This window comes from Bifidobacterium mongoliense DSM 21395 (assembly GCF_000741285.1).
Lineage (GTDB): Bacteria > Actinomycetota > Actinomycetes > Actinomycetales > Bifidobacteriaceae > Bifidobacterium > Bifidobacterium mongoliense.
Genome location: NZ_JGZE01000003.1, coordinates 1 through 40,526, shown reverse-complemented (window position 1 = coordinate 40,526; position 40,526 = coordinate 1). Strand labels below are relative to the sequence as shown.

Annotated in this window: 23 protein-coding genes, 1 rRNA gene and 4 pseudogenes; 9 read left to right on the top strand and 19 right to left on the bottom strand. The window is 61.4% G+C overall.

What is annotated here, in order from left to right; all coding sequences use genetic code 11:
* Positions 1-424: 424 nt before the first annotated feature.
* Positions 425-1,947: ribosomal RNA gene (locus BMON_RS02455) — 16S ribosomal RNA — on the bottom strand.
* 737 nt (positions 1,948-2,684) lie between these two features.
* Between BMON_RS02455 and BMON_RS02450 the strand changes: the two genes are divergently transcribed.
* The gene (locus tag BMON_RS02450; RefSeq protein WP_033513552.1) at positions 2,685-3,443 is read left to right on the top strand and encodes an SIR2 family NAD-dependent protein deacylase; all 759 of its coding nucleotides are present in this window, start codon (positions 2,685-2,687) and stop codon (positions 3,441-3,443) included.
* A 116-nt stretch (positions 3,444-3,559) separates the two neighbouring features.
* Here BMON_RS02450 and ilvA read toward each other — a convergent pair whose 3' ends face one another.
* The 6 genes from ilvA to BMON_RS02420 form a co-directional block, all read right to left on the bottom strand.
* Complete coding sequence (gene ilvA / locus BMON_RS02445) at positions 3,560-4,825, bottom strand: threonine ammonia-lyase (protein ID WP_033513558.1); 1,266 nt, start codon at positions 4,823-4,825, stop codon at positions 3,560-3,562.
* Positions 4,826-5,015: 190 nt separating this feature from the next.
* Entirely contained in the window at positions 5,016-7,391 is a 2,376-nt protein-coding gene (locus tag BMON_RS02440; RefSeq protein WP_033513554.1) for a bifunctional alpha,alpha-trehalose-phosphate synthase (UDP-forming)/trehalose-phosphatase, read from the bottom strand.
* A 137-nt stretch (positions 7,392-7,528) separates the two neighbouring features.
* Positions 7,529-9,415, bottom strand: a complete 1,887-nt coding sequence (locus BMON_RS02435) for an alpha-glucosidase (protein ID WP_034885233.1) — start codon at positions 9,413-9,415, stop codon at positions 7,529-7,531.
* A gap of 132 nt (positions 9,416-9,547) precedes the next feature.
* Entirely contained in the window at positions 9,548-10,426 is an 879-nt protein-coding gene (locus BMON_RS02430) for a carbohydrate ABC transporter permease (protein WP_033513561.1), read from the bottom strand.
* Between the two features lie 17 nt (positions 10,427-10,443).
* Complete coding sequence (locus BMON_RS02425) at positions 10,444-11,382, bottom strand: carbohydrate ABC transporter permease (RefSeq protein ID WP_033513563.1); 939 nt, start codon at positions 11,380-11,382, stop codon at positions 10,444-10,446.
* Between the two features lie 20 nt (positions 11,383-11,402).
* The gene (locus BMON_RS02420; protein WP_237745296.1) at positions 11,403-12,668 is read right to left on the bottom strand and encodes an ABC transporter substrate-binding protein; all 1,266 of its coding nucleotides are present in this window, start codon (positions 12,666-12,668) and stop codon (positions 11,403-11,405) included.
* A gap of 193 nt (positions 12,669-12,861) precedes the next feature.
* Here BMON_RS02420 and BMON_RS02415 point away from each other — a divergent pair, with 193 nt between their 5' ends.
* Positions 12,862-14,055 carry an ROK family protein gene (locus BMON_RS02415; protein WP_033513576.1) on the top strand — a complete coding sequence of 398 codons (1,194 nt, stop codon included), beginning with the start codon at positions 12,862-12,864 and terminating at the stop codon, positions 14,053-14,055.
* Positions 14,056-14,102: 47 nt separating this feature from the next.
* Here the strand turns inward: BMON_RS02415 and BMON_RS02410 are convergent, their stop codons facing one another.
* Complete coding sequence (locus BMON_RS02410; protein ID WP_033513566.1) at positions 14,103-16,343, bottom strand: alpha-galactosidase; 2,241 nt, start codon at positions 16,341-16,343, stop codon at positions 14,103-14,105.
* A gap of 217 nt (positions 16,344-16,560) precedes the next feature.
* Positions 16,561-17,067: a nucleoside deaminase gene (locus tag BMON_RS02405; RefSeq protein WP_033513567.1), complete on the bottom strand. Its 507-nt coding sequence runs from the start codon at positions 17,065-17,067 to the stop codon at positions 16,561-16,563.
* A 105-nt stretch (positions 17,068-17,172) separates the two neighbouring features.
* Here BMON_RS02405 and BMON_RS02400 point away from each other — a divergent pair, with 105 nt between their 5' ends.
* Positions 17,173-19,248: a cation:proton antiporter gene (locus BMON_RS02400; protein WP_033513578.1), complete on the top strand. Its 2,076-nt coding sequence runs from the start codon at positions 17,173-17,175 to the stop codon at positions 19,246-19,248.
* Positions 19,249-19,253: 5 nt separating this feature from the next.
* Here BMON_RS02400 and BMON_RS02395 read toward each other — a convergent pair whose 3' ends face one another.
* Together BMON_RS02395 and BMON_RS09170 are read right to left on the bottom strand one after the other, a co-directional pair.
* A complete protein-coding gene (locus BMON_RS02395) occupies positions 19,254-20,006 on the bottom strand; it encodes an alpha/beta hydrolase (RefSeq protein WP_033513579.1) in 753 nt (250 codons plus the stop codon).
* Positions 20,007-20,028: 22 nt separating this feature from the next.
* Complete coding sequence (locus BMON_RS09170) at positions 20,029-20,847, bottom strand: hypothetical protein (RefSeq protein ID WP_051917800.1); 819 nt, start codon at positions 20,845-20,847, stop codon at positions 20,029-20,031.
* A gap of 99 nt (positions 20,848-20,946) precedes the next feature.
* Here BMON_RS09170 and BMON_RS09840 point away from each other — a divergent pair, with 99 nt between their 5' ends.
* Both BMON_RS09840 and dcd read left to right on the top strand, forming a co-directional pair.
* Complete coding sequence (locus tag BMON_RS09840) at positions 20,947-21,096, top strand: hypothetical protein (RefSeq protein ID WP_156098612.1); 150 nt, start codon at positions 20,947-20,949, stop codon at positions 21,094-21,096.
* A gap of 230 nt (positions 21,097-21,326) precedes the next feature.
* Entirely contained in the window at positions 21,327-21,908 is a 582-nt protein-coding gene (dcd, locus tag BMON_RS02385; protein WP_033513569.1) for a dCTP deaminase, read from the top strand.
* A gap of 112 nt (positions 21,909-22,020) precedes the next feature.
* On the opposite strand, the gene BMON_RS02380 is transcribed toward dcd, so the two are convergent.
* Complete coding sequence (locus tag BMON_RS02380; RefSeq protein ID WP_051917802.1) at positions 22,021-24,975, bottom strand: cation-translocating P-type ATPase; 2,955 nt, start codon at positions 24,973-24,975, stop codon at positions 22,021-22,023.
* Positions 24,976-25,315: 340 nt separating this feature from the next.
* On the opposite strand from BMON_RS02380, the gene rlmB reads away from it, so the two are divergent.
* Positions 25,316-26,308, top strand: coding sequence for a 23S rRNA (guanosine(2251)-2'-O)-methyltransferase RlmB (gene rlmB / locus BMON_RS02375; protein ID WP_033513571.1), 993 nt, complete (start codon positions 25,316-25,318; stop codon positions 26,306-26,308).
* Positions 26,309-26,435: 127 nt separating this feature from the next.
* Here rlmB and BMON_RS02370 read toward each other — a convergent pair.
* The 3 genes and pseudogenes from BMON_RS02370 to BMON_RS02360 form a co-directional block, all read right to left on the bottom strand.
* Positions 26,436-27,821: pseudogene (locus BMON_RS02370) on the bottom strand (DUF4032 domain-containing protein); the annotation flags it as partial.
* A 243-nt stretch (positions 27,822-28,064) separates the two neighbouring features.
* Positions 28,065-29,192, bottom strand: a complete 1,128-nt coding sequence (locus BMON_RS02365; protein ID WP_033513574.1) for an ABC transporter ATP-binding protein — start codon at positions 29,190-29,192, stop codon at positions 28,065-28,067.
* A 449-nt stretch (positions 29,193-29,641) separates the two neighbouring features.
* Positions 29,642-30,870: pseudogene (locus tag BMON_RS02360) on the bottom strand (ISL3 family transposase).
* Positions 30,871-30,986: 116 nt separating this feature from the next.
* Here BMON_RS02360 and BMON_RS10755 point away from each other — a divergent pair.
* The 3 genes and pseudogenes from BMON_RS10755 to BMON_RS02350 all read left to right on the top strand — a co-directional run.
* A pseudogene (locus BMON_RS10755) lies at positions 30,987-31,190 on the top strand (LytR/AlgR family response regulator transcription factor); the annotation flags it as partial.
* Positions 31,170-31,595, top strand: a complete 426-nt coding sequence (locus BMON_RS10750; protein ID WP_474842367.1) for a LytR/AlgR family response regulator transcription factor — start codon at positions 31,170-31,172, stop codon at positions 31,593-31,595. The pseudogene BMON_RS10755 and the gene BMON_RS10750, both read left to right, overlap by 21 nt.
* The gene (locus tag BMON_RS02350) at positions 31,592-32,914 is read left to right on the top strand and encodes a GHKL domain-containing protein (RefSeq protein WP_033513711.1); all 1,323 of its coding nucleotides are present in this window, start codon (positions 31,592-31,594) and stop codon (positions 32,912-32,914) included. Before BMON_RS10750 ends, BMON_RS02350 begins: the two co-directional genes overlap by 4 nt.
* Positions 32,915-32,943: 29 nt before the next feature.
* Here the strand turns inward: BMON_RS02350 and BMON_RS02345 are convergent, their stop codons facing one another.
* From BMON_RS02345 to BMON_RS02330, 4 genes and pseudogenes are all read right to left on the bottom strand, one after another.
* Positions 32,944-33,552 carry a GtrA family protein gene (locus tag BMON_RS02345; protein WP_081882804.1) on the bottom strand — a complete coding sequence of 203 codons (609 nt, stop codon included), beginning with the start codon at positions 33,550-33,552 and terminating at the stop codon, positions 32,944-32,946.
* Complete coding sequence (locus tag BMON_RS02340) at positions 33,545-35,989, bottom strand: beta-glucosidase family protein (RefSeq protein WP_237745295.1); 2,445 nt, start codon at positions 35,987-35,989, stop codon at positions 33,545-33,547. The genes BMON_RS02345 and BMON_RS02340 overlap by 8 nt, the downstream gene beginning before the upstream one ends.
* Before the next feature lie 92 nt (positions 35,990-36,081).
* Positions 36,082-38,985, bottom strand: a pseudogene (locus BMON_RS02335) (glycoside hydrolase family 3 N-terminal domain-containing protein).
* 212 nt (positions 38,986-39,197) lie between these two features.
* Entirely contained in the window at positions 39,198-40,235 is a 1,038-nt protein-coding gene (locus BMON_RS02330) for a glycosyltransferase family 2 protein (protein ID WP_033513713.1), read from the bottom strand.
* Positions 40,236-40,526 lie beyond the last annotated feature (291 nt).

The following is a 40,526-nucleotide window of genomic DNA, read 5'->3' as shown; positions in this document are numbered from 1 at the left end:
ATACGCCCTTGCAAGCAACGCATACCCATGGGGTATCCATGCCGCAAGATCCATAATCCTAGCTTATTCCCAGACAACAAATCATCACACTATAATGATCACAAAACGATCGATCGACTCCAAATACAAGAGTCGGTCTGAAATTGTCATATATAAAGCAAGAAGACTTCACGTCTTCCTGCTCGCGTCCACTATCCAGTTCTCAAACCACCACGCACCACGCGTCCCACGATCCCGGAAGGAACCGTCCGACGCGAGGGCAGCGAATCGCACCGTCATCAAGACGGGGTGGCGACTCGGGGGCCCAAAAGCGTATCCGTACCACAGTCAAGAAGATTTTTTCCACACCAGCAGCCCCACACCCACGGAACATCCATGGGGGAGGCGACACCGGCCACCAAACAGTGGCCTGAATTCTCCGTAGAAAGGAGGTGATCCAGCCGCACCTTCCGGTACGGCTACCTTGTTACGACTTAGTCCCAATCACGAGTCTCACCTTAGACGGCTCCCCCCAAAAAGGTTAGGCCACCGGCTTCGGGTGCTACCCACTTTCATGACTTGACGGGCGGTGTGTACAAGGCCCGGGAACGCATTCACCGCGACGTTGCTGATTCGCGATTACTAGCGACTCCGCCTTCATGGAGTCGAGTTGCAGACTCCAATCCGAACTGAGACCGGTTTTAAGGGATCCGCTCCGCGTCACCGCGTCGCATCCCGTTGTACCGGCCATTGTAGCATGCGTGAAGCCCTGGACGTAAGGGGCATGATGATCTGACGTCATCCCCACCTTCCTCCGAGTTAACCCCGGCGGTCCCTTGCGAGTTCCCACCATAACGTGCTGGCAACACAAGGCGAGGGTTGCGCTCGTTGCGGGACTTAACCCAACATCTCACGACACGAGCTGACGACGACCATGCACCACCTGTGAACCTGCCCCGAAGGGAAGCCGCGTCTCCGCGGCCGTCAGGAACATGTCAAGCCCAGGTAAGGTTCTTCGCGTTGCATCGAATTAATCCGCATGCTCCGCCGCTTGTGCGGGCCCCCGTCAATTTCTTTGAGTTTTAGCCTTGCGGCCGTACTCCCCAGGCGGGATGCTTAACGCGTTAGCTCCGACACGGAACCCGTGGAATGGGCCCCACATCCAGCATCCACCGTTTACGGCGTGGACTACCAGGGTATCTAATCCTGTTCGCTCCCCACGCTTTCGCTCCTCAGCGTCAGTGACGACCCAGAGACCTGCCTTCGCCATTGGTGTTCTTCCCGATATCTACACATTCCACCGTTACACCGGGAATTCCAGTCTCCCCTGTCGCACTCTAGCCTGCCCGTACCCGGCGCAGATCCACCGTTAAGCGATGGACTTTCACACCAGACGCGACAAACCGCCTACGAGCTCTTTACGCCCAATAATTCCGGATAACGCTTGCACCCTACGTATTACCGCGGCTGCTGGCACGTAGTTAGCCGGTGCTTATTCGAAAGGTACACTCACTCTCGCTTGCTCCCAATCAAAAGCGGTTTACAACCCGAAGGCCTTCATCCCGCACGCGGCGTCGCTGCATCAGGCTTTCGCCCATTGTGCAATATTCCCCACTGCTGCCTCCCGTAGGAGTCTGGGCCGTATCTCAGTCCCAATGTGGCCGGTCACCCTCTCAGGCCGGCTACCCGTCGAAGCCTTGGTGGGCCTTCACCCCACCAACAAGCTGATAGGACGCGACCCCATCTCATACCGCTAACGCTTTCCCAACCATCCATGCGGAAGGTTGGAGCATTCGGCATTACCACCCGTTTCCAGGAGCTATTCCGATGTATGAGGCAGGTTAGTCACGTATTACTCACCCGTTCGCCACTCTCACCGAGACGCAAGCGCCTCGGATCCCGTTCGACTTGCATGTGTTAAGCACGCCGCCAGCGTTCATCCTGAGCCAGAATCGAACCCTCCACAAAAAAACGGAAGGCCTATCAAAAGGCTCTTATCCATATATATTCATTGACGGGACCGTTTCATAAGGAGAAACGATCCACACAAAAACCCCGACACCATTCAAGCCCCCCAGGGCACCCCACGAAAACGCGGGGCAGGCATCGGACTGGCAATCATAATTGACTATAAAAAGTAGTACAAATACGCTCTTGAGTTCTCAAACCACCACCACACCAACAAGCTGCATCCCTCACGAGGAGGAAGCCGCCGTGTTGAGCAGCAAGAGATAAACTTACACTCGATTGGCCTGTTGTGCAAATGGTGCACCGTTTGAATTCTCTCAATCGTTGCGACAACTGGGTTTCTCCGGCGTGTCGAATTCTCTCCGCCTCACCACAATCCAACCCAAGAACCCGTTTAATGCCATAAAACCGGTCCGATTACCGTCGAATCCGGGCATGTCGGCCACATCCATACCTTCACACCACCATCCGGACCCCCGCATATCCGATTACGGATTCGCGGGAACGCGGCCGGGAGATAAGCGGGGGTCAGGAACCGCCCGCGGCCGCCCTCAGGGTAATGAGGGGCATCACATAATGAACCACCGATAACCCATGAATCGATACCCCATAGGCTGGGCACCGGTCAGGTACGGGTGCAGTGCGGGTCACCATCGATTCGTCACTACTGCAACGCCCGGCATTTATACCGAACCGTTTACGCGCCAGCCGGCCACGACCGTGCTAAGCCTAGAACCATGACACATACTATTGCCGTATTAACCGGAGCCGGCATCTCCACATCGGCGGGCATACCCGATTTCCGCGGCCCGAACGGCGTCTGGACCAAGCATCCCGATCAGATGAGCGTCTACGATATCGACGCCTATATGTCCGACGTCAAACAGCGCGAGTATTCCTGGCGCTGGCAGCAGGAGTCTCCGGTGTGGAACGCACAGCCCGGGGAGGCCCACAAGGCCCTGGCGCGACTGGAGCAGGCCGGCATGCTCAACCTGCTCGCCACACAGAACTTCGATGCCCTGCACGAAAAGGCGGGGAACACGGCGAAGACCATCATCAACCTGCACGGCACCATCGGCACCTCGCATTGCATGCGGTGCCACGCCCGGTACGATACGGCCGACATCATGGCGCATCTCGACGAACGGCCGGACCCGCACTGCCGCCGCACCCTGCCGTACCGAGGGAACATGCCCTGCGGCGGCATCCTCAAGACGGATGTGGTCTACTTCGGCGAGATGTTGCCGGAAGGTTCGATCGAGACCTCCATGAAGCGCATCGCGAAGGCCGACGAGTTCTGGGTCATCGGCTCCACGCTCGAGGTGTTCCCCGCCGCATCGTTGGTGCCGGTGGCGGCGCAGGACGGCCTGCCCATCACCATCATGAACATGGGCCCCACGGCGTACGACCGGCTCGCCACGCATCTGATCCATGATGACATCGCGACGGCGCTGCCGGCACTGGTCGATGAGACCATCGCCCGCTACCGGGACTGAACGGGCCGGCCGCCGACCGCACCACGGTTCGGTCGAGTGACAATACGGTTCAACGACAATACGGGTGGGAGACACCATGGGAGGCACGACGCGGACGACCACCCGATGGCGGGGCATCAGTACATGCGATGCGGATCGAAGCCTGCCGCGCGCAGCGCCTCCAGCACCGCGTCGATATGCTCGGGACCATTGGTCTCCACGGTGACCCCCAGCGACACCGCACCGGTGTAGTGGCTCGATGCCTTGAACTGGTCGTGGTCGAGCTGGATCACATTGGCGCGCACTTTGGCCAGCACGGTCGCGACCTTGACCAGCTGACCGGGGGTATCGGGCAATTCGACTTCGAAATTCAGGATGCGCCCGCGCGATATCATGCCCTTCTGAATGACCGCGCCCATGGTGACGGTATCGATGTTGCCGCCCGACATGATCGGCACGATCACATGAGGCCCCTCATGACGGGCGAAGACGCTGCTTTGCGCGTCAAGGTGCTCCAACGCCGCAAGCGCCACCGCCCCGGCAGCCTCGACGACCAGTTTGTGCCGTTCGAGCATCAACAGGATCATCTCGTTGATGTCGCGTTCGCTGACGGTCACCAGATCGTCAAGATGTTCCCGCAGCAACGCGAACGGGAGGCCTCCCGGGCGTTTCACGGCCACGCCCTCGGCCGATGTCGCCACCGAACGGGCAGCCACGACGTGACCCGCGGCGAACGATTCCCGGAACGCCGGTGACCCCTCGGGGATGGCCCCGATGACATTGACGTCCGGGCGGAAGGTCGCGATGGCGAGCGCCACCCCGGCGCCGAGTCCGCCGCCGCCGAGCGGCACGACGATATCGGTGACGTCCGGCACCTCATCCAGGATCTCGAGTCCGATGGTCCCCTGCCCGCACAGCACCTCGTAATCGTCGAATGGGGGGATGAACACCCTATGGTCACGTTCGCTGAGCATCGCGGCATGGTCCGCGGCGTCGTCGAAGACCTCGCCATGCAGGACGACCTCGGCCCCGTAGGCCTTCGTCGCATCCACCTTCAACGGCGGCGTGCTGCGCGGCATGACGATGACCGCCGACGCCCCCCGTTCGCGTGCGGCGTACGCGACACCTTGGGCGTGGTTGCCGGCCGAAGCCGTCACGATGCCGTGCGACAACTGCTCCTGGGAGAGCGAGGCGATCTTGTTGTACGCCCCGCGGATCTTGAATGAGCCGGTGACCTGCAGATTCTCAGGTTTGAGCACCACCCGATGGCCGACCATGGCGCTCAGGGCCGGAGAATCGATCACCGCCGTCCGTCGGGCCGTACCCTGCAGACGCTCAGCCGCCTGCTTGAGTTCATGGGCGTGATCACGTTCGAGACACCGCTGCACCGCTTGCTGTTCCATATCGGGGATTATCGCGGATATGCACCGCATTCCCCTCGAACCGTCCATCGTATGAAACGATGCCATGGTTCACGGAATACCAATCCTCACCGCTTTCAGCGTGGACTGCGTTCCGGAAACCGCATCCGCGCAGCGCATCCGATGTACCCGCGCACCTCACGCGCACCTCGCCAACACCTGGCGAACGGGCTCAGTGGGCCTCGGATTCGGCGATGAGATAGCCGAACAGGCGATGCAATGCGGCCGCGTTGATGATGCGCGAACGGGCCTTCGTCGGTCCCGGCCCGACCTTGATCGTCCAGGCGCTCTCGGGCATCGCGGCGAACATGGTCTCGTCGGTGGTGTCATCGCCCACCGCCAGCATGAAGTCGTAGGAACCGCCCGATACCCACGGGCCAACGGCCTTGCCCTTGCTCGTCGTGAGCGGGCAGACCTCGACGACCTTGGAATTCTCCATCACCATCAGGCCCAGGGGACCGCATACCGTACGCAGCTCACCGACCAGGACAGGGCGCTCGCGCATCGCGCTGCGTTGGTCACTGGTGCGGTAATGCCAGGCCAAGGCGTCGGATTTGTGCTCGATGAACGACCGCGGCACCGTCTCGACAGCCTTCTTCATGACCTCCTCGATCATGGGCTGCCACGCCTTGGCATCCGGTAGATCCGGCGAGCGCCGCCACGTGCGTCCGTTGGCCGGAACATCACTGATCCATGCCCCGTGTTCCGCGATGAGACTCACGGGCAGGGAACCGAACCACCGATCCATGGTGTCGTGGCTGCGGCCCGAGACGATGACCAGATCGACACCGTCCTGTGTGGCCATGCGTCCGAGCAGGGCACGCAACGTCGTGGTGGGACGGGCATGGTCGGGATCGCGCACCAACGGCGTCAATGTGCCGTCGTAATCGCAGAGCAACAGCCGGCGGTGCGCCTGCCCCCACTGCTTCATCATGCTTTCGCGTTGATCCATGCGCAGGCGGCGATCGGCGAGCGACGGATCGGCGACCTGATGCAACGCATCGAGGAATCCGGCGCACCAGGTGCCCGCGGTCCGAGCCTTCAATCGGGCCTGCATGGCGCGGTTACGGCGCCGGGCCTCGGTCGCGTCGATCTCCAGGGCGTCGTGCAAGGCCTCGCAGGTCTTGTCGATATCGTACGGGTTGACGATGAAGGCCTCCGTTAGTTCACGGGCCGCGCCGCACATATCCGACAGCACCAGGGCGCCGTCACGGTCGTCGTGGCAGGCCAGGTACTCCTTGGCGACGAGGTTCATCCCGTCGCGCAGCGGGGTCACCAATGCCACGTCCCCGGCCGCGTAGATGCCGCACACCGGCTTGATGGGCAGCGAGCGCGTGATGTAGTGGATCGGGGTCCAGGCCAGCAACGAGTAGCGGCCGTTGATTTCACCGACGAGCTGGTCCACTTGTGCCTTGAGGCGTTGGTAGGTCTCGACACTTTCTCGCGAAGGCGTGGCCAGCAGGTAGTACGTGACGTGGCCGGTCCATTCCGGGTAGCGCTCGAGCAACCGTCCGAAGGCCCTCAGCCGCTCGGGGATGCCCTTCGTGTAGTCGAGGCGATCGACGGAGACCACGATCTTATTGGGCTTGGCCCGGTCCACTGCCGCGGCCGATCGAGCCAGATTGAGTTCCGGCATCTCCTCGTCCGCATGGTGGCTCCACCAGCTCCCGCTTCTCGAGCTCGCCTCCTGGGCGGCCGACCCCTCGGCACTCAGCGAGGTATTGTAGCGCAACCCCGGCCGCTTGCCACTGACCTCCTCGATACCGCGGCGCATGGCCTTGGCCAGGCTGGAATGCGAGGTGCGCCGGTAGAGGTTGTAGTCGATGCCGATGGGGAACGCGTCGACCGTCGCCGCGCGCCCGTCCTCCAACGCGATCCGGCCGTCGTCACCCGAATCGAGCCCCAACAGGGTCTTGACGCAGGCTTTGAAGTTATTGACAAAGTCGACGGTGTGGAATCCCAGGAGATCCGCACCCAACACCCCGTTGAGGATCTCACGGCTCCACGGCAGGGACCGGAAGATCTCCGGACTCGGGAAGGGCACGTGCAGGAACCATCCGATGGAGACCCCCGGGCAACGTTCCCGGAGCAGTCCGGGCAGCAGCATGAGGTGGTAGTCCTGAATCCATACGGTGTCACCCGGCTGCGCCACCGGCGCGACGGCCTCGGCGAACAGCCGGTTGACCTCCTGATACTTCTCCCAGGTCTTCGCATCGAACACGGCTTCGTGGGAGAAATCATGGAACAACGGCCACAAGGTGTCATTCGAGAAACCGGAATAGAATCCCGCGATCTGCTCGGCACTCAGGAACAGCGCGGTGCAACGTTTCGACTCGTATGCCGCACGGATCGACTCGACCTGCTCGTCGGAGTAGCGTTCGGGGTCGTCGCCGCTCCACCCCACCCACACGCAGTTGCGATGGGCCGCGTGATACGGACCGATCGCCGTCGCCAAGCCGCCAACGTTCTGCCTAATGGCAAAACTGCCGTCCTCCGCTTCATGCACGGAGAACGGCAGTCTGTTGGATACTATGATCAGTTTCGCCATACATACCCGTTTTCCACGGCCGGATGGAAACAGGGACTTCCCGCCCATGCGGCTCGTACCACTTCCACATATATCATATGGAGCCGAGAACGGGACCGGAAACGACCCCACGCGACCCCGCCAGGGGTCCGCGCGCATCAGGAGAGACGGTACACGAACGCCTCCCACGGCAACAGCCCGCCATCATGCATCGACGACAGGGTGCGTGCCTCCGAAACCGTACTGATGACCAGCTTCGAGGCCTCGAACCCGGCGCAGCTTGACTCGCCATCGCCGTCGGCACCTGGCTGCGTCGCCGTCTCAGCGAGCAGGGACCGGCTGTCGTGCGGCATGTTCGCCACACGCGAAGTCAGGTTCGCCACGACGAGCAGTTTCGACTCGGCGCCATCGGCCCGGGCCACGGTGCGCGTGAACGCATAGACGGCCGGATCCTCGACGTCGATGGCGTCCCAGACCCCCGCGGCCACCACCGCGTCGGTGTGGCGCAGGGCGATGAGTCTCTTGTAGAACGCATACACGGAATCGGGGTCATCGAATTCGGCCGCCACGTTGATGTCGACATGGTTGGGGTTGACCGCGATCCACGGCTCCGTCGGGGCATCGGGCGCGGTGAAGCCCGCGTAGCGCGACCCGTCCCATTGCATCGGGGTGCGCGCGTTGTCCCGGCCCATACGCGCGATGGCGTGGAGCATGGACTGCGGCGTCTGCACCTTCGCTTCATCGACGAGCTGGTGGTACATGTTGATTGACTCGAGGTCACGGTACTGCCCCAGTTCCGTGAACCCGGCGTTGGTCATGCCCAGCTCCTCGCCCTGATAGATGTATGGCGTGCCGCGGTGCAGATGCAGCATGAGCGCCAGCGCCTTCGCCGAACGGGACCGCAGCGCTTCGGTCGAGGTGTCGCCCCATCGCGAGACCACACGGGGCTGGTCGTGGTTGTCCATATAGAGACTGGCCCACCCGGCCTGCCGCAGTGCGGCCTGCTGCCGCATCATGACGGTGCGGAGCTTCGCCGGTTCGAACGGCGTCGGATTCCATTTGGACCCGTCCTGATCGATCCCGACATGGTCGAAGAGGAACAGCATGTCGAGCTCCTGGTGGGCCGGATCGCTGATATATCCGTTACGCACATCACTGAGGCCCGGCGCCTCGCCCACCGTGAGATAGCCGCTGCGACCGGCGAAGACCTCGCGGCGCATCTCGCGCAGGTACTCGTCAAGCCGCGGGCCATCAGTGCAGAAGGGACTCGGGGAGCTGTAGCCGTCCTCCAGCACGGGCCCATCGGCGATACCTGAACCGGCCTCACCAGGCAGCCTGCCCTCGGCGTCGAGCATCTTGGAGATCAACACGATCACATCCATGCGGAACCCATCGATACCACGGTCCATCCACCAATTCATCATGGCGTAGACGGCGCGCCGCAACTCGGGGTTCTCCCAATTGAGATCGGGCTGTTTGGCCGAGAACTGGTGCAGGAAATACTCGCCGCGTTGGGCATCGTACTGCCAGGCGGATCCGCCGAAGTACGAACCCCAACGGTTCGGCTCCGCCCCGGGCGTGCCCGGTTCGTGCCCGGCCCGCGCCGGCCGCCACCAATACCAGTCGGCGTGCGGATCGCCGGCATGGCGCGAAGCCTGGAACCAGGCGTGCTCGTCGGAGGTGTGATTGACCACGAGATCCATGACCAGTTTCATGCCGCGTTGGTGCACCGCGGCGATGAGCCGGTCCATGTCCTCGAGAGTGCCGAACATGGGATCGATATCCTGATAATCGGAGATGTCGTAGCCGTTGTCGTCCTGCGGCGAACGATAAACGGGGCTCAGCCACACCACGTCGACGCCGAGGTCGGCCAGATAGTCCAGTCTCGACTCGATGCCGCGCAGGTCGCCGAAACCATCACCATTGGAATCCTGGAAACTGCGCGGGTAGATCTGATACACCACGGCATTGGCCCACCACGGATTCGGGGTGGCGCCATTGGTGCGAATATCATCGGCGATGAACGCCCGTTGCGAAGCAACCATAACCGTACCTTTCCTTCTCTGCGACGATCGAAGCCGCGCCAACCGTGACCGCCACTCGGTCACGGATCTTTGACTGATACAACACGGCCGCCCGCGGAATGCACTCCTCCGCGGACGACCGTGTTACGCCGTTTATTTGACCGCACCCCTCATGACTCCGCCCACAACCCACTTCTGGGCGAAGATGTAGACGATGAGAATCGGAGCCATGGCCATGAGGTAGCTCGAGAAAGCCATCGGGTAATTGGTGGCGAACTGTGAGCTGAACACATACTGGGCCAGAGGAATCGTCTGGTTCGTCTGATCGGTAAGCACGATCAGGGGCATGAGGAAGTCGTTCCATGCCCAGAGCGCGGTGAGGATCGCAAGCGTGGCATTGATGGGACCCATCAGCGGGAAGATAATCTTCCAGAAGATGCGCCAGGTGCTTGCACCATCAATGCGGGCCGCCTCCTCAAGCGAGATCGGAATCGAACGGATGAATCCGGTCACGATGAACAGGTTGGTGCCCAGACCCAACACCGTGTAGAGAATCACCAGACCGAGCTGGTTATCGAGATGCCAAGAGCCCATCTGCTTGGCCAACGGCAGCATGATGACCGGGAACGGCACGAACATGGCGGCGATGAAGAAGTAGTACAGCAACCGGAAGAAGATCTTATCCATGTTGCGCGCCACCGCGTACGCCACGAAGGTGTTGGTGAGCAAGGTCAGGGCCACTGCGACGAGCGTGATGATCGCCGAGTTCATGGCGGCCTTGGGGTAATTCACTTTATTGGCGGCGTCGATGAAGTTCTGCCACTGCCACGTTGAGGGCAGTGAGAACGTGCCGGCCTCGCCCGGCGTCTTGAGCGCCGTGACGATGGCGAAGTAGAGCGGCACGAGGATGGTGAGCGACAGCACGCCGATCAGGCCGGTAAGCCACCAATTGATGTTGTGGTCCCTGTGATATTTGACCGGCTTGTCGTTGGCGGAGCCCTCCGTCGACAGCGTGGACATTGCAGTAGTCATGATGTGTGAACCTTCCCTCAGACCTTTTCCCGGTCGCCGAAGAATTTCAGCTGAATGAATGCGATGATGGCGAGCACGATGAAGAAGAGCACGGCGTTCGACGTCTGATAGGCGTATTCACCACCGGTCAGACCGCCCTTCCAGATGAGGTAGGTGACGGTTTCCGTCGCCGAGTTCGGTCCGCCATCCGTCAAAGCCACGACCTGATCGAACGTGCCCAGCGCGTTCTTCATCGTCAACACCAAGTTGATGGTGAAGAAGGGCCCGATCAACGGGAAGGTGATTTTCCAGAAGTTCTGCCAAGCGTTGACACCATCGATGGCGGCGGCCTCGTAGATCTGGTCATCGATGGTCTGCAGACCGGCGAGATAGATGAGGATGGAATACGCCACGCCCTGCCATACGGCTAGGAAGACGATCGGCACCCATGAGTACTGCTCGTTCGTAATCAGCGGGTCGGCCAGCCAGGCGATATGCAGCGACTTGCCCAAAGCGGGCAGCGGGGTCATGAAGATGTACTTGAACACATAGCCGATGACCAGCACACCCAAGGTGTAAGGCACAAAGAAGATCGCGCGAAACCCGTTCTTGAAGGCGATCTTGCCGTTGAGCGCCACCGCGAGGAACATCGCGAGGACGTTGATCAGTACGGTGATGACAATGGCGATGAAGAACGTGAACATATAGGCGCTGCCGACACGGCCGTCGCTGAACAGCGCGACGTAGTTCTTGAAACCGACCCATTTGAAGTTGCCGTAGCCCTGCGAATTCGTGAACGAATACGCAATGCCCTGAATGAACGGCACGTACAGGAAGACGGCGAACAGAACGGCCGCCGGGACGGCCATCCAGTAATACGCGGAATCCACCTTACGATCGGAGAACGCGGACATGCTCCGCTTCTTGGCTGGTTCCGCCGATTCTGATGCGCCTGGGCGCATAGTTGCACTAGACATACTCTTGCTTCCTTCCCTGCTTACTCAAACGTCCTAGCTTGGACTTTATCCCATTCGGACTGCATCGCATCGGTGAACTGCTGGACGTTGCCGGACATCACCAACGTCTGCAGGTAACCACCGATGTTGATCGAGGCCGGAATGTAATGGTCGCAGAAATCGGCGAGCCTGTTGCTGGCGAAGAACGGACGGATCCCCGTGAGAGCCTTGTTGCCGAAGTACGTCTTCTTGGACGGCGTGATGGCTGACTGGGCATCGGCGTAGGTCTTCAGCTGCTTCTCCTGCATGAGGAACCTCACGAACTTCATGGCCTCCCTGGGATGCTTGGTGTTGGCCCCCACGGTGAGCATGACGTCGTTGCCGGCGGTCAGGGTCTGCGCCTTGGGGTCATCGCTCGCCGGCATCTGGGCGAAACCAAGGTCCATGTGCGGGTTGATGAGGGTGATCTGCGGGATCGCATAGGTGCCCAACGGAATGATGGCGGCGGACCCCTTGGCGAAGTTCTGCGTGCCCTGCTGGTAGGTGACGCCCAGATCGGACTTGGAATACGTGTACAGCTTGGCCACCTTCGACCCCGCGTCGCCCCACAGCTCCTTGAAGTTCGTCGTGCCCCTCCTGAGGTCGGCGTATCTGCTTTCCGGCACCAGCGTGCCTGCCAAGGACGCGAGCGGCGCCTGGGTGGTCCAAGAGTCGGCCAACGAAGCCTGCAACGGGTTGATGCCCTTATCGGCGAAGAGCTGAAGCATGGCTTCGAACTCGGTCCAGGTCTTCGGCGGATTGTTCGGATCAACCCCGGCCTTGCGCCACAGTTCCTTGTTGTAGATGTACCCGGAGGCATTGCCGGCGAATGGCAGGCCATACAGACGTTTCTTCGCGGGATCGGTGGTCTGCACCAGATTCCTGGCGATCTTGACCATGCCCGGATTGAGCTCCTTGACCATCGGATCGTCCGTGAAGTCGTGGAAGACCCCCGATGCGGCGAACTGGCCGAAGTTGATGTCACCATTGAACGTAATGACATCGGGCACCCGGTTCTTCACGAATCGGGTGCGCAGATCGGTCTGCGCATTGGCGGAATTGTTGATATTCACATGAATACCGGGATTCTGCCTCTCGAATTCCGCCACCATCGACTTGAATTGATCAGCGGCCTCGGCCTTGAACTGGAAGAAATCCAGCGTGACCGACTGGGCGCCCGTGGAAGAACACCCGGCCATGCCGAGTCCCATCACGGCGGCGCATACCACTGTGACGGCCTTCTTCCACACCCGGCGCGCAGGCAGCATTGGCCGGCGTGTTTCCTCTGTTTGCATTACGCGACTCCTTAGCCCGAGGATCACAGCAACTGCGCTGCAACCGCACATGCACCAACCATAGGACCCCCGATCTTTTCTTCCCATCTCGCGCATTATGTCTCACTCGGCAAGAAATAAGCCACGAATTGTACAATAAGGGAAAATAATGCAGCGAAAGGACGGCATGCGTAGCGACAACGCACCGAAACGGTGGTTCATGGGATCGGATTTCACCCGACACGTGGCACAGGCCATCACCCAATACGGACCCATTTCACGCACTGCCCTCTCCCAAATCCTCGGACTATCGCAAGGTGCCCTGTCACGCATCACCAGCGACCTCATCTATGCCGGCGTGATCGAGGAGATCAACGACTCCACTCATGGGCCCGGCCGGTTGCCCCGCGATTTCACACCCAAGGAGCGTGCCGAACGTCGGGGCAGGCCCCGCACGTCGATGCGCCTGCGGGCCGAAGAACGTTCATTCGTCGGCGTATCCGTCCATGACACGGATGTAAGCGTGATCGTGGTCGATGCACTCTGCCATGAACTCACATCCTGCCATACCGAGTCGCTCGTCTCCACGGAGCCGCAGGCGGTAATCGCACAGATTGCAGGCATCGTGAACCGGGTGGCCGCCTCGGTGACACCTTCACCGGTCCTTGTCGGCGTAGGCATCGGCGCGCACACCCGGGAAGGCGTGGACGTGACCTATGCGCCGTTCCTCCATTGGGACGACACCGTACATGTCTCCGCGATGCTGGAGGAGGCCTGCGGCATACCCACCGTCATCGCGAACGACCTCAACACCCTTCTGGTGTATGAGAACTGGTTCGGCGCGGGCATCGGCCTGCCCCGTTTCGCACTCCTAACAATCGGCGTGGGCGTGGGCTACGCTCTGAGCGAGCATGGCCATCCGGTCGACGATCCCGATAACAGCTACGGACTGATCGGCCACGTCCTCGTCGACAACCACGGCCCCCGCTGCTTTGCCGGGCACGAAGGCTGCGCGCAGTGCCTCACCACGGCATCCCTCGCTCAGGAATATTCGACCATACTGGGGCAGGCGGTCGGATTCGACGACTTTGCGCACGATGCCCGGGCGGGCACACCGCAGGCGCAGACCCTCATCAACCGCACCTGCTTCCGACTGGGAACCCTGATCGCAACAGCGCAGAACTTCGCGCTGCCCCACACCATCCTCATCAGCGGGGAGATCTCGTTCCTGGCCCGACTCAACACCGAGTCCATCCGCAGCGGCATCCGCTCGTTCCGCCCGAGCCAGGCGGCACCCGTCAAGTTCACGATCCTCGACTTCTCATGGACCTATTGGGCGAAGGCGGCGGCCGGGCATGCCATCGCCCAATACATCGGATAGGTCGGAATGAATCCAGACCGGCTGCGGATGCAGACAAGGCTCTGGGCTCAGACCCTGGCGGCCTCGAACAACACGGCCTGCGCCACATTGATGGCCGGCGGACGGATGCCATAGGCGCTCAGCGTACCGCCGGACAGCTCCACACCCTTGTCGTTCCACCAGTACAGATCACTTTGGCCGCACCCGATACCCGGCGTCTCCAGATCCAGGCTAACGTCCATCGGACGCACGCGGTAGGTGGCTTCGGGATCCAGACCGGGCAGACGCACGGGTGCAGCCGGGTAAGTCTGGGAACTCGTCACCTGCGTGAAGCGGTAGACCGCCCTGGCCCGATCGGCGCTGACCATGCCGTCCAAGCGAACGGACGGATCGGTACCGTCGGCGTGCACCACGGTGCCGGTCGCGAAATCGGCGCGGTGACGCTTGAACTCCGCCACCCACGTGCCGAGCTTCTTGATGGCCTCATCAGGTTCGCGCAACAGATTCCATTCGATGCCCATATGGCCGAAGAACGCCGTCGCCATGCGCATCTCCTGGCTCGTCGCGCGACCGGTGGAATGCGCCGGACTGTCGCCCACGTGCTCACCCATCATCTCCGGAGGCACCACCAGCGAGGTGTACCGCTGGATGTCGGCCCGCTCGACCGGATCGACGCAATCGGATACCCAAATGCGGTCGGCGAGCTCCAGGATGCCCAGATCGACGCGGCCTCCGCCCGAGGCGCAGCTTTCGATCTCAAGACCCGGATGCGCCTGCTTGAGGGACCGGAACAGCCGGTATATGGCCAGAACCTGCCGGTGGATGGCCGGACGGCCCGTGCGGGGCGATACGGCTTCGGTCACCATCTTGTTGTGATCCCACTTGATGTAGTCGATGCCCAGCCTGGTGACCAGGGAATCGATGTCATGCCAGATCGTGTCGTAGGCGTCGGGATTGGTCAGATCGAGCACCTGCTGCCACCGTCCCTGCATCGGCAGACGGCCCGGGGTCGGACGCAGCACCCAGTCCGGGTGCTTCCGCGCCAGATCGGAATCGCCGTTGATCATTTCCGGCTCGAACCACAGACCGAATTCCATGCCCAGTCCGTGGACGTGTTCGGCGAGCGCATCGAGACTCTCCGGCCCATCGGGCCATACCTCCTGCGAGATCTGCCAATCACCGAGACCACGATGGTCGTCACGGCGGGAACCGAACCATCCGTCATCGACGACGAAGCGCTCGACACCCTCCTTCGCAGCTCGATCGGCCAATGCGGCCAGCGTGTCGTAGCGGTGCTGGAAGTACACGGCCTCCCAAGTGTTAAGAACCACCGGACGCGGGTTGTTCGCGAACTGCGGGTGACGGGACCGGATGAACCGGTGGAAGCGCGTGGCGACCTCGTTGAGGCCATCGCCATACGCACCGTAGAGCCACGGCGTGGTGTAGACATGCTCGTCGTCCTCGGCTGCGGCATCCGTCACACCATCGACGCTCGCAGCCAAGGAGATCTCGCCGCCGAACAACACCTCGCCGCCACCGATGACGGTCTGCGTATAGGGCAGGCGCTCGGCGGACAGCAGACTGTTACCGCTCCAACCGAGGTGGGTCGCGTACACCTCGCCATGCTCGAATCCGAACCCGGCGACACCGGCACACAACACCAGGGACGCGTCGAAATCAGGCCGGCCCGTCATGGAGAGACGCTCGAGCCTGCCCACGTTCAACGGCTGGCGCTGGGGAGAGCGCTCATGGAGATGATGACCCGTCGTGGTGAGCAGTTCACCGACCTGGGCGGGCACGAGGAAACCGAGCTCGATCTTGTCCACGGCCAGCGGCGAGGGACCGAGGTTGCGCACGGACGCTCGTTGGCGCAGCAGTCCGCTGGCGTCGAGCTCGATCACCCAGCGCAGGGCCACACCCTGCTCCTGATCGGAGGCCTCCACGACACAGGCGTACCGTTGCTCATCGATGCTGATGGCCGTGACGTGGAAGGCGCAGAACAGCTCGATGCCATCGCGGCGAACCACCAAACGGGACGCGCCCGTCCAGGATTCCGCCTGCGTGGGCAGGATGCTCGGCCACTGGGTGTCGTCCAGGGCCCCCGAGACACGCTGCGGTCGCAGGGCGTCATAGAGCCCGACGACCTCCTCGGGATGGGCCAGGGGCCGTCCCCAGTGGACCAGCCGGGGCAGCTCACCCTCCGGCCCCACCAGGGCGAAGGCGACCTTAGTCGCCGGATCCTCGGCATATACTGCGGTAAGCGCGAGCCCGTGGCTGGATGTGCCGTGCAGCATATCGATGTGTGTCATGACGACTCCTCTGTTCGTTATTGTGTGTTCGTTGACGTTACTGTTGCTACGTCATCCACCCGTCCACCGGCGGCCAAGTGACGACATCCCTCGTCGGGCACCGTCCGCTCGCCGGTGCGCTGTTGTGCACGATAGTACGGAAATCATTCCTTACCATGGGTACGGCGCGTTCCCTCGCCAGGTAAGAAAACAGGTTCAGTCGCGACTCCTCGTGCACTCACGTTGTTCGTCTGGTTGCGAAAAAATCCGACAGCAACGCTGTACATTCGACCTCGCACACTCCCCCCATCACTTGCGGATGATGGCCGACATGGGGATCCCTGGCGATATCCCACACCGAACCACAGGCACCCATCTTCGGATCCCAAGCACCGAACACGATGGCATCGATATGCGTTTGAAGCGCGGCGCCGGCGCACATCGGACACGGTTCCAGGGTCACCACCAGTGTGCAACCGCTGAGATTCCAAGGGGCGGCACGATTGCCCGATGACAGTGCCGAATCCGTATCCATGGATCGGGTCCCGCGGGACTGCGCGGCGTCACGCAACGCCTCGACCTCGGCATGCGCCAACGGATCGGCGCACCGCTCACGCCGATTGGCGCCCCGTCCGATCACCGCACCACCGGCGTCGAGGAGCACGGCACCCACCGGGACATCGCCCAGTGCGGCGGCCCGTCGGGCCAGCCCCATCGCCTCCCGCATGGCATCCTCATAACGCATGTCTCCAGTCTAAACTGACCGCGAGCGCGGGCCGACATGTCCCCAACACACCCCGTCCCTATAATGGGGGCAACAACACCCGGGAGGGGCAAGGGGACGATGGCGATGGATGCATTCATGCTGATTCTGGCCGTGCTCGCCGCCGTGGTCCTCTCCTCATTCCTGAGCCGGTTCATACCCAAGGTGTCGACTCCGCTCGTCCAGATCGCGCTGGGCGCGGGGCTCACGCTCCTGCCCTTCTACCCCAGGGTCGCCCTCGACCCCAGCCTGTTCATGGTGCTCTTCATCGCGCCCCTGCTCTATCTCGAGGCGCACGACATCGACAAGTCGGCGCTGGCCAAGACACTGCGCATGTCGATATCGCTGGCCATCGGCCTCGCCCTCATGACCATGGTGGTCATCGGCTACGCCCTGCACAACGCTTGGCCGATCATCCCGTTGGCGGCGGCCTTCGCCCTCGGTTCGGCCCTGGGGCCCACCGACGCGATCGCGGTCTCCTCGATCGGGCACGACGCATCCGTCTCGCCACGCCAACGCAGCGTACTCAAGGGCGAATCACTGTTCAACGACGCATCCGGCGTCGTCGGATTCCAGTTCTCTATACTCGCCGCGGTCACCGGCAGTTTCTCCCTGAGACACGCCGCAGGCGAGTTCCTCATCTCCTTTATCGGCGGCACACTGTTCGGGCTGGCCGTCGGCATGCTCTCCAACTGGCTCTTCGAGATGCTGCGCTCCTTCGGCTGGGAGACCACGACCACCCGGATACTCATGGAGCTGTTCCTGCCGTTCCTCATCTACCTGACCGCTGATGAGATCGCCCATGTCTCGGGCGTGCTGGCGGTCGTGGCGGCAGGGTTGGTCATCCGCTTCGACCGCACCGGCGTGGGGCCGAACGTATCGCGCACCAACATCGTGTCGAGCAGTGTGTGGTCCGTACTGTCGTTCAGCCTCAACGGCACCGTCTTCATCCTGCTGGGCATGCAGTTGCCGAACGCCATCACGACGACGTGGTCGCATTCGGCCGTCAGCCACGCCTTGCTCGTCGAGATCATCGCCCTGACCTGCGTGATCGTCATCGGGCTGCGCTTCCTTTGGATGGTGGCGGTTCTGGCCATCGCGCGCGACCGACGCACGGGCAAGCGGCGCAGGATGACGCCGCATCGCTGGCGTTCGGCCGCGGTCATGACCTTCGGCGGCCCCAAGGGCACCATCACGCTGTCCCTGATGTTCACCATCCCCTATGTCGTCAATTCCGGAGAGTTATTCCCGCTGCGCGACGAACTGATCTTCGTGGCCTCCGGCGTCATCATCGTGACGCTGCTCCTGGCGAACTTCATGCTGCCGTTGCTCGCTCCCAACGCCGAGGACATCCACCCCACCGAACTCACCGACATCACGATCACGCTCGTGCGCAGGACCGTCGAGGAGCTGTCGAACCGCGTCACCGACGAGAACCGGCGCGCCGTGCTGTACGTCATCGATTCCTATACCAAGCGCATCACCAGGCTCAAACAACAGGCGGGCCACGTGGACTCCCATGCCATGGGCGACCTGCAGAACGACGCCCTGCATTGGGAGAAGGATTACATCAAGGCGCAGTTGGATCACACCAAGGCGAGCACCGACATGGAACCTCGCGTGCAGGAGCTGCAGATCGAGGCCTGCGAGCGCATGCTCGACCAGATCATGAACTCGCTGCGCCACATCTCCAAGCCCACGTCATCGGGCAGAAACGTCTCGCAGATCAGGGGTCGCATGCGCGCGCTGCAACGGCGCCTGCAGATTGTGACGCGACGGGCCAGCAACAAATTCCTGCGCACCACGCCCCTGCTCAACGAACACGAAATCGCATCGTACGTCAGGACCTTGCAGGCCCAGGCTTTCGAACACGTCATCGACCGGTTGTACGAAGAGATGGGCAAGACCACCTACGGCACCGAGTATTGCTCTGCGCTGATTCTCGATTATCGTCGCGCCGAGGCGGCGTTGCGTTCACGACCGCGGCTGGTGAACGATGGCACGACGAGACGGCAGATCGACGAAATCAAGCACGAGAGCTATGCGATCGAACTCAACCTCATCCGCGACATGCTCGAGAGCGCCGAGATCACGCGACTCCAGGCCCGTCACCTACGCCGCAACGTCTATGTGATGCAGGTGGACGCCGACAGCGAGCTCTGATCGGCTCACATCACGCCTGAGGCGATGTTGTGTAACAGCAGCCACTGTCGGATATCAGAGAATTCCTCGAGGTTGACCGCATGGTCGAGACCATGGTATTGGTTGGCGCGCAGCCAGGTGTGATCCTCCAACCAGGCCGCGAAGGCGTAGGCCTCGGGTTTGGGTATGACGGTATCGCGATCCCCGTACCCGTAGAACGCCGGTATCTCCAGATCAGCAAGTCGATCATCGGCTGGGGCGGATCCGGGGACGCCGGCAGGCGCGAGGAACCCCGATAGGGAGATGACGGCGCGGTACCGCTCCGGATGAATCCGGAGAAGGTGCACGGCGAGCGCCCCACCCTGCGAAAATCCGACGGGAACGACCTCACGCTCCGCACGGACATGGTCACGTACCCAATCGTCAATGGCCGTTGCGGCGGCGAAGATATCGCGATCCAGATCATCCCCGATCGGCACGCTGTCATGGAACCAACTGTAGGCCCCGGCCATGCTGCCCAGACCGCCATCCCCGGGCGCCTGCAACACGAAGGGAGCCCGCAGCGAGGCGTAGTCGTTATGCGGCGCGATATAGCGCATCATGTCCGCCAGATCCGACTCGTTGGATCCCCAGCCGTGCACGCACAGCAACAACGGGCGCGTGGGCAGGGCCCTGCCGTTCCCACGGGAGAAAACGGCGTGCGTCACCCGCACCGAATCGCCGAACCGGCCGGGAACCACCGTCGAGATACGTCCTGCCGCAACACCATGCTGTTCCATGTTCACAATATACGTCGTTTCGTCACCGAACCGTCTCCTGGCTTCCACCCCAGAGTCCTTTCAGGGCCGTCATCGCCTGGCGATCGCCGACGGCCATCCACCGGCCGGCGTACAGCATCCGCCAATCACCCTTGGCGCGGGCGTCATCGGCATGCCCTTCGAGTTGTTGCGTGATGGCGGATTTGACCAGACCCCGATCCATGGAGGCCGATGCCTCACTGTCGAACGTGACGAAGGCCGTGCGAGTGTCCTTGCAGTACGATGCGGCCTCAACCCCGGGATAGCCGCTGACTTCGATGTCGTGCCATCCGCCGGAACATTGCCCCGCGGCGCGTTCGACGCCGGCCTTCATCCCCTGCACACTCGATGCCGGCGCCTCATCACGCACCGGGGGCTTGATCACGCCGCCAGGCACGGCACGGCCCACCAACACCCCCAGCACCAGGATGAGCACCGCAAAGATGACCAAGATCACGGCCGTGGCGCCCCGGTGCCGGCGTCTGCGGTGCAGACCGCGAGCCGCCCGTCTTGCCACCACCCCGAGCACGATGGCGACGAGCGCCATCACGCCCATCCCGACCATCAGCGCCTGGTCGCCCACCGGTGCGGGGAGTGCCGCCGGCGCGACGGCATGGACGAGCACCACCAGCGCCGCACACAGCGACATCACGGCGCATATGGTGCCCCAGGCCGCAGCGCCACGGCCGTCGCCGTGAGGCGCGGTCCCATGCGCCGGACCACGCCCGGACCCCATCGAACCATGGACGTCGGGCTTGGCATCGGTCTCACCAGCGGACGTGGGCATATCCCGTGTATCAAAGTCGTCGAAATCGTCACTCATATCCCGCTCCCTCTCTCGCGGGCGGCACCATCGCGTGAGCGCCGCCCGATAACGGTCCTACGGACCGGTGCGCCCGAACGCTGGGTATCGGCTGGCCGCATGACCCTGACCTCGATTCCCAGCCTAGCCCGTGGTGACGGCCGCACGGCAATAAAAAACCCGGCGGGGTTGACCGCCGGGGAGAAAGGAGAGAAGAAGAAAGGATTCAATTATCGGGAACGGCTGCTGTTCCTGACCAACTTTTGTTGATACCTCAGAGTAAAGCAGGGTCGGCTTAGGGAATCGCGTATGTTGTCTGATAACTGGCTGGGATTACCTGAAAGTTGTCTGGGAATTCCATCGCCATGTCACTGCCGCGACCCAGCGCGACAGGCACTAGACTGAACCCATAGGAACAATGTCACGCATCTGGCCGAGCGCGGCACATGCGGCCCGGCATCCGCAGGTCATTGACGCCACGGCCATCACCAAGGAGCAATATGCTGCTATCCGATCACGATATTCTCGACGCACGCGACCATGGGCATCTCGCTCTCGAGCCCTGGACCCCCGAGATGGTGCAACCGGCGTCCATCGACGTGCGTCTCGATCGATTCTTCCGGTTGTTCAACAACCACGCCTATACGTATGTCGATCCCGCCGAAAACCAGGGGGCGCTGACGGAGCAGTTCGAGGTGAAGCCGGGGGAACCGTGGATCCTGCATCCCGGCGAATTCGCCCTGGGCTCCACCTGGGAACGCATCACTTTGGACGCCTCGATCGCCGCACGCCTGGAGGGCAAGAGTTCGCTGGGACGCCTGGGTATCCTGACCCATTCGACCGCCGGCTTCATCGACCCCGGCTTCGACGGCCACATCACGCTCGAACTCTCCAACGTGAGCACCCTGCCGGTCAAGCTTTGGCCCGGCATGAAGATCGGGCAGATGTGCTTCTTCTCCCTCAGCTCGCCGGCCGAGCACCCCTACGGCTCCGCGGGCACCGGCTCGCACTATCAGGGCCAGCGCGGACCGACACCGAGCCGTTCATACATCAACTTCTACAAAGCGGACATCGATGACTGAGATCGGCCATTAAGGCCGGATCACCCTGACCGCACCACTATGACCACACTATGGCGAATCCCCCCAATGCCGTTGGGCATCGGGGGGATTCGTCGTCTCACGCCGTCGGCATTCAGTCCTGTCCGAGATCGACCGAACCGCGATGGCGGGCGCGCAACACGATCTTGCGCAATTCGGAGGCCACAAGCACCAGCAATGCCAGTCCCATGCACTCCAGCCAGTCGGTCAGGGTCAGCGGCACCGTGCCGAAGGCCGTATTGAGAATCGGCACATAGATGACCAACACCTGCAACGCGGCGGATACGGCGATCGCACCCCACAGCCAGCGGTTGGTGAACAGGTGACTGAAGAAGCTGTGCAAGTGCGAGCGCGAGGCCAACGCGTTGAACATCTGGGCGAAGACGAGAATCGTGAAGCCCATCGTCCGCGCCTCGACCATCTGCGCGTCATGGCCGATGGCCTCGACGCTGCGGTCGGTGAACAATCCGCCCGACAGATGCATGTCCATGCCGATCAGGGTGACGACGGCCATCACCAGACCAATGAAGACGATGTCGCCCCACATCGGCCGGTCGATGACGTTGTCCTTCATGCTGCGCGGATGACGTTCCATGACATCGTCGCTGGTGGGATCCACGCCCATGGCAAGGGCCGGTGCGGCATCGGTGAGCAGATTGATCCAGAGCAGCTGCGTGGCCAGGAGCGGCAGGGTGACACCCCGCGACTCAGGCTGCGTGATGCCGAGGAACCCGGCGAAGATGACCCCGAAGAAGACGGTGAAGACCTCGCCGACGTTGGAGCTCAGCAGGTAACGCAGGAACTTGCGGATATTGTCGAAGATGCCACGACCTTCACGGACCGCATCGACGATCGTGGAGAAGTTGTCGTCGGCGAGGATCATCTTCGCCGACTCCTTGGTGACCTCGGTGCCGGTAACACCCATCGCGACGCCGATATCGGCGGCCTTGACCGCCGGGGCGTCATTCACGCCATCGCCGGTCATCGCCACGATGTTGTGCTGCCGCTGCAAGGACTTGACGATGGTCAGCTTGTGCTCCGGCGCGACCCTGGCGTAGACCGACACCTTCGAGGTCGCCCGATCCAACGCATCCTGGTCGGTGAGAGCGTCCAACTGATCGCCCGTGAGCGCCTCGCCCCCCTCGCTCACGATGCCCAGATCGGAGGCGATGCGGGTGGCCGTGAGCGGGTGGTCTCCAGTGATCATGACCGTGCGGATGCCGGCCTTATGGGCCTCCTTGACGCTGTCGCGGACTTCGGTACGCGGCGGATCGATGATGCCGACCATGCCGGCCCAGATGAGCTGGGACTCGATGACATCGCTCTGTTCCGCGATGTCGACGACCTGCCCCGCCGCGTCGGTTTGGATGCCGGGAATCTGCGACAGGGACTGCGTCTCCAACGGGCGGTAGGCCTGGCCCAGCGTCCGGTAGGCTTGCGAGGACAGCCGCTCGACGGTGGCCTGAATGTCGGCACGGTCGCCGTCGGTGAGACGCCGTACGGCGTTGCCCACGGCCATATGGGTGCACAGCCCGAGCAGCACGTCGGGAGCGCCCTTGGCGAAGACGGTCAGTATCCCGTCGTCGGCGGTGTTCTTGGCGATGATCGACATGCGCTTACGTTCCGAAGTGAACGGCACCTCGGCGACGCGTTGATAGCTCGCATAGTGGCGGTTGGCCTTGGCCTTGCGGGCGGCAACGAGGATGGAGACCTCAGTGGGGTCACCAACCGCCTCCCAATCGCCGTCACGCTCACGCAGGTCCCCGTCATTGGCCAGAGCGCCGATGCCGAGCGTGGCGACGGCCTCATGCAGCAAGGTCGCATCGACCTCATCCGTCCCGCCGTCCGACAACACACGGCCCTCGGGACGGTATCCGGTCCCGGTGACCTGGACTTCTCCGCTCGCGGTGGCGACGCGTTCGACGGTCATTTCGTTACGGGTCAGCGTACCGGTCTTATCCGAGCAGATCACCGAAGCCGAGCCCAAGGTCTCGACGGAGGACAGTTTCTTCACGATCGCGTGATGCGCGGCCATCCGCTGCACGCCCAGGGCAAGCACGACGGTCAGAATCGTCGCTAGCCCCTCGGGCACGGCGGCGACGGCGAGGGAGACGGACAACAGGAGGGAATCGATGACGTCGTGGATGTCATGGAAGCCCTCCACCACGGCGAGCGCGACGAGGACGATGACGGCGATGATGCATACGGCGATGCCCAGGATCTTGGACACCCGGTTCATCTCACGCTGCAGCGGGGTGATCTCATCCTCCGTATGGGAGAGCATCTCGGCGATATGACCAACCTGGGTCCGCATGCCGGTCGCGGTGATGATCGCACGGCCGGTGCCCTGGGTCACGGCGGTGCCGTTGAACACCATATTGGTGCGGTCGCCCAAGGCCTTGGCACCGGTCAGCGTATCGGGACGCTTGCCGACCGGAACGGACTCGCCGGTCAGGCTCGCCTCGGCGATGCGCAAGGACGCGGCGGCCACGAGCCTGCCGTCGGCGGGGACCGAATCGCCTTCGCCCAGCACCACGATATCGCCCGGCACCACGTCGGTCGTGCGGATCCGAGACACCTTACCGTCCCGGAGCACCGAGGTCTGCGGCGCCGTCATCTTGGACAGCGCCTCGACGGCCTGCTCGGCCTTGGCCTCCTGGATATAACCCAACGCCGCATTCACCAACAGGATCAGCACGATGACGATGGCGTCGAACGGCAAGGCCTCACCATGGGACCCGGGAGCGGCGTTCAACCGCTCGATGATCCATGCAATGACCGAGATGATCGTGGCTGCGAACAACAGATACACCAGCGGGTCGCGGAACTGCTGCAGGAATTTCTTCCATCGCGGCACGGGCGGCGCGCTCTCCAGCTCGTTGCTGCCGAATTGCTCCCGGCGACGCTGTGCCTCCTGCTCGCTCAACCCCACCTTCGGGTCGACGTCGAGCGCCTTGGCGACGTCCACCGCATCGGACAGCGACGGATCGGCCGCATCGGTCGGAGCGTCATGCGCGGCGTCCTGCGGTATGGCGTCCGTCAGCTCCATGGGGATCTGCGGACGGGGCTCATCGGCCTGCTCGGTTACTGGTGGTGTCGTCGAATGATCATCAGATCGACCAACCATGGTGACTCCTTGGATTGGCCGCGAAGTAGTCAACCGAACCCGTGACATGCGTCCCCGATGCGGCTGCGCGGTAAGTGTGCGTCGGGGCTTCTGCCGCCGACACGTTCCTTTTCATAGTACGGCAACGCATGACGACGGAGGGACGGTGCACGGGCAACCCGCCGAACGCTGTGCCCTCAGCGCAATCGCACACCCCGCAGCGCCGGAGCGACACGGCTTCCCCGACCGCCAAATGCCATGGGGTGCTGGGAGAATGGCGGCTATGACTATGAAGAAGGGTCCGACCAAGGGGTCGGGCGGCAAACATCGTAATGCCCTCAGGGGCAAGGGACCGACGCCCAAGGCGCAGGACCGCACCTATCACAAGGCATACAAGGAGAATAAAACGGCGGAACGGCGCAGGATCTCCGATCCCCGCATCGCGGCACGACGCCGCGTGGCCCGATTCACCTCGGACTCCGACGACCTGGTCATCGGCCGTAATGCGGTGCTCGAAGCGCTACGCGTCGGTGTACCCAGCACACAGCTGTATATCGCCAGCCGCATCGAGCATGACGACCGGACGAGGGAGATCGTCAAACTCGCCGGCATGCACGGGCTCAATCTGCTCGAGGCCGACCGTCTGGAAATGGACCGCATCGCGCGATCATCCAACCACCAGGGCGTGATCCTCAAAGCCCAGCCCTACCAGTATTCCTCCCTGCAGAAACTCGTCGAGCACGCCGATAAGAAGAACGAGGCCATGCAGATCGCCGATTCCGAACAGGCGCGCGTGTCGGCCAGGCCGCTGTTCATCGCCTTGGATGGTGTCACCGACCCGCAGAACCTCGGCGCGGTGATCCGCTCGGCGGCTGCTTTCGGCGCCAATGGCGTCATTCTGCCGGAGCGTCGCTCCGCATCGGTCACGGCGGCGGCATGGAAGGTCTCGGCCGGTGCGGCCGCCCACATGCCGGTGGCTCGCGTCGTGAACCTCACCAAGGCTTTGGAAAGCCTGCAGGAACGCGGGTACTACGTCGTCGGTCTCGACGGCGGCGGCACCAGCTTCGTCGGGGAGACGGGTTTCGAATCCGATCCGCTGGTCGTGGTGCTGGGTTCCGAAGGCAAAGGGCTGAGCAGGCTCGTCAGGAACACCTGCGATTCGATCGCCGGGATTCCCATGAGCACACTTGTCGAATCCCTCAACGCCTCGGTCGCCGCGGGCATCAGCCTGTATGCGGTGGCGCGGGCCAGGCGCACGGCCAAACCACAGGACTGATCGGCCGCCTACCGCCGGAGCGTACCCCGTTCCGGCGGGCCCTCACCGGTGATTTCTCGGCTGCGGATACCGCATCCGCATTGCCTCCTCGGAAATCCCCGGTGCGATGCATTCCGGTCGATGGCATTCAGGAAGCCCAGACGGCGGCGTCCGGGTCATCGTCGGGGTTATAGCCGTCATCATCGGCACTGTCCCGTCTGTCACCGGTGCCTTGGGAGCCATCGTCGTCTCCGTTGGTGGCCATGGGGTGTTCGTCGTAGGTCGATTGTTCGTCGACCACGCCGGAATCCGCCTCCGCGTTCAACTCCTGCAACGCCTTCGAATCCAGCTTGTACTGGGGCAGCACGTGTTTGATATAGCTTTGCACGGCCTCCTGCATGGGGATGTCGTGCCCGGCCTTCTCCGCAAGGAACCAGCGGTGATCGAGCACCTCGTGGAAGAACTGGGCCGGTTCGATCTGGGACCGGAAACCGGCGGGAATCATCCGCACGGTGGGCTCGAAGACCCCGCGCATCCAGTCCGTCGCGACGATCTCCATAGATTCGTCGTCACGCCATGAGGAGGCCCGATAGGCGTCCAGATCGTTGAGCAGACGCCTCGCCTGGTTCTCCTGCACATCAAGGCCGGTGAGCCGCAGCAACTTGCGCGAGGCATACCCCGCGTCCACAACCCGGGGCCGCACGAGCACACGTTGGCCGTCATCCGAGGTCTTCACCTCGAGCTCGTCCACGTCGAAGCCGAGTTTGTTCAGCGTGTTGACACGCTCCTCGATCTTCCACATCTCATCGGGGCCAAACTTCTCGGTGCCGGTCAGCGTGGTCCACAGCGACCGATACCGCTCTACCAGACGGTCGCCGACCTCGATCTCGTCGACGCTGCCCGGCAGGAGCTGCCCTGAGCTCAGATCCATGAGCTCGCCGATGATGTTGGTGCGGGCCAGATCGATGTCGTACTCGCGCTGCCCATCGGTCAACGCGCCGTGCAGATCGCCGGTTTCAGCATCCACCAGAAAGGCGGAGAAAGCATCCGCATCGCGCAGGAACAACACGTTCGACAGGGATACATCGCCCCAGTAGAACCCGGCCAGATGAAGCCGGACCAGCAGTACGGCAAGTGCGTCGATCAGCCGCTCGGCGGTGTCCGGACGCAGATTGCGGGCGAACAACACGCGATAGGGCAGCGAGAACTTCAGGTGCCTGGTGACGAGGATGGCCTCGAGCGCATTGCCTTCGCGATCCGTCCGGCCGGTGACCACGCCGATGGGCGCCACGGTGGGCAGGTCGAGCTTCCGCAGTCTGCGCAGCAGGTCGTATTCCCGCTCAGCCACTGACTGGGTGATCTCCTTCATCGCGTAGACCTCATCGCCGACGCGGACGAACCGGACCACATGCCGGGAGATGCCGCGGGGCAAGTTGACCAGCAGGTCGGCCGGCCAAGTCGCCAACGTCCGTTCCCACGGCAGGGTGAACATCTTGGGATTCGAGCTCGACGCCGTGATCTTGAGGGCCTTGGGCCTGATCACCGCGGCGTTCGACCCGCTGTTGTGCGAGGACGGCCCGCCATCGCGCCCGTCAATCGTCTCTGGTGTCTGTGTCTTCGTCATACCTGACAATCTACCTTCCGGACGTGAATTCGGCTGCACACACGTGGTACACAACGAGAAAGCCCCGCGGCTACGCGGGGCTTTCCGTGACGAGACCTTAGAGAGGAAGAGGCGATCTCGTGCAATGGTTGACGGGGCTAGGCCCCGCCAAGATTAGTTGAGGCGCAGTTCGCTGGAAGGAGCGAAGAGGTGCATCTTGATCGGATCAATCTTGATCTTGACGACCTCGCCGACCTTCGGCAGGGAGCGCGGGTTGACGCGGATCGTGGTCAGCTTGTTCTGATCGGACATCGTGGCAGACGCCTCCAGCACCGAGTTATCAGTGATGATGTTGCCGTAGATGTAACCGTCGGAACCCAGATCCTCGACGTTGACGACCTTGAGGGAGAACGCATTGTCGTCCTCACTCGTGGCGAGACCCGCATCCTCGGGACGGAAGCCGATGACGATCTGGCCATTGTCCTCCGGACCGAGCTTGGAGACGACCTCGGCGGGGAGATCCACGGTATCGCTACCGATCTGCGCCTTGCCGTCCACCACGGGGTGGGTGTTGATGTTCATCGACGGGGAGCCGATGAAGCCGGCGACGAAGACGTTGGCCGGGCGATCGTACAGCTCGGTCGGCGCACCGACCTGCTGCAGCAGGCCGAGCTTGATGACGGCGATGCGATCGCCCATCGTCAGGGCCTCGGTCTGATCGTGGGTCACGTACAGGGTCGTGACACCGAGCTGACGCTGCAGTGCGGCGATCTGCGTACGGGTCTGCACACGGAGCTTCGCGTCAAGGTTCGACAGCGGCTCATCCATGAGGAAGACCTTCGGCTCACGCACAATAGCGCGGCCCATAGCAACACGCTGACGCTGACCACCGGAGAGCGCCTTCGGCTTGCGGTCGAGGAACTCGGTGAGGTCCAGAATCTCGGCGGCCTTTTCGACGCGCTTGCGAATCTGATCCTTCGGGGTGCCGGCGATCTTCAGGGCGAAGCCCATGTTGTCGGCAACGGTCATATGTGGATACAGCGCGTAGTTCTGGAAGACCATCGCGATATCGCGGTCCTTGGGCTGCATCGTCGTGACATCCTTGCCACCGATCAGGATCCGGCCCTTGTTGACCTCTTCCAGACCCGCCAGCATGCGCAGCGTCGTTGACTTACCGCAACCTGAAGGCCCAACGAGAACCAGGAACTCACCGTCCTTGATCTCAAGATTCAAATCATCTACCGAAGGCTTATCATTGCCCGGGTATACACGAGTCACATGCTCGAATACTACTTCTGCCATTGTAGCCATTCCTTTCATCGGCAGGTACGTGCCGAACGATCCGTTGTGAAGGGTCCGCTATCATCCATACTCCCAACTTCGGGCATGTGGACAACAACATTCTGTTTTCCGGCCATTGAAGGTTCTCTTCGTTGAGCCATGGCCAACTATACACGGTTCGACGACACCGTCAACACGCCCCGCCACGCCGGCCATGTCACATTCGACAACGTGAAAGGTCAGACGCCACCCAACCCAATCCCACGGCGCGGCCCAGTGTCACCACACCATCAGTTCCGACTATCCGAAATTGGATGCATTTGGCTCGATGACAAGATAGAATGCAGACCTCACAAAGAAGGCGAGAGGACATGGAACCCATCCTCATTGGTGTGGTCGAGGACGACCCCACGGCAAGCCGACTCGTGCTGACCTATCTGGCCTTTCGCTGTTTGGTGTGGGTGGGCTGGTTATATGGTGACGGTGGCCAGGTCGAGCTTGCCGCAGGTCAGGTGGATCATCGTGGAGAAGTGGTCCATGTTGCGCAAGCCGCGGGCTCGGGTTTTGATGTGTTGGATGATGCCGTTCAATCCCTCGAGGATCGCGTTGGTGCACCGGTGGTCGAAATACGTGAGGATGTCCCGCCAGTGACGACGGATCCGGCGGGCGAGGGTTTTCATGGGTTCCAAACGGGAGTGCATCACCCACGAGCACCATGTCCGGAACCCGGCTCCGGCCCGCATCCGGCTCGTGCTGGTGGCGTGGATGTCCTGGAGGGTCTCGCGCATCCGGCAGGCGCGTCCGGTCCTGACCCGTTGTTCCTGCAGGTCATGCCTGGTCTCCAGCTGGAGCCCGGTCGGGCCCTCCTCGTTGCGCAGCCACAGGTATTCCGTGCGCCTGAGCAGGGGGTTGCGCCCGGCCTGCGTCTTGCGGACCTTGTCGACGGCCTCGTTGGCGTGCTTGATCACATGGAACTTGTCGATCACCTTGGCGGCGTTGGGCAGGTGTCCGCGGATGCCTGGCGAACCCCGGGCTCATGTCGCAGGTGACCGGTGGCACCCGGTTCGGGTCACCGTTGTGGTCCATGAAATCCAACGCGAACCGTTTGACGGTGTTCGCGTCCTTGCCGGGCACCACGCGGATCACGTTGCGCTCCGCCGGATCGGCGAGCACGGTGATGTACCGGTGGCCTTGGCGGCTGGTCCCGTCGATGCCGATCGCCTCCACGCCCGTGTGATCCCCGTACAGGCGGGCCTGGTCCACATCATGTCCGATGAACCGCCACGATCTCGTGTCATGTTCGCCGACCTGCCCGGCTATGTCCGCGACCGGCTGGCTTTTCGCCGGCTCCACGACCATCGCCTCGAACAACAGTGGACCCGCTGCCTGGACGGGCCCACGGCACCGGCACCGCACGCACGCCGTGCTCGGGGCATGATACGCGCGGCACGCCCGCGTGGATGAACGCCTGGTACGGGAAGAAGTTCAAGTGCCGCCACACCCGGTTCCTGACATCATGCATCGGGCACGCCTCCCGCCCGCACTGCGCATGCGGGCAAGAAAAACGCGAGCCGGGCTCGAATCCGATCGTGATGTGCAATTCGCGTCCGCCGCCCTCCCCGTCACGCAACTCCACACCCGAAACCCTCCAGGGATCAGGCAACTGCAAGGCGGCGGTGAACAACAACGTGGTATCCATACCCCCAAACTACCCGCCAGCCACCTCCACCCGACCAGCCCACCCACACCAAACAGCGAAAAGCCACCTATCTCAAGCGCTACCACGATGAGTATGGCACTACCTTCGTCACCTCGACGTTCAAGGATGGCGCCGACATCGTCGAAGGCTACTTCCCAGCATATGACATCCTGCTCATGGATATTGAGATGACAGGAATGGACGGTATGCAGGCTGCCAGGGAAATCAGACGGCAGGACACCCATGTCGTCATCGTGTTTATCACCGCGGCGCCACAGTACGCCATCAGTGGGTACGAGGTGCAAGCGTTGTCGTATCTGCTCAAACCGGTCCCCTGGTTCGCCTTCAGCCAGGAACTCAAACGCTCGATTGCCGCACTGCAACGCCGCAGCGCCGACTCGGTCCTCGTGGAGGCGGGATCCAACCGCCTGCGGCTCACCTTCTCCGAGATCGTGTACGCCGAATCCATCAGACACACCATCGTGATCCATACCTTGGGCGATACCATCTCCATGTCCGGCACACTCAAGGAACTCGAAACGCAATGGCGGGGCCACAACTTCTTCCGGTCCAACTCCTGTTACCTGGTCAACCTGCGCCATGTGAATGCAGTGGAGGGCCAAGAATGCGTGATGTCCACCGGTGAACGACTACGTATCAGCAGACCCCGTAAAAAAGCCTTCCTCTCTGCGCTCGTCAATTCATTGGGGGCCGACCCCCAATGAACACCACCATCACGAACGCCCTGCCCGACATTCCCCGTCTTTTCACCGCGGTGTGCGAATGGCTCGCCTGCGCCGTCTACCTGGCCATCATCTACCGCAGAGTCGCATCATCCAAGACCATAATCGTCCTGGCCGCAGGACTTCCCGTCATGATCGGCACCCAGTATGTCGCTGGCATCATGCCCAAATCGCTGTGGATACTGGGTATGCTGCTGGCTTTCACGGGTATGTTTCTCATCATCGTCAATGCCGGGGGGCTGCGTAAGAGGGAAGCCCTCTACCTGACCGCTAGGGCCTTCGTCCTCGCAGAACTAGTGGCGTCATTACACTGGCAGCTCGTTACTTTCCTAGGATTGGGAGGCTACCCCTCGGATAACCCTATGCTCTCAATCGCCGTGTTGCTCACGACCTACGCCGCCTGCTTCGGCGTGGCCTGGTACGCGGAACGGACGAACTTCAGCCAGACTTCGCCCACGGTCCCCAGCTTGTCGACGACGACGGCGACCATCGCCATCACCGCCGTCACCTTCGCCATGAGCAATCTGAGCTTCCTCTCGACCAACACACCGTTCTCCGGGACCGTGGGACAGGAAATCTTCTACATCCGCACCCTCGTCGACTTCTGCGGGTTCGCCATCCTTTACGCCCAACAAGAGCAATCGAGACGAATCGCGGCAAACGCCGAACTCGCCTCGATCGACGCGCAGTTGCACAGCCAGCACCAGGAGTACCTGCAGTCGAAGGATAATCTCGAATCGCTCGGTCGGATCGCCCACGACCTCAAACATCAGATCGGCGCGTTGCGCTCGCAGGTAGATCCCCAACACGTGGCCGAGGGCTTCGAACAGCTCGAAGCCGCAGTCGGCAAATACAGCGCACAACAGCATACGGGCAACCCCGTGTTGGACGTCATCCTCACCAGCAAGGCACGTCTGTGCGCGCACCAAGGCATCACATTCACGGCGGTAGCCGACGGCAAACTCCTGGCTGCCATGTCATCCATGGACATCGCCTCGTTGTTCGGCAATGCACTTGACAACGCCATTGAAGCCTCATCGAAACTCGACGACACCCAGCACCGTCTTATCCGCCTTGCCCTCTATGCCAAGCATGACTTCGTCGTCATCCGGGTCGAGAACTATTATGCCTCCCCAGTCAGCACGGACGCCGCAGGAGACTTGAAAACGACGAAGGCCGATGAGCATAAACACGGCTTCGGTGTGAAATCGATACAACATATCGCGCACCAGTATGACGGAGCGGTGACCATCCGCACCCATGACCACTGGTTCGTGCTGACGGTTCTGCTTCCCCACTGACCCCGTTTCGGCACCGTCAGCACCACCTCTCAGTGCCCTTGTTGCGCAGCACTGGACCCAGCATCTTCGGCACGCTTCGGCATGATCCAGAACTTGAGCAGCGGGTAACTCACCACCACAGCAAGGAAGGTGTTGACGACAGATGCCGCAGTCGCGGCCAGTCCCGCGTTCATGCCCCATCCCATGCACAATGTGGTCACATAACCGGGCAGGATCAGATTGACCACCACGACGACGACCGCAAGTATCGCGTACTTCCAAGCGGCGTCGGAGAAACTGGAATCAGACTTGAATACCCATTTCATCTGCACGACGAAATTCACCACCTGAGCAAGAATCTCCGCGAACAGGAAAGTGAGAAAACCGCCTAGTCCGTGGGATCCGGGCGTGGTGTAGTTGAAGATCAGGAACGAGAACGGGACGGTGAGCCCCATTACCGATATGAACACCACCGTGCCGATCCACGTCACGACGAAGCGCGTGATCGTCGAGATGTTCGACAGCACGTTGAATAGGATGAACTCCCAGATATTCGGATGCTCGTCAATCCAACGACGCAGTGGTCCCGACGCCCGATCGTCGCCGTCGGGGGCGGTACCGCCCCCGACACGCGGGGTGTTGGAGTGCATATCAGTCATGATGAAGTTCCTTTGCTATGTTTCGGGCGGCGCTACGGTTGCGCAGATACGCGACGACGAAAGCCCCCAGTCCACGTACGGCGTGCCCGTTGGCGACAAGCACGATGGCATCGACCATGGCACCGTCGACCAGGCCACCTGTCATCTTGGACATCGCCCGTGGAGGCATGTTGAGCACAAATAGGGTATCGAGATCGGGGGCTCCCTTTTTGCGAGAGATTCTGGCCTCACGCCGAACAAGCGTGCGGGCCACGGCTCGCGCGACGAGACCTCGCGAGTGTTGCCAGGAGACGATCGGATCATTGACTCCGAATACCGAGGAAGGCGACGTCAAAGGTACATGCCCGCGAAACAAGGTGGCCAGCTCATCGTCGGTCGCATCCTTCACACGGCCGGTGAGGTAGGCCCCCAGCGCGGGATCGGCCGGAACGGGTTCGACATCACCTTCAACGGTGAACTGTGCGCGCAGGCGGTCGTGATCGCAGTCTTCGCCGACCATGACTGTCCATGACCCAGATTCGGTACACCACCGCTGCACTGTCGGATCGTAGTGACGGAACGTGTATTGATCGAAATCGATATGCACCACCCGACGCTCATGAGCCGCAAGCCGTACTTTGATAAAGCTTGAGTTCACGATCCGGCCGGAGTACCCCACCTGCGGGCCGCGTACATACAGCTGGGCCACCGTTGCCCCTTCAACGTCGGACGTATTCGTCACTGTAAATGAGACGCCGTCGTCATTGACGCTGAGCGCCCCGAACGAGAACGACGCGTAACTCAGCCCATAACCGAATGGGAAACGCACCGGGATGTCGGCGGTCCGGTAATAGCGATATCCAACGAACGGCCCCTCACGGTAGATGGCGTCGGGTCCATCGGCGGGATACCATGCGGCACTTGGACAATCCGCATAGTCGATGGGCCAGGTCTCAGCGAGACGCCCGGAAGGGTTAACCTCACCCGTGAGAATCCGCACGGCGGCCGAGGCCCCGGCCTGACCGGACAGACCGACGTAGAGCACCGCATCGGCATCGTCAATCCACGATGTCTGTACAGGAGAACCCGCGACAAGGACAGCGACGATGGGCTTGCCCGTGGCGTGCAATGCACCGATAAGATCGACCTGCAGCTGCGGGATAGCCATGGTGGAACGGTCCAGTCCTTCGGATTCACTGCGCTCATCAAGTCCGATCACCACGACGACCACATCGGTGCCCTTGTCGGCGGCGAGCGCCACCGCATCGTCAAGCAACACGGTATTCGGCGCGCAACGGCGTTCGTACCCTTGCCGGTATCCCGCCACTGCCACGTCACTGGAACGCATAAACTGGTCAAGCAGGCTCTCGCTCCTCGTCGCGTTGACCTTGGAGGATCCACTGCCCTGGAATCGCGGTATCTTAGCCATGTCACCGATAATCGCCACTCGGGTGCCCCGCTTCAACGGCAAGACCGACCCTCCCGCCACACGACCATCGTTTTTCAACAGCACATCGGACGCCTCGGCCACCTGACGCGCGATGTCATGATGCGCATCAATGACATCGGGCCTCAGCACACCGTTCCGGTCAACCTGGCGGCCACCGGTACGCCTGGCCGTGGTCGCAACCTCGCGGGCACGCCGCTCCACATCATCCTTCGACAACGTCCCCGCATGCACGGCGGCAACCAGCTCTCGCACCGAAGTGTAGCCAGGAGAAGGCATCTCCAACGAACCACCCGCACGCACGGCGGCGACGGCGGAATTCGAGCCCCCCCCAGTCGGAGACAACCATCCGTCGAACCCCCACTCCTTACGCAGAATATCCTGCAGCAAGTGGGCGTTCTCGTGGGCGTACACGCCGTTGACTCGGTTGTAGGAGGTCATCACACTCCAGGGTTTGGCCTCTCGCACCGCAATCTCGAAGGCTGTGAGGTACAGCTCGCGCATCGTGCGATCATCCACGACGGAATTCGAGGACTGTCTGCGTAGTTCCTGGCTGTTGACCGCAAAATGCTTAGGGCAGGCACCGACGCCCTGACTCTGCACTCCCGTAATGAGTCCCGCGGCCATACGCCCGGAGACGATGGGGTCCTCCGAAAAATATTCGAAATTCCGACCGCATAAGGGATTACGTTTGATGTTCATCCCGGGACCAAGCAGGATGTTCACGTCAAGATCATGCGCCTCACGCCCCAGGGCACGGCCCATGCGCTCCACAAGCACAGGGTCCCATGAATTCGCGACCGTACCGGCCGTCGGAAAACAGGTTGCGGGTTTGGACTCGCCCAACCCAAGATGGTCGCCGGACCCCAGCTGGCGCCGCACCCCATGAGGGCCGTCGCTCATCACAAAAGCCGGCACCCCGGCCCGCTCATTCGCTCTGGACTCCCATTCGGAAGCACCTGACAGCAATGCCGCCTGTTCCGTAATTGAAAGATCATCACGCATCATCATTGCCTCGCATCGTTATCGCACTCATCTCATCGCCCCCGGGGACCGTCGGGTCGTGGCGCACCGACCTGCGATGCGCCACGACCGATCCGGTGTTACCTCGACTCGCCCGCGATCAAGGCAGGGCTCTTGCGCCGCCGCAGGTATCGGCGAATAGCCAGGAACTCGAGTCCGAGCACCAGCACCGCCACAACGATCCACGCCGTGACCATGGCCGTACGCCAGATAGGCATAGCCACCTTGGGTTCGCCGTTCGCATACTGCCAACCGTTCACCGTGGTGTAGAGGATGTTTTTCGTGGCCAACCGCAACGCCTTGACCGAGGTGGCCGACTTGTCCTTCACATGGTTGGTGATACTCGTCGTGGCCAGCATCGCGTCATTGCCGTTGCGAATCTCCTGATCAGCGTTCTGGTAGCCGTAGCCGCCAAAATAATCAGTGAGCACGAAACCACGGAAGCCCCATTCATCGCGCAACACGCCCTTGAGGAGGGCGGCATCGGCCCCGGCATAGGTCGCGCCAATGTAGTTGAAGGAACTCATCGCCGCCTGGGCGCCGCCCTCCTTGACGCTCATGGCAAATGGCCTGAGATAGATCTCTCGAATGGACTGCTCATTGGCCCAGGTGCACAACATATTGAGTCGGTTCGTCTCCTGATCGTTCATGGCGAAGTGCTTCATGAACGAATACACGCCCTTCTCCCTAGCCCCGGCGATCTGGTTGGAGGCCATCACGCCGGACAACAGGGAGTCTTCGGAGAAGTATTCGAACGTACGACCCGAGAAGGCATTACGGTGAATGTTCATCGCCGGGGCATACCACCCGGCCACGTGTATGTCATGGGCCATAGTGCCGATCATGGTGCCGAACCGTTCGGCTAGAGCTTTGTTCCAAGTGCAGGCGAACGCGGTTGAGGCCGGGAATCCGATGGACCCCACTCCCGTGAAGTTGTTGTTCAACGACGCAGGTCCGTCGGCATCGGTAAGTTGGATCTTGCCGATGGAAGGAATCGCCTGGGTTCCATAGCCCGCCATGGCTGAGAGATTATCCATCTCCGGCACAGTAAGCTGATCGAGCAGCGTCTTCCACTGTGGGTCCTCATACCTCCTTACCTCGCAGATCCACGAGCCGCACTCCATTCTTGCGCCCGTGGTGGGCATGACATCAGACTCCCGGTTGTGCTTGCTGGGATCGTAGTTGCCATTATTGGTGAAGCGCGACTTCGCGTCGGCACTCATGGAGAAATTCGTCGGAGCGGCCGTGGCCTTGGCGTAATTGGCAAAATGCCCAGCTCGTGAGAGATACACGACGTCACCAGCGGCCTGGTCGAACCTGTTGGTAGCGGCTTTCTTATCACCGTCATGCGTGTGCGAAGCCGTGTTGTAGGTGACGGTCTCTCCCATGGTGACGGTCTTGGTGTCGATGACACTATGGGCGTCGGCCTGGATGGAGATCTGATAATCGCCCTTTTCCAGCACATAGGCCTTCGCTTTGCTGGCATCATAGGAAGCCATGGCGTCATCATTGAAGGCGATCTTCACGACCTGCGAAGCGCCCGGGGCGAGCTCCTTCGTCTTCTCGAACGCGATCAGATTGGTCGACGCCTTTTCGATGCCGCCCTCGGTGTACGGCGGGTTGTAATAGGTTTCCACGACGTCCTTGCCCGGGGCATCGCCCGTATTGGTCACTGTCACTTCGAACGACACTTTGCCGTCGTGATGGGTCGCCGCGCCCATGCTTTGCGTGAAAGTCGTGTAACTCAAGCCGTATCCGAATGGGTACAGTACCGTATCGTCATAGTTGATCAGACCCTCTGCAGCAGCGGTCTCATAGAATTTGTACCCTACGTAAATCCCCTCGCTGTAATTGACGAACGTGGGCTTGACATCGCTGGTCTTCCCGGCGAATCCTGTGACCTTCTGCACGAATTCGTCAACGTTGTCGTAGGCGAACGCACCTGCGTTGTTGAAACTGTTAGATTGTTTGAGATTCCTGATGAAAGTGTCGGAGGTCTTCCCCAAGGGGTTGACCGCACCCGTCAGGACACCACCCAAAGCGCTGAAACCGGTCTGCCCGGCGGGCGGGCACCACAATACCGACTTGATCTGCGGATAATCGCGCAAAAAGTCGAACTGGAAGGTATTTGCACCGTTATAAACCAGGGTGACCTTGTTGAAGTTCTTCGAGACAAGATCGATCATATCGCGTTCGGTCCTGCTCAATTGGAGGAAATGCTCACCGTCTTTGAAATCGTCATAATCCTTCGAATTACTCTTGTAGGTGATCCCCTTGGCCTTCATATTGGTGGGCAGGTCGGCACCCTCACCACCGACTCGAGTGATGACGACAACAGCCTGATCCGAGTAGGCCTTGGCGTCACGCATCAACGAGCCGCTGTATTGCGCAGCCGGCACTTCAGGCAACGTCCAGTCTTGTGCGAACATGGCGACCACCTGCCGGTCCTTACGGTAATCGGTGTAGAGCTTGGTCAGTGCCGTATTGGTTTGCAATCCAGCCTGTTTGAAGCCGTCCAGGAGGGATACGGTCGGGTATTGATCAGACATCGAGCCGGACCCCGTGCCGCCGTATACGGGATTCGTCGAACCCCATCCGAAGACGTTCACTTTCTTGTTGGCAATCGGCAGATTCGCATCGTTGTTCTGCAGCATCGTCACCGCTTCGGACTGCACGTCTTTGGCGAGCGCATTTGCCTGCGTCACGGTGCGATTGGACAGCTGATACTTGGTGATGGTCGCGTTGTTGAGCAACGTCGACATAGGGCCCGTCAACATCATGGACAGCGCCACGACGACACCCACCAATGCCACAAGCCATGCCTGCGAATGGATGAGCTTGCGGGCGGGTCGATTCCCGACCGTCGCCTTGTTGACCGCCACCGTCACCACCAACGCCAGCAGTAGCAGGCCTGCGGCTATCGCAAGATACGGAATCAGTGAGTGCAGCACGGCGACGACATCGGCCATATTGATCTGCAACATGGTTACAACCTCCTCGTTCTTCTTCGTAACAACGTGACACATCCTCATGTCATGTCGATATGCCCATTACACCAAGAACGCCGGGACTTGGGGCGCGTGAGACCTAAACTGCATGATTCGCGGCATAACCTGTCGAGCGACCGCCGCCAGGGGCCATTCGCAACCCCCACACCATGCCCACGATCTCTTCCGTGGTCACGCTGCATTCCACATTAATTGAAACCGACAAGTCGATCCGCAACCCGGTACCCATAACGGATGATGAAGCGTCCTCCTCGACCCGGAAGATTGATGGCACGAGAAGCCAGCGTGCGCCTCACATCATGTCCGATCCTAGGCGACATCATATCGATGTCCCTCCACAACCCATCCTTGATCATATAGTTCACAGGCCGGCGCGAAAGAATGAGGAACACGCTGGTGACCACGCTGGTGATGGAGAGGAAGTGAATCATATAGTGATATAAACCATCCGGAACGGAATCCGGCTCAGGTGTGTCTAAGGTCATCGCGTGATTGACTCTCACCAACTGGTCTGTTCTGGCGATCATCGCGTTCGTCTGGACCGACTGCCCCTCACGACCGATGAAGTAGTGATAGAACGGCGTGTCCACGTACATCAGCGTCTTCACATACGGTAAAGGCTCATACGCATAAATGAAATCGACGTAGAACGTGTGTTCCGGAAGTCGCAGCCGCGCACGGCGAAGAACCTCCGTGCGGAAAAATATGGAATGCATAATGAGATATTGCGACAGACCAAATCGACCTAGATCGTCCCACCCCAACCTGGTGTCGGACTTCATCACTCGGTCAAAACAAACAATGTGCTTATGCCGACGCCCCACTTTGTCGTAAACATAATCCGTGACAAGGAGATCGACGGGCTCCGAGCGGCCACACTCGGACCGAAGCACCGCCATTACACGCTCCAGGGACCCGGGGCTGACCCAGTCGTCGGCATCGACGACCTTGACATACTGCCCTCGGGCCAAGGCCACACCAGCGTTGACGGCTCCGCCATGGCCTTTGTTGGACTGATGCAGCACTCTGATCACGCTGGGAATCCGACGTGCATATCCATCAGCGATAGCGGCGGTACCATCACTCGAACCATCATCGATAACAATTATCTCGATGTCACTGGAATCCTTGGCCATAAGCAGCGGGTCCACACACCGGCCGAGATATACCTCCATGTTGAATGCGGGTACAACGAAACTCAACGTGATGTGACTCTTGTGCTGCATGGCTCTCCCGGCTGATGACGCATCCATCCACGCCACAGCGATGGGCGACGCGGATGCCTCGTGTGAATAACATAGCACCTTCGACTTCGACGACCGCAGGGTACCTGCCATACCACGATAACGTCCGGTTTTTTGCGCAAATTGGTGGGTGCTTTTTGAGGTGGTGGAGCATGGCTTGTCACCTGTGTACGATTTCAGTCGCCAGACCATTAACCGCTCTAGAAAAGCAGGCGACAGAACCATGCCCGATACAATCATACAAGTCAACCAAGCCATGTTCGAGAACCAATT

Coding starts and splice junctions, on each gene's coding strand:
- BMON_RS02450 (WP_033513552.1), top strand. CDS start 2,685: ATGACACATACTATTGCCGTATTAACCGGAGCCGGCATCTCCACATCG.
- ilvA (WP_033513558.1), bottom strand. CDS start 4,825: ATGGAACAGCAAGCGGTGCAGCGGTGTCTCGAACGTGATCACGCCCAT.
- BMON_RS02440 (WP_033513554.1), bottom strand. CDS start 7,391: ATGGCGAAACTGATCATAGTATCCAACAGACTGCCGTTCTCCGTGCAT.
- BMON_RS02435 (WP_034885233.1), bottom strand. CDS start 9,415: ATGGTTGCTTCGCAACGGGCGTTCATCGCCGATGATATTCGCACCAAT.
- BMON_RS02430 (WP_033513561.1), bottom strand. CDS start 10,426: ATGACTACTGCAATGTCCACGCTGTCGACGGAGGGCTCCGCCAACGAC.
- BMON_RS02425 (WP_033513563.1), bottom strand. CDS start 11,382: ATGTCTAGTGCAACTATGCGCCCAGGCGCATCAGAATCGGCGGAACCA.
- BMON_RS02420 (WP_237745296.1), bottom strand. CDS start 12,668: ATGCTGCCTGCGCGCCGGGTGTGGAAGAAGGCCGTCACAGTGGTATGC.
- BMON_RS02415 (WP_033513576.1), top strand. CDS start 12,862: ATGCGTAGCGACAACGCACCGAAACGGTGGTTCATGGGATCGGATTTC.
- BMON_RS02410 (WP_033513566.1), bottom strand. CDS start 16,343: ATGACACACATCGATATGCTGCACGGCACATCCAGCCACGGGCTCGCG.
- BMON_RS02405 (WP_033513567.1), bottom strand. CDS start 17,067: ATGCGTTATGAGGATGCCATGCGGGAGGCGATGGGGCTGGCCCGACGG.
- BMON_RS02400 (WP_033513578.1), top strand. CDS start 17,173: ATGGATGCATTCATGCTGATTCTGGCCGTGCTCGCCGCCGTGGTCCTC.
- BMON_RS02395 (WP_033513579.1), bottom strand. CDS start 20,006: ATGGAACAGCATGGTGTTGCGGCAGGACGTATCTCGACGGTGGTTCCC.
- BMON_RS09170 (WP_051917800.1), bottom strand. CDS start 20,847: ATGAGTGACGATTTCGACGACTTTGATACACGGGATATGCCCACGTCC.
- BMON_RS09840 (WP_156098612.1), top strand. CDS start 20,947: ATGACCCTGACCTCGATTCCCAGCCTAGCCCGTGGTGACGGCCGCACG.
- dcd (WP_033513569.1), top strand. CDS start 21,327: ATGCTGCTATCCGATCACGATATTCTCGACGCACGCGACCATGGGCAT.
- BMON_RS02380 (WP_051917802.1), bottom strand. CDS start 24,975: ATGGAGCTGACGGACGCCATACCGCAGGACGCCGCGCATGACGCTCCG.
- rlmB (WP_033513571.1), top strand. CDS start 25,316: ATGACTATGAAGAAGGGTCCGACCAAGGGGTCGGGCGGCAAACATCGT.
- BMON_RS02365 (WP_033513574.1), bottom strand. CDS start 29,192: ATGGCAGAAGTAGTATTCGAGCATGTGACTCGTGTATACCCGGGCAAT.
- BMON_RS02350 (WP_033513711.1), top strand. CDS start 31,592: ATGAACACCACCATCACGAACGCCCTGCCCGACATTCCCCGTCTTTTC.
- BMON_RS02345 (WP_081882804.1), bottom strand. CDS start 33,552: ATGACTGATATGCACTCCAACACCCCGCGTGTCGGGGGCGGTACCGCC.
- BMON_RS02340 (WP_237745295.1), bottom strand. CDS start 35,989: ATGATGATGCGTGATGATCTTTCAATTACGGAACAGGCGGCATTGCTG.
- BMON_RS02330 (WP_033513713.1), bottom strand. CDS start 40,235: ATGCAGCACAAGAGTCACATCACGTTGAGTTTCGTTGTACCCGCATTC.